Origin of the sequence: Endozoicomonas arenosclerae (genome assembly GCF_001562015.1) — a bacterium.
GTDB classification, from domain to species: Bacteria; Pseudomonadota; Gammaproteobacteria; order Pseudomonadales; family Endozoicomonadaceae; genus Endozoicomonas_A; species Endozoicomonas_A arenosclerae.
The window spans coordinates 1-50,534 of record NZ_LASA01000080.1; the positions used below are offsets into that span (position 1 = coordinate 1).

31 protein-coding genes are annotated in these 50,534 nt (G+C 46.2%); 11 read left to right on the forward strand and 20 right to left on the reverse strand.

The window, feature by feature from the left end; all coding sequences use genetic code 11:
* Nucleotides 1–305: 305 nt before the first annotated feature.
* Nucleotides 306–2,909, reverse strand: a complete 2,604-nt coding sequence (locus WG89_RS12170) for an autotransporter family protein (RefSeq protein ID WP_062266284.1) — start codon at nt 2,907–2,909, stop codon at nt 306–308.
* Between the two features lie 330 nt (nt 2,910–3,239).
* Here WG89_RS12170 and WG89_RS12175 point away from each other — a divergent pair, with 330 nt between their 5' ends.
* Nucleotides 3,240–5,648 (forward strand): plasma-membrane proton-efflux P-type ATPase, encoded by a 2,409-nt coding sequence (locus WG89_RS12175; RefSeq protein WP_062266286.1) that lies wholly within the window; start codon nt 3,240–3,242, stop codon nt 5,646–5,648.
* A gap of 60 nt (nt 5,649–5,708) precedes the next feature.
* Here the strand turns inward: WG89_RS12175 and WG89_RS12180 are convergent, their stop codons facing one another.
* From WG89_RS12180 to sodB, 15 genes are all read right to left on the reverse strand, one after another.
* The gene (locus WG89_RS12180; RefSeq protein WP_062266289.1) at nt 5,709–7,208 is read right to left on the reverse strand and encodes a hypothetical protein; all 1,500 of its coding nucleotides are present in this window, start codon (nt 7,206–7,208) and stop codon (nt 5,709–5,711) included.
* A 5-nt stretch (nt 7,209–7,213) separates the two neighbouring features.
* Nucleotides 7,214–8,299, reverse strand: a complete 1,086-nt coding sequence (locus WG89_RS12185; RefSeq protein WP_062266292.1) for a glycosyltransferase — start codon at nt 8,297–8,299, stop codon at nt 7,214–7,216.
* Nucleotides 8,296–9,405 carry a glycosyltransferase family 9 protein gene (locus WG89_RS12190; RefSeq protein ID WP_062266295.1) on the reverse strand — a complete coding sequence of 370 codons (1,110 nt, stop codon included), beginning with the start codon at nt 9,403–9,405 and terminating at the stop codon, nt 8,296–8,298. The genes WG89_RS12185 and WG89_RS12190 overlap by 4 nt, the downstream gene beginning before the upstream one ends.
* Nucleotides 9,402–10,415 carry a class I SAM-dependent methyltransferase gene (locus WG89_RS12195; protein WP_062266298.1) on the reverse strand — a complete coding sequence of 338 codons (1,014 nt, stop codon included), beginning with the start codon at nt 10,413–10,415 and terminating at the stop codon, nt 9,402–9,404. The genes WG89_RS12190 and WG89_RS12195 overlap by 4 nt, the downstream gene beginning before the upstream one ends.
* A 78-nt stretch (nt 10,416–10,493) precedes the next feature.
* On the reverse strand, nt 10,494–11,423 hold the full coding sequence (locus WG89_RS12200) for a class I SAM-dependent methyltransferase (RefSeq protein ID WP_172806802.1): 930 nt from the start codon (nt 11,421–11,423) through the stop codon (nt 10,494–10,496).
* A gap of 12 nt (nt 11,424–11,435) precedes the next feature.
* Nucleotides 11,436–12,152, reverse strand: a complete 717-nt coding sequence (locus WG89_RS12205; protein ID WP_062266304.1) for a class I SAM-dependent methyltransferase — start codon at nt 12,150–12,152, stop codon at nt 11,436–11,438.
* Nucleotides 12,136–13,617, reverse strand: coding sequence for an O-antigen ligase family protein (locus WG89_RS12210; RefSeq protein ID WP_172806803.1), 1,482 nt, complete (start codon nt 13,615–13,617; stop codon nt 12,136–12,138). The genes WG89_RS12205 and WG89_RS12210 overlap by 17 nt, the downstream gene beginning before the upstream one ends.
* A 3-nt stretch (nt 13,618–13,620) precedes the next feature.
* Nucleotides 13,621–14,424 carry a P-loop NTPase family protein gene (locus WG89_RS12215; protein ID WP_062266310.1) on the reverse strand — a complete coding sequence of 268 codons (804 nt, stop codon included), beginning with the start codon at nt 14,422–14,424 and terminating at the stop codon, nt 13,621–13,623.
* A complete protein-coding gene (locus WG89_RS12220; protein WP_062266313.1) occupies nt 14,424–15,674 on the reverse strand; it encodes a GumC family protein in 1,251 nt (416 codons plus the stop codon). Before WG89_RS12220 ends, WG89_RS12215 begins: the two co-directional genes overlap by 1 nt.
* Nucleotides 15,675–15,686: 12 nt before the next feature.
* Nucleotides 15,687–16,799, reverse strand: a complete 1,113-nt coding sequence (locus WG89_RS12225) for a polysaccharide biosynthesis/export family protein (RefSeq protein ID WP_062266316.1) — start codon at nt 16,797–16,799, stop codon at nt 15,687–15,689.
* Nucleotides 16,796–17,362: a serine O-acetyltransferase gene (locus WG89_RS12230; RefSeq protein WP_062266319.1), complete on the reverse strand. Its 567-nt coding sequence runs from the start codon at nt 17,360–17,362 to the stop codon at nt 16,796–16,798. The genes WG89_RS12225 and WG89_RS12230 overlap by 4 nt, the downstream gene beginning before the upstream one ends.
* Complete coding sequence (locus WG89_RS12235) at nt 17,355–19,304, reverse strand: oligosaccharide flippase family protein (RefSeq protein WP_062266322.1); 1,950 nt, start codon at nt 19,302–19,304, stop codon at nt 17,355–17,357. The genes WG89_RS12230 and WG89_RS12235 overlap by 8 nt, the downstream gene beginning before the upstream one ends.
* Complete coding sequence (locus tag WG89_RS12240) at nt 19,304–20,479, reverse strand: glycosyltransferase (protein ID WP_216638478.1); 1,176 nt, start codon at nt 20,477–20,479, stop codon at nt 19,304–19,306. The genes WG89_RS12235 and WG89_RS12240 overlap by 1 nt, the downstream gene beginning before the upstream one ends.
* A 93-nt stretch (nt 20,480–20,572) precedes the next feature.
* On the reverse strand, nt 20,573–21,970 hold the full coding sequence (locus tag WG89_RS12245; RefSeq protein WP_062266324.1) for an undecaprenyl-phosphate glucose phosphotransferase: 1,398 nt from the start codon (nt 21,968–21,970) through the stop codon (nt 20,573–20,575).
* Nucleotides 21,971–22,447: 477 nt separating this feature from the next.
* Complete coding sequence (gene sodB / locus WG89_RS12250) at nt 22,448–23,029, reverse strand: superoxide dismutase [Fe] (protein WP_062266327.1); 582 nt, start codon at nt 23,027–23,029, stop codon at nt 22,448–22,450.
* Nucleotides 23,030–23,345: 316 nt separating this feature from the next.
* Here sodB and WG89_RS12255 point away from each other — a divergent pair, with 316 nt between their 5' ends.
* The 7 genes from WG89_RS12255 (at nt 23,346) to sbcB (ending at nt 42,575) form a co-directional block, all read left to right on the forward strand.
* On the forward strand, nt 23,346–24,158 hold the full coding sequence (locus WG89_RS12255) for a hypothetical protein (protein WP_062266330.1): 813 nt from the start codon (nt 23,346–23,348) through the stop codon (nt 24,156–24,158).
* Between the two features lie 178 nt (nt 24,159–24,336).
* Nucleotides 24,337–25,218: a hypothetical protein gene (locus WG89_RS12260; RefSeq protein ID WP_153301560.1), complete on the forward strand. Its 882-nt coding sequence runs from the start codon at nt 24,337–24,339 to the stop codon at nt 25,216–25,218.
* Between the two features lie 43 nt (nt 25,219–25,261).
* Nucleotides 25,262–28,006, forward strand: coding sequence for a hypothetical protein (locus WG89_RS12265; protein ID WP_062266336.1), 2,745 nt, complete (start codon nt 25,262–25,264; stop codon nt 28,004–28,006).
* 175 nt (nt 28,007–28,181) lie between these two features.
* Nucleotides 28,182–40,034, forward strand: a complete 11,853-nt coding sequence (locus tag WG89_RS12270) for a hypothetical protein (protein ID WP_062266339.1) — start codon at nt 28,182–28,184, stop codon at nt 40,032–40,034.
* A 36-nt stretch (nt 40,035–40,070) separates the two neighbouring features.
* Entirely contained in the window at nt 40,071–40,436 is a 366-nt protein-coding gene (locus tag WG89_RS12275) for a PilZ domain-containing protein (RefSeq protein WP_062266343.1), read from the forward strand.
* A gap of 73 nt (nt 40,437–40,509) precedes the next feature.
* Nucleotides 40,510–41,148, forward strand: a complete 639-nt coding sequence (locus tag WG89_RS12280) for a YigZ family protein (RefSeq protein WP_062266346.1) — start codon at nt 40,510–40,512, stop codon at nt 41,146–41,148.
* 2 nt (nt 41,149–41,150) lie between these two features.
* Nucleotides 41,151–42,575, forward strand: coding sequence for an exodeoxyribonuclease I (gene sbcB / locus WG89_RS12285; RefSeq protein ID WP_062266349.1), 1,425 nt, complete (start codon nt 41,151–41,153; stop codon nt 42,573–42,575).
* A 6-nt stretch (nt 42,576–42,581) separates the two neighbouring features.
* Here sbcB and WG89_RS12290 read toward each other — a convergent pair whose 3' ends face one another.
* The 4 genes from WG89_RS12290 to aspA form a co-directional block, all read right to left on the reverse strand.
* Nucleotides 42,582–42,974 (reverse strand): response regulator, encoded by a 393-nt coding sequence (locus tag WG89_RS12290; protein ID WP_062266352.1) that lies wholly within the window; start codon nt 42,972–42,974, stop codon nt 42,582–42,584.
* Nucleotides 42,975–43,532: 558 nt separating this feature from the next.
* Nucleotides 43,533–44,186: a response regulator transcription factor gene (locus WG89_RS12295; RefSeq protein ID WP_062266355.1), complete on the reverse strand. Its 654-nt coding sequence runs from the start codon at nt 44,184–44,186 to the stop codon at nt 43,533–43,535.
* 743 nt (nt 44,187–44,929) lie between these two features.
* On the reverse strand, nt 44,930–46,786 hold the full coding sequence (locus tag WG89_RS12300) for a CVNH domain-containing protein (protein WP_153301561.1): 1,857 nt from the start codon (nt 46,784–46,786) through the stop codon (nt 44,930–44,932).
* A 361-nt stretch (nt 46,787–47,147) separates the two neighbouring features.
* The gene (gene aspA, locus WG89_RS12305; protein WP_062266360.1) at nt 47,148–48,584 is read right to left on the reverse strand and encodes an aspartate ammonia-lyase; all 1,437 of its coding nucleotides are present in this window, start codon (nt 48,582–48,584) and stop codon (nt 47,148–47,150) included.
* A gap of 233 nt (nt 48,585–48,817) precedes the next feature.
* On the opposite strand from aspA, the gene WG89_RS12310 reads away from it, so the two are divergent.
* The 3 genes from WG89_RS12310 to WG89_RS29375 form a co-directional block, all read left to right on the forward strand.
* Nucleotides 48,818–49,426, forward strand: coding sequence for a Yip1 family protein (locus tag WG89_RS12310; RefSeq protein ID WP_062266362.1), 609 nt, complete (start codon nt 48,818–48,820; stop codon nt 49,424–49,426).
* Nucleotides 49,427–49,438: 12 nt separating this feature from the next.
* A complete protein-coding gene (locus tag WG89_RS12315) occupies nt 49,439–50,341 on the forward strand; it encodes a hypothetical protein (RefSeq protein ID WP_062266364.1) in 903 nt (300 codons plus the stop codon).
* Between the two features lie 32 nt (nt 50,342–50,373).
* Nucleotides 50,374–50,534, forward strand: a 161-nt coding sequence (locus tag WG89_RS29375) for a transposase (protein WP_172806784.1), incomplete at its 3' end; no start/stop codon positions are given.

Consider the following 50,534-nt stretch of genomic DNA (forward strand, 5'->3'; position numbering starts at 1 on the left):
GCGTATAACTTGAGGCGGATGTTCAGCCTGAAACAAGTGAATGAAGAGCAGTGGTTGGAACTGGTCTTGTTGGCGACTTATCTGTGGCACTATTGGGCTGATCTGAGGCCAAGAGTGAGAAAAATCATAAGGACAAGTTGAAAATGTAATGCGCCGGAGAGGGTTTTATAAGTTCTCTCCGGAATAGTCAGAGTCTGAAATTACTTGAACTGCGTTTATGGGTTCAAGTCCGACAGGCTGCTAGCAGATTGGAAAAGGCCCTCTTCTTTCTCAAGGTAGAGGGCCAATGCTATTAAAGATTCTTTTTAGAATTCATAGCGGGCAACGACTGAAGCCGTGTTGGATTGGAATCCAGGCTGCAAACTTACATCGTAAGACGCCGTGATTGAGAAGGTGTCATTGATGTCATACACAGCACTGAGACCGACTTGATAACGTTCACTGTTGGCATCTTGCCCATCGGCGGAGAGAACGGTGTCGGGTGCAAAACCATAGGAGTAGGTGACTTTGATAGGGTCTTTGGAAAGATCCCGATAAGCCATTACATTGACCTCCGGTGTAAGGATACCGCTACCCACTTCAAAAGATTTTTTGATAGAGGCACCCAAACCGACTTCAACAGATTCATAGCTTTGTTCTTTGACACTGAGTCCAGCTACAGAACCTTGTTCTGTATAACCATCCACTTGAATCTGGTTGTAGGCTACAGCTGCTTTTGGCGTCAGGGTTAAGCCTGAAACCTCAAAAGCTTTGCCTGCAATAATGTTAAGGCCTAGCAAATCACTGTCGTAATCAGCCTTGGCAATAGTACTGGAGATTATACGTTGACTGTCGTTTTTATTGCGGCCAATGTTAAGAGAGGAGTCAACAAAGTAATCATCTTTCTCCCAGCTGGAATAGAGTGACAACTGATAGGTATCAGTTGAAGTTTTATCAGAAGATCCTTTGGTCTCAACGTCCATATTGGCGTAAGTGACTGCTGTACCTATTGTCCAGTCATCATTGAACTGAACATCATAACCCAGACTAAAGCCTTTGCCGTCAGCATCGTAACCACCCACACCCTGATTGGAATCCTGCTCGGCATCCTGATTTACAGCCATCATCCAGATGCCATGACGAGCCAGTTTATCACCGGTATTAATGCCGGTCTGGCCACTATCTCTCAGCTGCTTGGAGCGCTTCAGAATATTTTCTGTAGAAGAGGCTAAAGACAAATCACCAGAAGCAACAGCATTTCCGTTGATATCAGGCAAGAACTCTTCGGCAATGCGGGCAATGTCTGCATTGGTTGGGAGTGTTGACACCAGGCTCAACAGTTCCTGTGCTTTTTGTTTTTGATCAGCGCTTCCGTTATTCAGTGCATCAAGGGCGATAGCTTCCAATCGACTGATGTTTAACTGTTCCTGGTCTGTGGCTCCGCCTTCACCTGCTTGTTCACCTGTAGTCGCAGAGCGTTTAACAGTTACTTTGTAGCGGGTGTCATTTAGCTCACTGGAAAGTATTTTGATGGTTTCTACTGAACTCAGGTCAATAGTCGCAGCATCCGCAACCAGTTCACCGGCTTCAATCAGGGTATAATCGTAGGACTGAGCTCCGAACAGGCGGTAGTCGCCCGTTACGTGAAAGTTTGCGCCTTCTGAAAAATCGGCTTTACCGGATACGGACAGGACTGGAGCTGTCAGGTCATCAGTAGAGGGGTTGAGGTTGAACCAGAGCTCACCGTCAGAGCCGTGATAGGTTAAGGTGCCATCAATATTACTGCCGGAGGAAACTACAATTCTTCCTGTTGGGAATCGGTCAAGGCCAGCATCCTCGTAGTCTTCATCAGGTATTTGACTTCTATCGTAGTTTTCGAGGTCAAACTTTCCTTGAATCTTACCGAAGAGCAGCCCCGTATTATCTACATCGATACTGTTCTCACTGGTGTTTGCTAAAGAGTATTCTCCGTAGATGGCTCCTCTATTCAGTATCGCCCTAGATATTGTACCATTATTAAGAATGCCATACTTACCGTGAGAGTCTTCAGATCCAATGTTTGAAAACACCAAAACTACCGGTATAAAACCTGAAGATTCAATACCTGCATTGCCTTTATAATTGATATCTCCCAGAACACGTAAAAATGTAGTTAATCTTGATGTTTCTGTAAGTACTATACCACTTCCATCTGAATTTATTGTGCCTGGAGTGCTTGTTGTAAGTGAGCCATCCGGATTTTGTCCTGTAGATATAACATCACCTAGCCCCTTCACTAGTATTCCGGTTTCGGTCGCATTGATAATTCCACCATTCTCTAGATTACCAAAAGCAACTCCATCACCAGCAAAAATACCAATTTTGGCGTTGATGGTCGCTAAGTTGTCTGGGTTATACGGCGAATCTATTGAAAAGTTGCCCTGATTTGCGATTGTACCAATTAATGTAAAAGCTTCTACAGAGCTAGAGTAATGAATACCGTGTTCTTTAGCGGTTATAGTGCCTAAATTCTGAACAAAGTCGACGTCCTTGTTTTCTATATCTATTGTGGCATTCGTCAAGTCTATGCCATGTTTATTATCACTGACTATTGTCCCGTTGTTGGTAAAACTGCCAGAAAGAATACCTCCCATAACTATGGTTGAGGTATCTGTTCCTGTAGTAGTCAGGGTATTATTATTGACAATTGATCCAGTGAGCTGCCCTCTGAGTTCGGAGTCATCACTATAAAGAATTTTAACGATGGAGTCTGAAAGAGTTAGCGCTGAGTTGAATTCATAATCATCTGTAATCTGGTTAGGATTTTCCTGCCCCTGTTCAAAAGGAATTTGTCCGATAACCAGTTGTTGATTCAGTGAAGTGACGGCTGCTGCTTGATGGGAATACAGGCTCACGGCTGTCATTGCGACAAAGAGCTTCTTGAGTCTCATTGTTTCGTCCTTGTGTACTTATTCTTTTCCGGTGAAGTCAGCATCATTGCTGCCGGATGCCTGAATATTAAATAATTATGAATGGAAATGTAAGAGGCTTTAGTCGTGTTTAAGGTGGTTGGATTAATCGCTTTTTTAAAATTATATAGTCCCTATAAACTACAGTTTGTTCTAATTCATTGATTATAAAAGTTAAATATATGGTCTGAACTGCTTTCGTTGTTAATCAAAAAAGTGCTCGTATTGATACTGACTTTGAAAAAGGAAGAAGCTTGCAGCTTAATCTAAGCTCTATACCCATCTTTCCCTCCCGATGCAGCGATCCTGGATATGGCCAAACAGCAACCCGCCTGGGCGAGCTATCAAGAGGCTCTTGATCAACTGAATTCCACTCTGGATGGACTTCCATCGAATGATGCAAAAGCACGTCTGCAGCAATACGGTTTTAATGAGCTGGAAGAAAAGCGTGAAAGTAAATGGCTTCAGTTCTTAAAGACCTACTGGGGTCCTATCCCCTGGCTCATAGAAATTGCTGCTGTGCTCTCAGCCATTATCCAGCACTGGCCGGATTTTTTTATCATTCTGTTTATGCTGGTGCTCAACTCACTGATTGAGTTTATCCAGAGTAGTAAGGCGCAGGATGCTCTGACCGCTTTGAAGTCTTCCATGGCGCTAAAGGCCCGGGTAAAGAGGGATGGCAGTTGGCAGGATCTTCCAGCACGAGAACTGGTTCCTGGAGATATTGTCCATATCGAGAATGGAGATATCGTTCCGGCTGACTGTTTGCTCTGTGATGGTAAATATCTGAGTGTTGATCAGGCTGCGTTGACCGGTGAATCCTTGCCTGTGGACAAAAGTGTCAATGATACGATTTATTCAGGCTCCGTCGTTAAGCAGGGCAATATGCAGGCTTTGGTCACCAGCACCGGAAGCCAGACATTTTTTGGTACCACTGCAAAGCTGGTTCAGACTGCGGGTAATATCTCTCATTTTCAGGAATCTGTGCTGGGGATTGGTAAGTTTCTTATTTATGGCACTTTGCTGTTCTCAGTCCTGATTGTTGCCAAGGAGCTCTACCAGCAAGCTCCCATACTCAATATTATCGAGCTGGTTCTGGTATTGGTCATAGCTTCTATACCTGTGGCTATGCCAGCAGTACTTTCAGTCACTATGGCTTTAGGTGCCTTGTTGCTCTCAAAGAAGAAAGCCATTGTTTCTCATCTGCAAGCGATTGAAGAGCTGGCCAGTGTTGATGTTCTCTGCTCCGACAAGACCGGCACATTAACCCAGAATAAACTGACTCTGGGTGACCCCGTGCTTTATGGCGCACAGAGCAGTGAAGCATTAAACCGGGAGGCGGCAATGGCCTCAAACCCTGAAGGAAAGGATGCCATTGAATCTCTGATTTGTGCTTCGGTTCCAGAGACCCGTCAAAACAACTTCACACAGCTTGAATTCGTTCCATTTGACCCAGTGAATAAACGCAGCGAAGCATCTGTTAAGGAAGGTGGTTTGTGCATTAAAGTCACCAAAGGTGCTCCGCAAGTCATTATTGATTTATGCAGTGATTCTGAGCAGATCAAAATGGATGCCGCTGGTCATGTCAGCAGGTTGGCAGAGAAAGGACTACGAACTCTGGGTGTTGCCAGGACGGATGAAAGCGGGAACTACAGGTTGGCCGGACTGCTGACTTTATTTGATCCACCACGGGAAGATTCCAAAGAAGTCATTGCTCAAGCCAGAGATTATGGGCTGGATGTAAAAATGGTGACTGGGGATGATCTAGCTATTGGAAAAGAGATATCAAAACAACTGGGTTTGGGTGCTGATCTTTTAGCTGCAGGAGAACTCTTTGCGGATCAAGAAGATATGGAGAAGTTACCGGACAGGTTGAGAAAAACTATTGTAGATGCAGAAGGTTTTGCCCGGGTCTTTCCAGAACATAAATTTGGCATAGTGAAGAGTTTGCAGCAGTCAGGCTATGTAGTGGCAATGACCGGAGACGGAGTGAATGATGCCCCTGCATTGAAACAGGCCGATGTAGGTATAGCGGTATCAGGCGCTACCGATGCAGCCAGAGCGGCGGCTGATCTGATCCTGACACTGCCAGGCTTGTCAGTCATTATTCAGGCCATAGAAGAGTCACGCCGTATTTTTGCGCGCATGATCAGCTATGTGAATTATAGAATTGCCATGACCATCAACCTGATGGTGTTTGTGGCACTCTCCGTATTGATTCTCAGAGTAGTTCCACTGTCAGCGATTATGATTGTTATTCTGGCGCTACTGGACGATATCCCCATCATCACCATTGCCTACGACAATACCCGTAGCTCTTCTGAACCAATGAAATGGCAACTGAAGAAAGTGTTAATGGTGGCCACGGGGTTAGGTTTAATGAGTGTGCTGGAAAACTTCGGTTTGATGGCTTTGGTCAATTATTACTTTGAGCTGGATGCAGAGCAACTGCAGACTGTTATGTTTTTACAGCTGGTGGTTGCAGGTCATCTACTGCTGTTCATTTGCCGTCATGATGACTGGTTCTGGATGAAGCCCAGGCCCTCTTCAAAACTCTTTCTGGCGATTGTTCTCACACAGATTGTCGCTGTGTTGATATGTGGCTTTGGGTTGCTGGTGCCAGCCATCAGTTTGCAACTGATAGGAGTTGTCTGGATCTATGGGTTGGTTTGGATCTTAGTACTGAATGCCATCAGAAAAATTTTAAAGTTCTACTTATAAGACGGCAGAACGAAAAGTGGCTGAGAACGACTCAGGTAGTCGTTCTCAAAAATCTGGGCTTTATCGATTCAATTTAATCACTGAAAAGGAGAAAGGGGGCAGCTTAATATCAAAATGCTTTTCAGATAGAGAAATTTTTTTTTCTATATAGCTTTTCTTCCAGGCTCGGGTATCAAGACCAGACCATTGATTGATGGTGGCTTTTTTAAACTTGTTGCCTGTCAGCTCATTAGAGTTCAGAAGCAAAGTAGTATCAGGACTTCTGTTCACCAGGTTAATATAAAGTTCGCCTTTGCTGTTTTCAGTGACCAGACTGGCGAGCTTAGGAATAGAGGCTGATGGAATGTTCCCTTTGGCTTTGACAGTATATTCAGGACTTTTCGGTGTGTGCTGATAGATTAGATTATTTTTCTGGGTCGCCAGCGCTTTAAATACATCAAAGACAGGACGAGTTTCAGGAGAACTGTGAGTGTTAATCATGCCAAAAACAGCGTTGTTGATCAGGCTCCAGTGATTGGCAAATAGAATATTAGGCGCTTTGGCCATTTCAAACAGCATCATGGCTGTAAACAGGGCACCTTCGGGTTCAGCTGTCCTCGAGTCCAGCTTCAATTTGTCACCAAAAAAAGTATTGTACTCAGTAACAGCCATCTGAATATCAGTTCGTTGGTATTTATCCAAAAGAGCCTGAATCTTTTCGACATTCTGACGAAAAATATCCGGTCCAGCGAGAGTGAGTCTTGATAGTTCCCGGCTGTCCCACATCTTGTCATAAGGGGCGTAGAAATGCAGAGAAACAAAGTCTATATCTGAAGATAGGCGCCTAATCACTTCTTCATTCCAGGTCTCCATATGAGGGTAAACATTCTTCATCCAGGCTGCCTGCAGAAATGAGGCTTCTACAACAGCGCCTACCTTTATGTTTGGGTTCCTCTGTTTCAGAGCTCTGGCAAATTGATTGGTTCTTTCTGCGTATTTGGCTGCCGTTGTATGTCCATTTTCATGGGGAGCGTAAATTTCATTACCAATTTCCCAGTACTGGGCTTGAACTTTATTATTTTTGATCAGTTTCTTTTCTACGTAATCTATCCATTCCAATGCATGTTGATCAGACCAGTTGAAGTTAATGGTGAGTACCAAATCCGTTTTGAGCTTACGAGAGAGTTTTAGCAACTCATCAGTACCAAAGTGACTGGGAACTTTTGCGCCTGAAAATGAAAGCCCTTGAGGTCGCTTTTTGACTGGGCCAATACCATGCTGCCAGTCATAGGTGTCACTCAGGGAACCACCTGGGAAACGTAATAAAGTGACACCCGATTCTTTAGCCAGTTTTACGGCCTTTTGATCAAAGCCAGCGCCTGGTTGTTCGGCTTCAAGAATGCCATCCCCCCGGTTTTCCCATTGGATATTACTGCCAAACAGTTCGGGTTTGAGCCGAGCACTGCCATCACTACCGGATAGGTGAAGTGTTGCAGACTGAACTTGAGTGGTGGGAGTGCATGCAGTCAGCAGCAGCGGAAAAATGAAAACGATAAGTGATTTAAGTGCTATCCGTGCCATTGCAATTATTCCTCTAAAACGCACGCCAGGCGCTGTGAGTTGACTATTCTGCTGAACTCATTCTGGTATCTGCGATAAGCGCACCTTCCCATTTCTATTCTAAGAGAGGGGTGCGACAATAATACTTCCAGAGACTGATACCATTCCTCTTCTGTATCAGCCAGTTTGCCCAGGTTTTCGGTAACCACCTGCTGATTCATACCAACGGGACTGGCAATAACGGGTAATCCTGCAGACATATATTGAATCAGTTTGAAAGAACATTTCCCTTTTTCATAATCCTGATTGGCTAAAGGCATAATACCAATATCTGAGTTTGGCAGAAGTTCAGATTCTAATGCGCGGCTCCAGTTAAAATACTCAATAGAGACCTGTTCACTTTTTATTTCAAAGATATCCTGGCCGCCAATCAAACGTAAAATAAAATCAAAGCGTTCGGAAAGCCGCTCCAGAACTGGAAGAATAGGATTGAGGTAGCAGGCATTACCCCAGTTTCCAATCCAGACAATAACAGGTCTATTTTCTTTGGATATTTTCGAGTTTTTCTGGTTAGGGTTGAGTCCCTGTAAATCATCAAATGAAGTAGGGATCTTTAAAATATTCTGATTGTATTGATGAGCGTACTGCTCAATGTAAGGGCTCCCGGCGATGATACCGTCGACTGATTTCATGATCCTGGGGACTCTTTGCTCATCCCAGAACATTGCTCTTTGATTAATACTGTTAGAAGGAGGAAACCAGATGGCATCGTCAATATCATAATAACAACGGGTACTGATTCTACTGATAAGCAGTTCAAGCCAGGGTTTTCCAAGAGGGAATACTTCTCTGTGAATAATAACGGTATCAGCCTGAGCTGCCTTGGGTAGGAAGAGTACCAGCCGGACTGAGCAAAATAGGAACATGGCGATTTTGTAGCATTTCTGCCAGAAGCCAAACAGCCTGCGTCGCTTAAAGAATGAAGACGTAAGAAAGGAGATAACTTCTAGCTCTATTCCTGAATCTTTCAAAAAAGGGCGATAAGCTTCTATGCGATGATAAACACTTGGAGCTTCCGGAGGGTATGTAGTAAAGCAGATGAGCTTTTTCATATCGCAGCCTTATCCATTTCCATGACTCTGGTAATTGCTTCCACGACTGATTCAGGCTCAATTTGTTCAATACAGGGTATGGTTTGATGGCAGTCGCTCTGGAAACAAGGACCACAAGAGACGGGTATGTTCAGTGCTTCAAAACGACTTTGCACTGGCAACCAGACCGGAAGGTAATTCTTACTGCTGAACAAAGTGACCAAAGGTACTGACATGGCATCTGCAATATGCATGGGACCACTGTCAGTGGAGACCACCAATTTACAGTGAGTCATCAGTGATCCTGTTTGTCCGAGATCGGCACTACCGCAAAAGTTAAGGATGCAATGGCTCTTATCAAACCTGCTTTTAAGGCGATCTCCGGTTTTTTTTTCAGCACTCCCGCCGAGCAGGAGTATTGTGGATATGGGGTATTTGATAAAAAGCTGATGAATAAGCTCGGATACCTTGTGTTCAGGCCAGATATCCACAGATTGTTTGGAGCCAAAAAAAATGCCAAGAAAAAAAGGTTCATTCGATGAGGGGAGATTCTGGAGTGCCCAGAGCTTGTCTTGTTCAAAAAGATGGAAGTATTTTTGTGAATCAGAGCTGATGTAATCTTTTCGGACAAGCCTCATGGTGGTACTGACAATGTTCTCTTCCGCCATCTGCTGATGATCTGGAAATAGAAGTCCATGACTGTGTGTTGAAAGGTTGTCTGATTTGCAGAAACCAATTGAGTATTTAGGGCGGGCAAAGCGCTGAATCAGGTGGTTTCGGGCAAAAATTTCATCATTACTGCAAACCGTATTGAAAGTGGGTGTATGAAGGTCAACCCAAAGGTCAATCCGGATGAAGAGCAGCCTGAGTAACAGCTGACTCTTGGTCAGAAAGTTACTGTTGTCATAGAGAATCAGTTCATCAATATGTGGGTTGCCTTCCAGCAGCCGGGCAATGGGCTTGCGAATAATGACGGACAGCTTGGCATGTGGATAAAGCTTCTTGATCTCTTCGATGGTAGGGGTAGTGACCAGAATATCGCCAATCTCAGCCAGCATTAGACAGCAGATATTCTGCACATTGTCTGATTCAGGCAACTTATCGCTTCTGGAAATGAGCTGGGTCATTCTGGTCGATCCTGTCTGCGATTCGCGACAATAATCATCTGCTCTCCCAGCCCAAAGATGGGTGACCATCTCTGAGAAGCCAGCCAGTCGACACCTCTCAATAAACTGCGAACCAATGAAAGAATGCCCAGTCTGGCCAGAACCTGTTTGATTTTTTCCTTGCTGTCCCTGGCTTCAAAATAATGGCCATCTTCTTCTGGTGAATGTGACTGATGAGCATTTTTTCTCATGCCCTTGACTGCCTGTTTGAGCATGCCAGCTACATCAAATCCCCTGGTATGTATCAAACGAACCTTGTAGCCATTGTCGTTGAGCAGTTCTGTGAGAGTTTGTACTGTGAAAAAGTAGATGTGTTCATCTTCGCAATTCACCACCCACCAGCGTGCTCCAAACAGTCGACGGTACAGGCTGTTAAAATTAGGGGTAGTGAGCAGCAGCGTGCCTCCGGGTTTTAACCATTGATGGATTCTTTGCAGCGCTCCTGTGGGGTCTTCAAGGTGCTCAATGACTTCCATCATGGTGATGCAGTCGTAGGTGCCTGGCTCAAGGTCATAGTCATATAAAGAGCCTGTTTTTACATCGAGATCTCGATTCTCAAGAGCGTAGTTGGCAGAAGCTTCACCAATCTCAAGCCCCTGCACCTGGTAGTTGTTTTTTCTTGCCTGCACCAGAAAGGCGCCAACACTACAACCAATATCCAGAAGTTTTTTCTGGGAAAAAACCGAACTGTTCTGTTTGATCCAGCCCAGATAGCGCTGATATAGGTCCATTGTTGATGGTTCAAAAGCAATTCTGAGTCGCTCCTGGTCCACGGTATCAATATGTGCCCATTCCTGGAGTTTTTGCTGTAGCCAGCTGGAGCTGGCCCTGGGGTTTACGTAAGAAAGGTTGCAAGTCTTGCAGGTGACAATAGCGCACTGGTTTAGCTGATAGCGAAAATCGGGGTAATCAGACCCGCAGTGGTTACACGCCACTGGCTTGTATTCAGGCCGCTCTTCCATAACTCCCATGATTTTCTCCTTGCTTATTCTTCTTTTAACCTTGTACTTTTTCAGAGCTCTTAGCTGTGAACTCCCAACGGTTAACTCTTACTGTTTGCTACCAATCACCCAGAAACCTCCAGCTACCTGATGGGAGTGAGGGTGCTTCTTTAATAGCAGGTCCAGATACTTGAACCAGGAAAATACCCAGCGAAAGACACCATTTAACCCTTTTCTGAGCAGAGCACTATTAACAGGTATTAAGAGGTTCAGCATGACATTGGTACTTTGCAGAACGGCTGACACCGGGCCGTGAGTCATGCCAAATTCTGGTTGTTCCAGATCCCTGAACAGGTGTTTCATACCTTCCAGTGTGTAGCGTTTGAAATCATTGGGGTAGCCATGAAAAAAGAAGATAAAAGGGACTTCTGCATACAGCTTCCCTCCCGGTCGAAGTACCCGGATCATCTCGGCAACAATAGCTTCCGGGTCATGGACATGTTCAAGCACAGCGTTGCAGATGATGCTGTCAAAGCTGTTATCTGCAAATGGGATGTTATGACCATCACCGACACAATCAACATTGTGAAAAGGCCGGATATTAAGGGTGATTTCACGATCACTGTATCGGCTGGGGCCGCCTCCGACATTCAGAATCCGGGTCTGGCTGCCCTTGTGAGTAAACAGTTCCCAGGTTTGGTCTGCGGTTAAGTCTGGATTGTAATGAAGCATGACTTCAGGCGGCTTCAACCAGCGATACAAACGTTCCTTGAAACTGGTTTTTTTAATCTTGCTACCTGTCAGAGCGTACTCGGCTGCCATGGCCTGTCCCTGAGGCGTTTCCAGTTCTGTCTGGAGTGCCTGGGCAGAATCTCCTGTCAGAAGTATAGGGCGCTGGCTGTCTATAGAATAGGTATGGTGACAGCTTGAGCAGGCCAATCCTGATTCTTTCTCGACTAACTGACCCTCACTATTGCAGGCAAGGCATCTGAGGTCTGGACGGTATTCATCGAGTCGATGATTTATGTGAGTTCCCATGAAATCCATCTCTTATCGTGTTTCGGGTTGTTTTTCTGCCACCATCAGAAGGTCTGATAGCTCTGCCTGCCATTGGTTCAGGGTCAGCACTCGACCCAGCTGTGCGAGGAGGTAATAGGGTAGTGATACAAGCCTTTTCAAAGGACTGCCAACGGTAATCCGATAAGCTTTGGCACCGTCGTAAACCTGGAAAAAACCGGGAGAGAACTGTTTATTCTGACACCAGTTTCTCAGAGGCTTCTCGGATACAACGGGTCGAAAGGGGGTAGGAAAGGCATCATAATGACCATCTCCCCGGTCTTGCTTGCCGACAATGTTCTTGTAGTACCAGCGGTGAAATCCGATAGGGGTCAGGCGGGTAATAATGCCCTTTAGACTGTTGCGAACCGGACATCCCAGAATCAACAGACCTCCGGGTTTCAGGATGGAATCAAAATGTTCCAGGGCTAGATCCGGATTTTCCAAATGCTCAATCACATTGAAACAGATAATGATATCTATGCTGTTTGCCTTGATGGGAATGGCATGAATATCACCTTGAACGCAGAGATGAGCATCCTTGTTTTTCAGTAACTGGCCAAACTCAATGTCCAGAGTTATGACTTCAGCATGCTCTGGTAAATTGAAATGGCTGTAGCTCCCACCTCCCGCTTCCAGTACCCGGACAGGTCGATTGTTTTGCTGGTGGGAATAGAGTTCATTCAAATAGTTATTACACTCTTGCAGCATTGAATTCTCCTGTCATCAGGGGCAGCCTGGATATAAAGGCAAAAGCGAAGCCAATAAGTACGACGTAGCGTATTTCTGCATAAACCGGGTTAAAAATGCCACTGAACAGCAGCATGATCAGAGCAAGGGCAATCACTGTGCAGATCGCAAAATAGCGTTGTCCTTGCTGCCTTCGGATAGACTGGATGATTTGTAGAGCAATAAGAAACAGCGATACGGCGAATGCCAGAAATCCGATAAGACCTACCCTGAGCAACACCCAGAAATACAGGCTGTGTATGTTTTCAAGATTGGTTCTGAAATAACCCAGACTGGCGCTGATATCCCATAATGGCCTGACCCCGTAACCCAGCAAGGGCAAGTCTGCAAGGTTCTGGCTGAACCATACGAACAGGGACAAACGATAGAGAGTTGAAGGATCCGCAGCTGAGGTTTCCAGAAGTCTGGCAAGCACTGCATTCAAGAGGGGAGGAATAGCAACCACTAAACAGGCCATTAATCCCAGGGCAATACTTAATAAAATCAGGTAGCGCTTGCGAATAATGCCAGGCAATAAAGGGATCAGGGCAAACATGCACAAGGCGATCCCTCCCCACATGGTTCGCCGGTATGAAATCAGAATAAAAAGGCCCAGGCAGGCAGTCATGGCCAATCGAATTAAAAACTGACCTTCGCTGGTGTTGCCAGTCAGCCATTGAATAATCCAGTAAAAAATGGCGAGGGCAAAAATCCAGCTGGAGGGGGAGTGATAAAACAGGGGTTTTGCTTCTGGAATAATGGAGGGTTTCATCAAAATGCGCATGAATCCCATCAGTACGATTACGGCAACGGCCAAAAAGAGTGCCATTAACAATCGTTCAGCATCCTGTTCTGTTTCGAAATAGAGCAGTCCCAGAACATAGGCAAAGATAAGAAAAGCGAAATTCTTGAATTGAAAAAGGGCAATCAGTTCAGCACCCTTTTCATTCACTTTATAAGCGGTTGCAGTATTGGCAGCCATGTTAGCGTGAAAGGGGTTTCCGTCTGCCATCGACAGAACAGCTGAAAGAATCAAAAGTCCAGTAATCATGATCAGTGCGACCTGGATCTTGTCATTGGGTAAAAGAAATTGTCTACGGGTGAGAATAATTCGGGTAATGAGCAGAAAAATGGCACCAAACACCAGCAGGTCAGGTGGATAAACTCCAGGAATACCCAATGAGGTCGCGTAAAAAGGCGTTCTGATGGATCGCTCACCGGATTCTCCCAGTCCCCAGGGAAATTCTTCAAGAATGACCAGTGATAAAACGGTCATGACAGTTAACCATTTCGGATGCAAAGCCATAAGAGCAGCTACTGGCAATAGAGCGAATGCAGCAGCCACAACCGGATGTATGTCTGCTGCCAGTGTCAGCACCAGCGCCATGGCTCCGGCAATAAATGCCAGAGTGCTGTATTGGGCAGTTGGCATGAGAATGGCTCTCAAAACTCAGGCTCCTCCATACAGCCAGCGAGGCAGGACAAATTGTCTTTTATTGATAATGCTGCCAATAAGCTCACAGGGGATGGCCTCCAGAGAGGCGACCTGCGCCGTCAGTTGTTGCCTGCGGGTCTTTTTATATCGGGTTACCAGCAGCAGGTGATTGAAAATACTGGCCAGGACCAGATAGTCCCTGCTCTTACAGGCCGGTTCACTGTCTATGAATATTCGCTGATAGTGCTCCGAAGTTACCTTCTGGAGCTTTTCCAGGTGTTCAATAGGCAGAGTTTTGTAGTCGTCGTCGGGCGAAAATACCTGACAGATATCCAGGCCAGGAATACCGGTTGATTGCAGGCAAAACTCGGCGGTGTGGCGGGGCTCATGATCGCTGAGTGCAAAGCCGTTAGTGGGGCTGATGCCCAGAGCCTTGATTGAATCAAAGCTTCTTGTGCAGTCAATCAGAAGTGTTCGGCTGCCGGGTTTCTTTGAAACTGGGGTATATTCTTCGGAAGCATCAGAAGACATTTCTCGTTCAGATGGCTGAGTCTGGCGTGCCGATCCAATGGCCAATAACAGACTCATCACTGTTTTACCCGCCTGACGATCCGGACTGGAAAGCACCAGACTAAACGGCTGGTGGCTGAAACGAATATAAAATGCATTGTCCAATGAACGGAATATTTCGCGGGCAGCAGGGGAGTCGAGTACTCCCTGATAGTCAGGGTCAATTGAGTGGATCTGATCCTGTTTGTTAAGAGGCGATTGTTGTGTAGTTGATCTCGATTTAAAAAGAGATTTCAGGCCTGAATCCATTAGGCTTTTACCTCTGCAAATGATCCCAGGTAACTGAGTGATGGAGTATCGGTCATATCCTCTGGCCTGCGAATCGTGCTATCAAGAAAGTGCACCAGGTAAGCCCAGGCCAATGCCAGGGCAGTACCCATAAAGATGGCAAGAATCAGGATCAGACGCTTTTTGGGAGACACCGGGGCATCGTCCACTGCGGGCTCTTCCAAAATACTGATCAGTCCGAGGTTGTTGGCCTGGCCCTGGGCAATTAATTTTGCCTGCTCCAGATTTCTGGCCAGCAACAGATACTTTTCCTGAGCCAGCTTCTTAAGGCGCTTCAGTCGCTGGAGCTCCATATCTCTTCCCGGAAGTTCATTGACTGCAGTGATGAATGACGCCAGCTTGTCTTTCAGAGCCTCGACCCTGGGGTCACTCTCCGGAACTTTCTGACGTAATTGTCTGAGTTCTTCCTCCAGTTGCAGAATGTAGAGTTTGAATTCATCCTGAACAGCAGCACTGTCAGTAATACTGACCGTGCTGTATTTCAGCCCTTCATAGTTTTCAAGGGTTGCAGGGACTTCTCTTTTAAACAGCAGGATGGCTGTTTCACTCTCCAGTAGCTGTTGCCTGGATTCTTCTTCCCTGCTCTTCAGATAATTGATAATGCCACTGGCTTCCAGGCTGATCTGGTCGTAGTAATAGGTTTTGTAATGCTTGATCAGAGCATCCAGTGTCTCTGCCGCTTCCTGGGGAGCATAGGCCCGGTAAGCAATTTTTATCGCCTTGCTTTCAGGAGAGGTGGTCACCTTCAGGTTTTTATTGATCGCGGCAATGGCGGCACCCTCTGGGTCCCAAGGTTTTGTCCAGCGTTCAATTCCCAAGAGTTCTCCCAACTGAGCTTTGAAACCTTTCAGAGAGATCTTGATTTTCTCGATGTTGCCCAGAGCCCGTGTTTCGTCGAGATTAATGTCTTCAACAACAGCCGCTGCGAGACGAATACTCTCTATAATGTCTTTCTGGGTGTGGAAGTTGGTCACTTTCTCAAAATCACTTTTCGGTGGACCATTGACTATGGGTTGAGTCACCTCAGTACTGTTGACCAGAAGAATGGCCTTGGATTCGTATTTCGGTGACAGCAGAAAAAATACGATCAGCGACGCGAAGAGTAATGTTGAGAAAAACAGCACAATCATTCCTGTTTTCTGCTCGAATAGAATCGTCAGCAGCTCGCGGGAAGTGGGTGGTGTAAATTGCAGTGCTTCATTTCCAGTCATACTTTATCTGCCTTAAGGTATTGTTGGATTGGCAGTGTTGAGTTCAAAGGCTTCCTTGGCTGCCCGGTTAACTGAATTGGTCAGTTGTCTGATACTGTTGTAATTGGCAGCCTGCTGCCCTGCCAGATACCAGTCAAACACGGGCTTGGTACGGGTAAAGAACACTTCGATGAAGTAGCCCACCTGGGCAATGGTGGTTTTTGGTACCAGAACCAGGTCTCCTTCCCTGATATAGATATTCTGCATAGGTGCCTGTCCTTTGAGATACTTGCCCAGCTCGCATTTGCGGTATTGGGGTTCGGCACTGTTGTAGTTTCTTATAACGATGACATTGTCCAGCGAGGCATCATTTTTCATCCTGGCATTAGCCAATAGGTCCAACACTCTCATATCAGGTTTAAGAGACTGTTGACCTTGTACAAACACTTCTCCAATAACAGTGGCTTGTCGCTCTGTCAGTTTGACGGGAAGAATGGAAACCACCGGATCCTGAACGACTTTTCTGGCCTGGACTTCGGGAATCAGCCAGCCTCTGGGGTTTGTTATATGTTCTGCCAGTCGCTTGTTCAGTTCTGTATTGAGTTCTGATAAAGGTTTGCCGGTTACTTTTAATGGACCCACCAAAGGCAGGGTAATCGACCCATCGGGTTGTACGGCAGCAGAGTAGGCAAGTTCTTCATGTTGCCAGACAAAAAGGTTAACAATGTCGCCAAATCTCAATTCCGGGCTTTCTGGTTGACTGAGCTCCTGAAGTTTTTTTCGAACCTCCCCCCTTACAACGCCTGCTGTTTGACCCGCTACATTGACTTCACCTACCAGGGGAAAGGTGGCTTTGCCATTGGCCTGAACCTCAGCGACATGATCAAGCTCCGGGTAACCCCAGACCGACAGCTTGATTCTGTCCTGCATTCGAAAACGTAAAGCCCCACCAACACCGGGTTTATCGATGGGAATCTCACTGAATTTGTACTCAGAAGTATCAAGCGGTTCAGTAGGAGGGACAACACTCTCATCCTTTTCTGAGTTGTAAACAGGAATTTTGGAGAATGTCTGGCAACCACAAAGAATCAGGCTAAAAAAGACGATTATCGATTTTGAAAAGCAGGTCGGGAAATGCCAGTTCATGCCTTCACCCCCCGCACTTTGACTAGTTTGAAGCCATCATTCTGATTGGGAGCAGCGGTAACACTTTCTTCCCGAATGGATTCCCGGGCCAGGGTAAAAGGTGCCAGAGTGACATTACTGGCTATGGAAACGGCGCCCAGCACAGAGGTTTGCAATCCCAAAGTACAGTTGTCGCCTATTATCGGCGCTGTACTCCAGGTGTTGTCTTTAAAGTCCGGCTGGACAATGCAGTGACCGAAAATGGTGGCATTGCGGCCTATCTGTCCATCACAGATAAATCCAATGCTGTGCACCAGCAGGCAGGATGCCCCTATCTGGCTGCGAGGATGGATATCAGCACCGGTTATGAACAGATTCAAGCGATAAAAAAATCGAGCCAGGGTGTATCGATCTCTCATAAAATGGAAGTGTGAAACTCTATAGAAATAGAGAGCCAGTACTCCCGGGCTTGATAGAAGGCTCAGCTTTCTGAAAAAGTTCATTTTAGGAGGCTGGTCCAGCATTTCATTTAATCTATCCATATCTGAGCGAACTAGCAGACGCAGTGCTTTCCAATTAGTCATCCATTCCCCCTTTTAACAGCCGGGGCTTGTCTATCTGGACGTGGGGTTTGATTGAAGTTCTGTTGGGTATCAGCAGGCCCCCCAGGAGATAGGCTCGCTGTTTTAACAGCAGATTGTGACCTGCTACCGGTTGTCCAAGCCCAAAACCAACATCCTTGTTACCCGTTCTGCCCAGGGCTGTGTGGGCCAGGAGCGAGGCGCTGTGGCCTACTTTTCCAGAAATACCTACGGCAGTGGGAGCATCCAGCACCAGTCCCGGGCCAATCTGGGCGCAAGGACGTATATCGGATTTGGTGATCACAGTATTCAGCTGCCAGGTCAGCCGAGATAGACGATGACAGTTTTTTAAAAGTAAGTAGCGACTGAGTCTGAGCAGAAAAACAGCGTGAAAACTAAAGTTACTGATTCGGGGCTGATCCCTGAATTTTCTTTTTTGCCAGCTTTGATAGCGGAGAAAGTCGAAGGCTAAGCAATGGAACAGAGTTTTCCGGGAGTTTACATCATCATGAGCTTTGGCTTTGCGACTATAAAATAGGGCCAGGGTATGGAAAGGTTTTAATAATCCGGCCTTGCTCATGATTACCCAGACTGTGATCGTAGCCAACAGAGTAAATGTGAGTTTTTCTATCAAGCTGGACTCTGTCAGTTCCAGGGCTAACAGAAATAGAGTAATTAGCAGAACTGACACTAAACCTGCTTCCTGCATTGAAAATAAAGACGGTGCAGTCCTGCGAACAAAGAGGTAGCGGATCATCATCTGGAAACTCAGCGTTAATGCAGTGGCTATAAAGGCACCATTCATACTCATGGTCGGTACTAACAGGTAGAGCAAGGCCAGGTACAAAGGTGTGCTCAGAGAGAGTGTCAGGGTGTCACGGCGTTGAAGGTTCATGGCATTGAGTATTTGTGACAAGGTGCAGTCAATGCTATGAACCATGATCAGTAGCAGGAAAAGCTGAGAGACGAAGACCGGGTGAGGAAACTGGTTGGGGAACAACAGGGCAACGTAAGTCTCGGCGAAGCTGAAACCTGTCAGGGCTATAAAGATTGAGAAAAAGAAAAAGCCTGGCAGAAAGGTGCGCACACGCCACCTGAACTGAGCAGGGTTAACATGCCAGGCTCGTGACAGAGTCGGATAAATGGCTGAAAGTATGGCACTGATGGCAATCGAGGCAATTTCAAAGAGCCGGTAGCCAATGGCATAAAAGCCAATGGTACTGATTTCTTCAAACAGTGAAAGAATGATGAAGTCCAGCCTGGAAAGCAGCAGTGCCAGCACGGTATTGAGTAGAAAAACAGGCAGAACAGAGCGTGCCTTGCCAATAAAATTGCGATCTGCCTTGAAGATTGAAAAGTTGACAGTGACTCTTTTCAGCGCGACCAGGTAAAGAAGAAATGAAATGGTTCGGGTAGCCAGTAAAACGACTATCAATGATTCAATACCGTGGTCGTTGAGGACTAAAGCAATGCTGGCAGTCAGCCTGAGGACATTCTCAATAATAGCGATATAGGCTACCGGTCTACTCCGGTGCAGGGATGTCAGGGTGATTTCACCCAGAAAGGCCAGAATGCCTGGAATAATGGCCAGTCCAGATAGGGCTATGGCGTTCACTACTTCAGCTGAATAGGCCGTATATTTTAAAGCTTGCCAGAGAACGACATTAATCAGAGCACAGCAGGCCAAAACCATCAATGCGACAGACACATAATAGGAACCGGCTTTTTCAGGCTGTCGGGCCACTTCCCGCATATAGAATGGCATCAGACCCATTAAAGGCAGAGTCTGGAGCACAAAATAATAAGTAGTGACCAGTGCATATTCGCCGAGAATCTTGTCAGATACCTGACCCAGAATGACGAGTAAAAGAAAGGCTCCTACTGGCAGTGCTAACCTTCCAGCGAGGATATACAGAGCCTGACAGCTAAAGGGCGTTTTATCCATTAACTACCTGTGCCCTTTGTTTTAGCGGTTTGCTGAGCAGTAGCCTCGGAAAGCTTTTTCTTTTCGGTCAGGCGGGTAAATAGATCAACATATCGGTCAGTCACGGCATTCCAGTCATAATCACTCTTAATCCGGTTCCGTGCTTTTTCAGATAGCTCTGATCGTTTGCCCTCATCTGCGAGGAGTGCATTTAGACATTCGGCCAAATGTTCTATGTCATTTTTTCTATAGAGCATTCCACTGCCTGCCAGAACTTCTTCATGCTCAGGAACATGATTGGCCAATAAACAGTTGCCCACTGCCATGGCTTCAATCAGTGCGGGATGGGTTCCCCCCACTTCAGTAGCCTGAACATATATGCAGGCATTGGAAATGAGTTCACGATAGCCATTACCATAAATAGCGCCTGGTAAGATAACCCTATCATCCTTGCTGGCCAGTTCAGACAACAGTTCTTTATAGGCACTGCTGTATGGGGCGTCACCTACGATCACCAGAGGGAGATTGGTTTTTACTTGCTGATAAGCTCTAATGATTTTGTCTGGATTGTTTTCTGGCTCCAGACGGGTGACATAAAGCACGTAACCATCTTTCTGCAGACCCAGTTTTTCCAGAGTAGGCCCGGGTGCTTCTATATTTGTATTGGCACCATAGGCGATGATTTCACTGCTGGCATTGTATTCCTGTTGATAGTAATCAGAGATAGAGTGGGCATCACTGATGATGGCGTGTGGCAGTTTGGTAGCCAGCCATTCCCCTAGTCGATAATAGAGTTTTCCCGCTTTACCCCATTTCTTTCTCAGGCGTTCGATACCGTCTACATTCAGTGCGACCTGTGCTCCTCCCATTCGGCTGATAGAAGCGAAGGGAGCATTAGCTGCATTAACGATCAGAACCGCATCAAATTTTCTGTAGATGGCGGCATGTAAAGTGGCCAAAAACGTATGTGCGACGGTATCCAGATATTTGTGGGGGATAGTAGGCAGCAGGGGAACATGCACACCTTTGTAAAAAGGTGAGTTGTACTGAATATTATTGGTTCGTCCATAGACGGTTACTTTTATTCCACGGTCTACCAGCCGAGGGGCAATCTCTTCTGCAAACGTTTCGAATCCACCATAGTTGGCTGGGATTCCTCTCAATCCAATGAGTGCTATGTTCAGTTGCCTGGGCATTGAGCCTTCCTGGGTTCATACAGCTTGTAATGGTCAAGTATTCACTGCCACCGCTGTGACAAAAGTGTTGATCCTGAATCAGGGAACATTGTTCTAATAGGCATTCTTGTGAAAGAACGCGCCCCTGATGATGGTCAGAAAAATAATTTTCAGGTCGAGCCAGAGTGACCAGTGATTGATATATTCCAAGTCGCAGAGAACCCGTCCCTGCATCTTTTCAATGGTTTCGGTCTCACCACGCCAGCCATTTATCTGGGCTAACCCTGTCAGTCCTGGTTTGACTTTGTGCCTGAGCATATAGCTCTTGATCATGCTTCCGTACTCTTCGTTATGGGCCACTGCATGGGGGCGAGGGCCAACGAGTGACATACTGCCAGCGAGAACATTCAGCAACTGGGGGAGTTCATCAAGTGAAGTAGAGCGTAGAAATCGACCTACAGTGGTGACTCGACTATCCTGTTTATTCGCTTGTCGAATCACCGGGCCATTTTCCATGACATTCATGGTTCTGAACTTGAATACTTTTATTTTTCGTCGATCTAGTCCGTGCCGGTCCTGAATAAAAAGAACGGGGCCTGGAGAGGTGAGTTTGATAACCAGGCTGATTAATAGCATAGGAATCAAGCAGATCATCAACAGTAATGACGCCAGGATAATATCTTCAAGCCGTTTTAGAAAAGCATTGGTGCCATAGGCTGGTGTATCATAAATGCTGAGAGTGAATGTACTTCCTATGCAATGCCACCTTGAATGCAACAGGTTGTAAATAAGAAAATTAGGAACGATATGCACGTTTGCTGTTGTGTTTGATAACTTATCAACAATTGAATGAGTTCTTTCTTCAGCTTTCATCGGAAGAGTAACGTATACGATATCCACATTACCACTTTTAGCTAATTCTACAGCGTCATCAATATTACCTTTTAATTCTATATCGTCGTCTAATCGAGATGGGTTTCTTTCATCGTAAAAACCGATTAATCGAATGCCTGTTTCCTTGTGCTTCTTAATTTCTCTGGCAAGATGTTTTCCAGTTTCAGTGGCACAGAGAATGATTGCTGAGCGAGTGTTATAGTTTCTTTTTCTGAGAAACTGTAATAACAATCGAAAAGCAAGCCGCCAGTAAATAAGTATACCCAGTGAGCAGATGGACCAGTAAGCCATAGCCTGCTTGGGAAAGTTGTTTAAAGAATCAGAGAAATAAGCAAAGGTGAAAACACAGGCACAAGTCATGAGCCATGTAGACACAGTCAGGAATACCAGCTCACTGAATTGATGGGCACGCCAGGAACGGTAAAGGGTGAGCGACTCGGCAATAATCCAGAAAATACCAATACTCAGAAAGGCAATAGCATGTTGCTGCCCGGTTGGATGTCCAAAAAATATGGAAATAAAAACCAGCATGCAATAAATAACAGCGCCATCAATTAAACGATACATGACGCTCAATTGATTTTGATAAGGGCGAATAAATCCATCGTTAGCATCCATAAAAGATCTCGCAGATTATTCTGGTAGTCCATTGGCCATAAACAGGGTGGAGGTTAAAAGACACTTCCTTATGAAAGGTTTTATAATTTAATTGTTATGATTATGTGACCTTGATCAACCTTTTTTTGTTTTGACTTTATAGCTATTTTTTTTATCTGTAAAGACAGTTTTGTGAACGAATAATGTCTTGTTTGTTTCAGTTTGGATTGTTGACTAATTGTTTATGGTTAAAATAATTTGATTTTAAATTGGTTGTGTCGTTTTTATTTTGACCTTAAGGTCAAAATAAAAACTGTTTTTTGATTTTGTTTTTTCGACGAAATGTTCTTAAATGCGGTGAAGTACGATAGTGAAGCTGGTTTAAAATTGCTAAGAGTAATTTTCTATAAAGTGGTTCTATTTACAGCTTTGAATTAAAAACGGCATCCTAAGATGCCGTTTTTTGTTTCCGGTATGGAACCAGATTTAGTCTGAAACTCAGCCCGCGTAGTTAGCAGCAGCAAAGTCCCAGTTAACCAGCGCCCAGAAGTTTTTCAGGTATTCTGGACGTACATTGCGGTAGTCAATGTAGTAAGCGTGTTCCCACAGGTCGCAGGTCAGCAGAGGCTTCTGATCAGTCGTCAGAGGGGTGCCAGCGTTGCTGGTGTTAACGATTTCTACAGAACCGTCACTGTTTTTAACCAGCCAGGTCCAGGAAGAACCGAAGTTGTTAACAGCTTTGTCGTTGAATGCTGCAACGAACTCTTCGAAAGAACCGAAAGCCTTGTTGATCGCGTCAGCCAGTTCACCGGCTGGAGCACCACCACCGTTAGGGCTCAGGCAGTTCCAGTAGAAAGTGTGGTTCCAGATTTGCGCAGCGTTGTTGAAGATGCCGCCTTCAGAAGTCTTGATGATTTCTTCCAGACTCTTGCTTTCCAGCTCGGTACCCGCAACCAGACCGTTCAGTTTGTCAACATAGGTCTTGTGATGCTTGCCGTAGTGGTAGTCCAGAGTCTCTTCAGAAATGTGAGGAGCCAGTGCATCGCGTGCATAAGGCAGTGCAGGCAGTTCAAAAGCCATGTTGTCATTCTCCACTTGGGGTTTGATCTTGTTTGACCTGATTCGTCTCGCGCGACGATATTAACATTGGTGCGGTTACGAATCTATGTGAGGGCTATTGTGGGGGCAAGTACCGTACCTTCAACCCCTGAATGAATGAAAATACTGAAAATAAAGCACGGATCCGAATTTTTTGAGGCTATTTAATGTTGTGACGTTGGTGCTATCTAGTATGAAGGTGGATGTCTGCAAGGTTATTACTCTTATTCTGGTGCCTTTTTCATAGTAATATTGCGCCTCAAATGCCCATGGTGGAACTAATACAGATGAGAAACCCATGAGAGAAGAGGATAAGGCGATCAACGATATACCGGATTTCTCAATTGCAGCGGATGAGCGTCCAGGTCGCAGGAAAGCTGCAGCTACTGGCGGAACGCCCCCGGGTAAAAAGGGTGGAGCAGACCGAAGTAACCCGGGTAAAGGTGGAAGCGGCCTGACCTGGCTATTGCTGGTCATGATCATTGTTCTGGGTGCTGGCGGAGTCTGGCAGTTCAAATTGATGCAGGAGGAGCTTGCTGAGACACGTAAGGCTTTGGCATCTACCCAGGAAAGGCTCAGTTCGGTGACAGGAGAAGTCACAGCCACTGGAGAGAACCTGGATCAAAGTGGATCAGCCCTTCGTTCAGAACTGAAAGTGGTGAATTCTGAGATTCGTAAGCTTTGGGATGTAGCAAACAAGAGAAACAGACAGTGGATTTTGATCAATAAGGATAATGTGGTCAAAGCCCTGAAAGAAGCAGAGGAAGCCGGTAAAACGGCGGATAAGGCATCAGGCCAGCTGAGCAGCCTGCAAAAGCGGATTCGGGAAATGGATCAGCTGATGAAGGCTATCAGTACAGAGCAGTTGGCTGCCCAGGGCGAGATGACCGAAAGTCTGGCCAGGTTCGACAAGCAGGTGGCTGAAATGAAGAAGCTGGTGGCTGATCAGAAAAAGCTGCAAACCGAACTGACCGGGAAAGTTGAGGATCAGCAGCAAGCGGTTAAAGCTGTCGACTCATTCAGGGTTCAGGTCAATCGCAAACTGCAACAGTTGGAAGATACTGTCAGAGATCTGACTCAACCTCCCAAAGAAGGTCTTGGCCTGGAATAATCCCTGTAACCGGGTGGCAACCGCCATCCGGTTGGCCATAAACAACCTTTCATACGATGAAAAACATACAACCAGTTTAAACTGGCTACATTAAGAACAATAATTCTTCTCGGAGTTTGAGCTGATTATGGGCTGTTTTCACATAACAGGGCGGTTATGTCTGATAGTTGCTGTCGCAATGATGACGTCTTCCTGCTCAATGCTTGACTGGTTTGGTAGCAGCCAACCAGAAGAATCCAGATCAAGAGCGTTTCAGCCATCAGACTGGACTTTTTTTCATCAGTGGCAGCTCGAACATTCCAATCCTGCCTTGCAGACATTGCTTCCGGATCAGGGTAATACCCTGACAGGGCAGTGCTCATTCTCTTATGAATTGCTGAAACGGTTGGAAGACGAGCCGAAAGGGCTTCTGGTACCCGTAATAAAAGTGAGTAACGATCTGACTTTGTCGCCAGATCTTGAAAACAGTGCAAGGCTTTATAAGGTACTTAGAGGCACATTTCCACTGGGGGGAGTAGGCGACAGTTTAACGTTCTATCAAACCTTGCTATCCAGTGTTGAGCACACCTGTCCAGAAAACATGACCCGTGATATTGATAGCTGTCAGTTCAAGAAGTGGATGTCCTATGCCGGTTTAGGCGGCGACGAATCAATTTATGATGAGAGTCGTCTAAAACGCTGGTACAAGTCACATTCATCTCTGAACTATCTAGTCATGGGTTCCAGTGATTTGTTCAATTCTGATGCTTTGTTAAATGCTCGCTATTCTTCAAATTCCAGAGTGATAACCAAACAGTCACCAGCAGTCAGGGATGAGAGTATCAGACCTTATGTAGGCAAGGTACGCTTTGACTGGGTTATTCCTGGTAACAAAGGCAGTAAGCCATTTAATAGTCTTGGATCCTGCACTTTAAGTTGGAAAGAGCTTGAAGAGAAAAGGCGTATCAATGGTCCAGGCTGGTTGGATACCGAAAAGCTGGCAAAGGTGAATAAGGCTCTATTGCCTTACTTTATAGAGTTTATGGACGAGGCTACCAAGGCAATGCCACAACAGCCATAAGGTATTGGCTGTGAATGAGCGGATTTAATTCAGGTCTAAATATATGGACAGCATGGATGCTGATCGACCAGGCAGAGGCTTTCAACCCCGGAGCGGGTTAGAGCCTTCATCCCAATCTAATGATTCTGTCTCTGGTTCAGGGGCTGCTCCCGGCTTGATCCCCCCCAATCTTCACCCCCACAAAATAGAAACATCCATTTATCAACGTGTCGTAGCTTCCGTAGCGGATATTAAGCACCTGATGGAAGGCATTAGCCTTCAAGTAGATGAAATTCAGTTATCGGATGAGCAGTTTACCGGGGATGGAGAAATAGATAAGCAACTTATGTTGCTTCGTGTTGAAAGGCTACTGGCCAAGCTGAACATTCTTACGACAGCAGTAGCTAATTATGGCAAACAGCTGGCTGGCTCCCCTTCTGATCCATCGCTTAGAAGGAGCAGGCAATATCAGCCGGATTTAATACCTCCAAAACTGGAAGAAGCGCCTCAGCTTGGGGCTGCATTGGCTGTCAGTGATTTAAGGGCTTCTTTGAAAAATTACAAGGAAGTACTAAAAAGGCCAGGCTTTGATAATGCACAGCTAACGCCGCTCATTAATGATCTGGTTTCAAGGAACGCATCCCTCTGGTATCAAGTAGGTGGTTTGGAGTTTGCCCTAGAGGAGTTGATCCGGGCAGAGACCCGTATTGTGACGGTTGACGATGTACAGGATGCTATTCGTGAAAGAGTTTTAAATGATAAACACAAAATAGGGTTGTTATCCCGCTGTTGGTTAAAGTTTCAAAGAGTAATACTGACAGGCATGAATCTGTTTGCGGGTGCTCTCTCTGTAGTCGATAAGATAGGGGATCTTACCGTCAGAGGCTGTATTGGAGTCATGGAAGGGGCGATGCATTGCATTACCCCTTGTGTCAGAGATGTAATGGGCCCACCCCCTGAGACACTCCTGGCGTCTGAGAGAGTCTTAAGAGAACAGAGATCAACTGAAGACAAAAGAGCAAAAAGCCGTCGAGAAAAAAAAGCTCGTCAATCACTGGCATTTAATCCCCATTCTTCCAGGGAACCTGGTGAAGTAGTGACTGAATTTTCATTGCAGGCACAGAGCCAAAAGCTTGGCAAAAGTGCAGTATTAGCAAGAAATGAGGATTCGAGTAAAAAACCTGTTCCGATAAATACGACAGTATCTGGGCATAAACCGGTTAAACAGCAGAGCCCGCCACCTCCAGTCCCGAAAAGACATCATAAAACAGAGAGGAATCCACCTCCTCTTAGGGGGGAGGAAGCAGAGATGCTAAGTTCCGCACTTAAAACCCGCCTGGGACCCTGGACCAGACAAAAAGCACGAACTCAGGCGAAAGAATCATTTGTCAGACATTTTCAGAGCAGGGTACCTCCAGAGTCTTTTACTCCATGGCTGGGGACCGATGTTGATCGTTATGTAGATCAGATCCGTTCTTCAGTGAAACAGGAGGCGGATCGAACACAGTCTGATTTAAGTGAGGCCAGAAGACGTTCCGTGTCATCACAAGGTCTGCATTCTGAGCAGGAAAAAGAAGTTGTTCAGCTGGAAGAAAGGCACAGTTTGCTGGTGGATGAGGGTAAAAATGAAAGGGTCAAAGAACGTTTGTCCTTTTATTCGCCCCAACCCTTGTCACTTGAAGCAATGACTGTCCAGATTGCCGCGATAAATAGCAGCCTGAAATCAATAGCGAATAGCCAGTCTGTTTCGGAAACACTGGAGGATCTGGAATCCAGCATTGAAGAGCGTGTTGATACTTTAAGGCAAATGAAGGCTCGATTATATGAGTTGAAAGGTGACAGGGTGGCATTTGATGAACCCATTCTGGACCAGATTGGAGATGGCTTTGAAGCGGCGCGAAAGGCGAGATTAAGGGTTCGGACTCTGTATGCGTATCGAGTGACTGATCCGGAAACCTGTAAGCAAGGAGTTCAAAATGAGCTTGAAAGGCTTCATCAGGATCTATCGAAAGAGCATAAAGAGAGTCCGAGACTGATTGATATTCAGAAAGTGCTGCACTGGCTGCATACGAATGAAAGCCATGAAACATTCTGGACAAGATTGAACGCATTGTTAAACCTTGAGTCTTCAAATCTTAAAGAAATACTCTTTCGTTACTATTCAACGGTCGTACAACATGCCAGGGTCGAGGGGCTGGAAAGAAGCCTGAGATTACGAAGACATCTTACCAATCACAGAGCCTGCTCCTTCGAGCAGTGGTCGGAAATTGTACAAAAATATCTCTCTGATTCTGAAGGTAACAGACAATGGATCATAGATGCCGGGCTTGATGAAGACAGATTGTCCAAAGGCGATACGGAATGGCTAAACAAACTGGCCTTGAGAGTCCATTCCATTGGCGAAAGGCTGGCGCAAAACTGTGCAGCAGGTCTGGAGCCGGAATGGACTGATAGGCCCATTGTACATCTGGCCATGGGGCTGCTAAATCGTTGTCAGGTGGGTGAAGCCAATCAAGCGTTGCTCTTAGAGTGTTCGTCAGAGCTGAGGATGCCTGTCATCAAGTTGGCAGCAAAAGATTCAGCGTTGTTTCCTCCGGAGTCTTTCGATCCTTTTCTGAGTGACATTCAATTGACAGAATTGTCATTTAGAAGTCTTGAAAAGCTAGCGTGTAAAATACTCGGCAAACCTTCTCTCGATGAGAATGAAATCATAGAACTATCAAGGGTTTACCATAAAATTCTTGATGAGCTAAGAAAACGGGATCAGGGTGAATTCTTTATTCTTGATGGACTGCTGGAAGACGATTGAGTGGCTCATTGACGAGCTGTATTTTCAAGTCGCCAGAATGCAAAACTCCCCTTAAAGCCACTGCTAATCTGAAATTGTGGATTCATCCGACTTTCATGAATCCTGTGTCTTCGGTGCCAGAATTTAAGCTGTTTCTTGGCAAGTATGTTGTTTTTCAACGGATGTTGTAGACCGCATGGATCGCAGAAGCAGTGGCATTGGCACATCCCAAAGCCATCACCTGAACAGTACATCAGTGCATGGTCCTCTAACTTCTGAGGATCAGAAAAGCAATGGTGTGGGTTCAGTTCAGGTACCCAACAAGCTTCTACAGGGCGAACGCCCGATCTCAACCGCTATTGGCGACAGGGATATCACCCATGCTGACGTTGGCGCTCCTTCCATTCCCAAACCATACAGTATGCTCTGCAGAGCTACGGCAAATCCGAACACCACAGTTCCTGAACATACCCTTTTCAGACTCAGGGAAAGCATTACCCCCGAAACAGTAGAAACGGCCAGTAGAAAAACCAAACAGGAAATGGCTGGGCGAGTTAGAAGGTTGCATGACCAGCTAGGCTGGCGCTTTAAAATGCCAACCAACTCTCAACAGTTGGAAAATAATCTGAATGGCAGTAACGGACATTTAATGACTCTGGCTATGGCCCGATCCATGATTCATCAGATTGAGGTCTCGGAGGCGGGTGTTGCTGATGCGATTACGGCCAGTGGGCAGTCGAAGGAAGCCTGGAAAAAAGGGCTGCTGCAAAGGCATAAGCTGGAAAAAATGCATCGGGAGGTGTTGGCTCTGGCTGAGTTTTATTGTCAGTTTTATCCTGAACCCCATCAGCCCGAAACGACCGCTCCCCATTCTCACAACGATGATGATCCATTTCGAGACCTTGAAGATATATTCAGGCAGGAGAAGCTGGGCATGCCGCCACTGGTGCCTACTCTTGCTACTCCCAGACCTCCTGATGGACCTGTCTTGTCACCTCAAAGCCTGGAGTTGTCCCGGGCCCACCAGGAAGTAAAAGATCTAAGAAGAGAAAAAGAAGATTTAGGTTCCGAACTGCAGCAGGCTCGTAAGCAATTAGCTGAATTAACGGAAGAGGTGGAGGCACTCAAGCAGAAAGAAGGGAAAGTGCCTGACAGCCTTTCAGAAAGACTCAGTCAGCTTGAGAAAGAGCATGCAGGATTAAAGGACGAACTTAAGGACAGGGATCGTCAATTACGTCAGAAGCAACATCAGATATTTAACATTAACGGTTCTCCTGCTGGAGCCACCGGCTTATCGAGTGCGGGAGCTGCCGGCTCTGATGGCATGCTGCGTGAACTGGAAGCTTTGAATAGACAGCTTCAATTCCAGATGAATGAGCAAACCCGAATGCTGGGTGAAAACGGGTTTACTATTTCCCAGCTCCAGACTCAGGTTATGGCTTCTGGTCAGCAGATAGATCATTTGCAAAGTCAGCTTCAGGCTCAAGCCGTCAACATCAATTCTCTGTTACTGGAAAAGAACAGGTTAGAGCAGGAACTTCAGGCGGCACATCTGAACCATCAGCAACTTGGTCAGCAAGCTATTTCCGTTCTGGAACAAAAGAACCAGCAATTACTGCAACTTCGGCAGGAATATCTGGATAGCTACCAGCAACTTCAAGATGAATTGGAGAATGAAAGGGGCAGGCTGGCAGAGCTTCAGCAGAGTTATAAAAATGCTGAAGATCGAGTGGGTGATTTATTCAGGCAGAACGGTTTACTGCATCTTGAGGTTAAGGCTCTTAATGAGCAGCTTGAAGCATTAAAACAAACCGATCCTGCAAGGGTGGAGCAGCTTGAAAAGCAGGTTAAGGATCTTACTGAATCCCGTGATCGTTGGGTTATAGCTCATGTAGAAGTCACAGAGAAGAAGAGACAAGCTGAAGATAGAGTTCAGCAACTTGAGGAGCAACTTAATGGTATCGAGAAGATCTATAAGACTCAAATAGATCAACTGCAGAGAAAGTTTGATGAAGTTCAGAGCAGAGCTGTTTCAGCAGAGCAGAAGTTGTCAGTCCTTGATACAGATTATCAAAATGCTCTTGCCCGTGAAGCAGAACTGAAGAAGCAATTAAAAAATTCCAGAAGAGATCTACAAGAAAAGACTCACGCGCTTCAGAAGCAACAGACTGAATTTGAGGTGAAAGCCAGGTCATTAAAAGAAATTCATCTCGAACGGCAGAAGTACGACCGTGAAATTGAAGGTCTGAAGCAAGAAATGATTGAGCTAAACGGCAAGATTCGTAGTGAAAGGTTTTTAAAGGATGAAGCTCTTAAAGCAAAAGAAAAAGCTGAAGAGCTATTGGCAACCAAACAGTCTGAAATGGAAACATTGCAGCAGAGATATGAAGAAGACCTTAAAGAACTGTCAGAGCTACAGGTGCAGTTGGACGAAGCCAGAGGGGATATTCATGCACGTGATGAGTCTTTAGAAAAGCTGGAAAGAGATGCGAAAAAACTGAAGGAAGATCTGGAAGGCCGGCTGTCTCAAAAGGATAGAGAGTTAGAGAATGTCAGAAAAGAATCTAAAAAGTTAAAAGAAGCAAAGGATGATTTCGAAAGCCGGTTGGGGGAAAGCGAAAAAAATGTCAAAAGGCTTGAAAGTGATCTGGGTGGGGCCAGAAAAGCGAGAGATACTTCAGAGGCCAGAGTGAAAGAGCTCCAAAAAAAGCTTACGGAAGCCAGTGATAATGATTCAAGAGAGAAGAAACAACTCAGAGATCAAATAAGAGTTAAGGAAAAAGCCAGAGCGTCTTCAGCCGGAGAAGCTGAAGACTATAAAAGGAAGTTAGAGGCAGTTAAGAAAGAGCGTGATGAAAATAAGAGCTTGAAGGAGATAGCTGAACGCCAACTTTCTGAGATCAGGAAAGAGGAGACCTCTTTAAGAGAAGAAGTTCAAAGATTGCAGCGTATTCAGAGTGATGGAATAGAGGAAAGCTCGTCTCATGAGACTGAGATGAAACATATCAGAGAAGAACTCAGAAAGGCAGGGCAAAAACATCAAGAAGAGAAAGTCAGATTAGAGTCAGAGATGGAAGAAGTCAAAAGGTCAGAGAAGCTGACACAGATCCAGCTTAGAGCCAAAGAAAGAGAATTCGGTGAGTTGCAGTCAAAACTGGAGACCACTGAACGTGAACTCAGGGAAAGAATAGCAAGCCTTGAGAAAGATCTTATCTCAAAAGACGATGATATTTCTCAAAGAGATCAGGAGCTAGTTGTTGAGAGAAGAAAAGTTCATGAGTTAACGGTAAAGAACTCTGGGCTTGAGGAAGAGAAGCATAAACTTGAATCATCTCTGGAAGACCTTCGTAGAGAACTGAATTCGGCTCAAAGGGCTACTCAGTCGTCGAAAGAAGAAGTCGTTGAGCATATAAGAAAATTAGAAGAGGCTGAAGCAAAGGCAGAGAATTTACAAATCAAGTTTGATGAAGCAAAAGAAAAAGAGCGAGAAGCGAGAAAGCGTTTAGCTGCTGCGGATGATTCCATTCCTAAATTGAAGGAAACATCAGAACGATATCGTGAAGAGCTTGAGACTAGCCAGCGGGAAGCTGATCAATTAAAGGATCAGCTAGCCAGTAAAGAAGATGAGCTGGCTGAGGCAAAAATTAGGGAAAATTCATTGTCATCTTCGATCAAATCAAAAGATGACCGGATTCATGAGCTTGAAGAAGCTGAAGCGGGTTTTAAGACGGAAATTGCAAAAGCAAAAAAAAGAACTCAGGAAAAGCAAGAGAAGGTTAGTGAACTAAGCCAACAAGTAGATAAGCAAAAGCATTCGGCTGAAAGGCTAGGGCTTCGAATTCAGCAGCTCACGTCTGAAAAGGAATTGAGTGACAATAAAGTACTGGAGCTGGAAGAGAAGGTCCAGAAGATTGAGCAAGAAAGAGATGAATCCAGGGAAAAACTATTAGAAGCTGAACGTCGTATTCAAAGTGATGGTGATACTACCGAACTTGAAAAATCCAAATGGGAAAGTCAGCTTGCAACCTTACAGTCTAGGTTGTCTGGCCTGGAAGAACAGCTTTCTGAAGTTGGGAAGACTAGAGATCGCTTTAGGTCAGAGTCTGAGTCTTTGGTTCATGAACGAGATCAGGCAAGAAAAGATCTTCAAAGCCTTCAGATAAGAGTAGAAAGTCTGGAAAGTCAGCATCTCCTTGAGATGGATAGACTCACCAGGGAGAGAGATGATTTTAAACTTCAAGTCGAGACATTGGAGCAGAAAGCAGAAGTTTCCTCTGCGGACTGGGAGAAAGAAAAAGCAAGAATTGAGGAAGCTAAAGATCAACTTTATGGTGATTTAAAAAGCCAGCATGACGAGCTGCTTGAAACAAAAAAGCGTCTTGATCATCAACTTCTGGAATCCCGGGAAGAGGTCAGGAAGAAAAAGCTTGAGATATCCGATAAAGACGCTCAGCTCGAACAAAAAGAGCAAAGAATCGGATTTATAAATAGCCAGTTGGTTTCTGTGCAGGAAGAGTTAGCTTTGCTCAAGGACACTTCGAGTTCTTCCAGTAGCCAGCTTGAAGCCAGGGTGAATCAGTTAAATAAGGAAAAGGGAACACTTGAGCAACAGTTGCAAAAAGAGCAAATGGAGTGGGAGCTTGCGAAAGCAGGCTTAACCAGCAGGGCCACAAAGGCAGAAGAAGAACGCCTTAAGTTTGAAGTTCAATGGTCTTCCATGAAAGAGGCTCTGGAAGAAAGTCAGGCAAAAGCATCGAAGCTGGATGGGCAGTTCAGAGATCTGACCCGCAATTATGGACTGCTGGAATTAGAGATAAAAAGTGTCACAGAGGATAGGGATCAGACGCATACTGCCCTCCTAAAGCAAGGAGAAGAGCTGAAACTGGTTCGGGGCAGTTTTGAAAAGGCTGAAATCAAGCTGAAGACTTTGAAAAGGCAGCTTGAAGATGAGAAAAGAGATCGATCAGTAGAGGCGACTGATCTTAAAAAACAAATTCATCGGGCTGAAGAAGACAGGGATCACTTTAAAAGGCTTTCTGAGACTGCAGAGGAACAAAAAAACACCCTGGATAAAAGAGTTTTAGAGCTGGATGAACAGTTGAGGGACAGTGAGAGAGAAGCCAGGCAGTTACAGAGTAATATTGATGATCTGGGTAGAAGGCATGAAAGAGAGCTTGAGGATGCTCGAAGCCGTAGCAGTCATCTGGAAAAAGAGCTGGCTCAGCAGGAAAGTCGGCATAAACAGGAAGCTTCAGGTTGGAAAGAAGAAAAGGAACGTCTTACAAGTACACATGAAAAGGTTGTTGTCGATCTTAAAGAGCAGTTGGATAGCCTCAAACTTTTAAAAACTGAAGTTGATAGCCGAGTTGCAGAGCTTGAGTTGGAAAGCCAGACGAAAGGGCTTTTGTTGCAGAAGAAATCCGAGGGCCTGAAAGAGCGTGAAGAGGAGGTTGATCGTCTCCAGAATGATGTTGAAGGTTTGCGGAAAGAGCTGAAAGCTCTAACTGATCAAGTCAGGCAATCAGAGTCTGATCATACTCTTGCACTGAAAGAGAAAGAGCTTGCCAATCTGACATTAACCCAGAGTCTTGAGAAAGAGCAGCGCGATCGAGATAAGGAAAAGCGAAAATTTGATGAGGCAATTAGTCGTCTCGAGCAGGAACGAAATGATTTGCAGTCCAAGTTATCAGAGCTTCAGGCTGTGGGTCTTGAGAAGCAGACTCTCTCAGCTGAAGCGAGTCAATTAAAAGATGAACTTCATACAACGCAGGACGAGCTGGAAAAGCTAAAACAGAAAAAGAAAGAAGTGGATCAGCAGTCAGAAGAAGCTCTCAAGGCCAAAGTGACTGTGCAGAGCCAACTGGAAGCTGAGCAACTCCGGGTCAAAACTCTCTCAGACGAAAAAAAGGAACTGGAAGAGGCTGTTCGAGTTAAAGAGAGAGCTCTGGAGTTAAAAACCGAAGAACTGGTTGTAGCCAATGACAACCTGCAGCGTGAATCTGAAGCGGTAACCCAGCTAAGGCTTCAGGTTGACAGGCAGAGTGACTCCGGCAATGAGTCAGATACGGCTTCCTCTGGCCTTTCCAGATTGGAGTCTGTCGATTCAACGGCTTATTCTGATCTTGTCAGTCCATCCTCTGAAGAAGCTTTTGATCTCACTAAAAGATCGAAAACCGAAATTATGCCCGAGTGGACTGAAATCGGGCCAATAGTTTTAGAAATCAAGGATGACTCTTTCGGTTCTTTGGGTCCAGGCACTTTAGCTATACCCAGCTTGATTCAACGAATGAAAACCGCCTGGTATGAAGTAGCCTCCCAGCAGGCAAAGTTGGAGCAGAAGCCGACAGTTAATCCTCTGATCCCTTTTGATGCTCTTCCCATCCCCAGCAAAACCGATTTTCGATTAGGCATGAAAGCCCTTCATGAGAGTTTCCTTAAGGAGCTGGAGTCTGTTGATCAGGCCTATCAGTTGGCAATCGGCAGTACATCAGAAGTACTGATCACTGATGACTTCACACGACAGATTGAAATGACCAAGGCCCTGACCCGGGGCAATATTTTGATGCTTGAGAAGAAGCAGGATGATTTTCAGGAACAAGTGGCAAAACTTGCGACTTCTCTTGAAGCTTTGAAGCAGAAAAATCCGGAGGCAGGTCCTGAAGATCCTGAAACCATAGTTGACTCAGAACTGACCAATATAGCAACCGTGTTATCGAAGAATCCGGGTGATATTGGCACAGAGTTTTATACCCATGCCGTATGTGCAATCGTAAAGTCAGCCTCAGAACGTCTGAATGAGTCCTGGAGAAAAAAGGTCTCGACCATCAGGGAGGCTGACGAAGGGCATCGTGCTCTTCAGCAATATGAATACTCACTGCAACGGTTGGCCCCTGAACATTTACCGCCCAAGCTCAGAACCAGCGTACCTGAACAAGGTCGTCTGTTTTTATCGAAGCTGGTTGAAGGTCGCAAGACAGAGCTTGAAGCCAAGCTCGATGAACAATTGGGTGGAGGGAATAAAGCTCTTGCTGGCAATACGCTGGAAGAGCGAATGGTCAAGAATCCTGAGATCTGTGACAGGCTATTAACTCTGGTATCCAGTTTACAGGCTAAGCATGAAGGTATTGTAAAGCAACCGATGCCGACAAAACTGTCAGGAACTGCAACACCTTGGGTTGATTTCAGTTATGCCGATGCCTCCCTGGTGGGGCTCAGCGAGATAAGGGATGAGTTTGGGTTACCTGCCACACCGACAATGGCCAATGTCCTGAAAATCATTCAAAAGGAACTGAAAAGACCGGGGTCGCTGGTTCTGACCGTTGCAGTCAAGCAACACAAAGAGAATTATAAAACCGGGAGAGAGAGAGAAACACGTCGAAAAAAACTGGATAAACAATGCTCAGATCTGTTGCAGCAAGAAGGGAGGCTGACTCCAAAACAAAAGCTGAGAGGGGTGACCCACGACGTCCACTTTCAGCGTCAAAAACACCCTCATGAAGCTGAGATTGCCTGCTTTCAGCCTGGCTCTCCTGTTCCTCTGGTACAAGTTTCAGAACATGTCCAGGAACAGGCAGGCTTCAATTGCAGTGCTCTGGCCCAGAACCCGAACTGTCTCATGAACAGTTTTATGAATGGCTTTAGTAAAACTGCTGTCCATAAAACCAGCATGGTCACTGGTGATCAGTATATAGAACTGTCTGAAGGAGCCCAATGTCAGCCAGCATTGGTTTTTTACTCTAAAGATGGCAAGCGCTGGAGCATTCAGTTGGATGGACGAACCTTTGATCTGGATCCGGCTTTTATGCATGATCATCCGAATTATCAGATTCCTTTCCAGATCAGCGCTGAAGGAAGAGAAAAAAAGCGAGACTGGCTTCCACTTAAAAGCGCTTCAGGTCAAACCGTTATTCTCGCTGCTCAAAAAACACCTACAGAGCAGCAGTGCTTTATGTATGAACTGGGTTCCAATAATCAACTGGTCCCTGTACCCATCAGGGGAGAGAACACCAGAACCGAGTTAATCCGGGCCAATTTATTAAGCAAGGCCTGTTTGCTGAAGGCGGGTAGCCCCCAGCCAACGGGAGCTCGAAGAAATTATCCACCGGAAGTCCTTGAACTTGAGTCGCTGACTAAAACCTGGCTACCCAATGTTTCCCTGCAACAGCTGGATGCTTGTTATAACGAAGTTGTTCGGGAGGTAGACAGCAAGTTACTGAAACCACCCTTTGCCTGTACACCCTGTGAAGGGCGAGTCAGAAGCCTGCCAGTGGAGCTTCCGGTTCTGAGAAAAGTAGCTCAGGAAAAATCCAGGAAGCCAAAGACCGGTGCTCATCAGGAAACCTTTCATCCACAACAGTTCACGGGCTTTACGGTAAACGCCAGTTTCGGTCATGTCAGTGATGCGTTTCTCAGAGCCAAAAGAGAGCTGTTGGATGAAAGTGCTCATGGTGTGACGAAGACACTGGAAGTCCAGCAAAAAGCTTTTCAGGAGCAGGTATTTAAAAACCTGTCAGTCTATTCCGGCTGTGAGTTGCAATCATCAGGGGCGCATGGACTGCCTGACCCAGTGACATTAAAAAGCAACAGGCAGGCTGTGCTGAGCAATTTTGAAAAAGTCATCGTTAACAACAGAAAGCATTGTGTACGCACACTTCAGCTGAAAAAAGCCCTTGAAAATGGGCTGGTTACTTATATTCGAAATGCCTCTGAAGACGGCTTGAAAAGTTTTTCAGATGGCGAGCTTCTCGATCATGCTGTTCGTAACTTTGAGCGTGGTTTGGCTCCGGGTGGTGAGGATGTTGACGGTTTTATCAAGCGAATGTCTCAGCTGATGCTGGTGGATATTGATCTGGAACAGAGCAGCCTGATTGGTCAGCGTCTTGAGGCGCTTCAGCATGAGCTTGAAGACCTGGACTTTGCGGCCTTTGAACAGGTCAACGAACCCCATGGGTATATTCGACGCTGTCAGGAGTGGAACCTGAATATGGCTCTGCTGGCTTCTCGACAGAGCAATCTGAATAACAGAATCAGCAGCTACGAGAATATCTTGCTGGATACAAAAAATCTGGCTTTGTTATCGTTCGAGAGAAGACATCACATTGTATTGTCTCCTGACCAGGCTGAAGAGCTGGCTGTCACTCTCGAGGGGGTCAGCCAGTGGGCTAAGGGTCATGAAGTGGCCATGATGTCTCATAAAGGGACAGGGTACGGTAAAAGTACACTGCTTCTAGCGCTAACCGACCATGCTTCTGCCCAGCTGGGTCCTGATACCCATCGATCGGTCATTGTTATGGCTCCCAAAACCAACCAGTCTGAACTGGATAAAGGATTGCGGGAATATTATGCCCGTAAGGGGCAGAATTATTGTCGATTGAATCTCGAAGCTAGTTTTGTTGCTCCCTGCGAGCTGTCTGTAGCCAAACTGGTGGAAGTCGAGAATACCCTTTTGGGATTACCCGCTGATACACCCATTGGTTCCAGAAAATCCTTGTTGGCCCAAGGACGTGTGCCAGTTGGCGCCTCAATCACTGATGTCCAGATACTGATGCATTTAAAGCAGGCTTTGCTGGACGCTGATGGGGTTATACAAGACAGACAGGCGCTGCTGGCTAAAGTGGATGACTGTCTTGATTTGCTCAGAAATTCAATGGTCTTTGCTGATGAGTTTGACAGTGCAATGGTGCCTCATTCCGCAGCAGAACTGACCTCAGTGGCTCAGGCGGTTCAGACTATTATCTCAGGGCTTGGATATGAATTCGAAGTAGACCCTCGAAGTATCAACTTGAAACACTCTGAATTTCTGTTTGGATGCAAGGCGAGACACTTGCTCTCCGCAACCCTGGGAACCTTGTACTGTGCGGCTTTGGCCAGCGCTTCAGGCAGTGCTGAAGAAGTTCGCCACAAAGCCAGAACAGACCCTGTTACCACCAACCAGCGTTTCTGGCATTTCCTCTCTCTGGCTGAGCCTGTGTTTTTCAATTCCTCCACCCCTGAGGGCAGGAATAAGTTGCTGACCGATGTTTTGCACAGAGTAGGTCCTGAGCCACAGATTATATTCTTTGACGGAGCTGAGTCCGGTGAACAATGTACGGAAAAGGCTCACCAGATGAGTCAGACATTGAATCAGGAGCGACTGGTCATGGGTGGTGCTCAGAAGTCGGTCATTTATTATGACCATGACAAGAATTTGCAGATGCAGTACCAGGACGATCCGGTTTATGGACAGGGCGCTACTGCTTCTCCGGAAGCTGTTACAAAACTCAGGCGCAATGGAGGTCAGAGTACCGATGGCTATCTAAGCAAAGAGCAGTCTGTGGGTACAGATATGCCACAGGGAAGTGCTACCGTTGGTGTTTTCCATGGTCTGGTCGGGCAAGCCGGGGGTGAAGCCAATGAGAATTACCTCGTGCAGCAGCTTGGGCGCCTGACCCGTGACAGTAAGGACTTGCATAAGGCTCAGAGAGTATTCATGGCAGTAGACCTTGACGCCGTCGAGGGTATTCAAGGGGCGGATAAACAAAAAGCTGCCTTTTTGGATGCCAAGAAGGAGTTGGATGAAGCTTTGGCCAAATCTGAGCGTTTATTGCCCGAAGGCTTTGAAAAGGCTCCACCGGCTTTAAAAAAGGCCATTGAACAGACGCTCACCATTCCGGTGCGTAAAAAAGACGATGAAGGCGGGTTTGCAAAGAGCCTTCCCTCGGTCATAGCAGCCCTGTCTTTGATGGGTAAAAAAGAGTGGGCTGATTTGGACTTTACTCCAGAAGCATTTCAGGAAATGGTCACTCTGAAAACCCGACAGTGGGCTTGCAAGAATGCATGGCTTGAACTGGTAGCAGTTGATATTGCCAATCGTGAGAAAAGTAATCACACCCTGAACTGTGAAGAACAGCTGATGCAGGCCAGAACCAATAGCCATTTGGATAAGGTCTATGCCGAAGAGCATCGCTGGTTGAATGGCGAAGGTGTCAGACTGGTGAATGGTTTAAAAGTGCAAGCCAGAGGTATCCCTGCTGAAGCAGTACCTGTTGTGACCAACACGCTGAAGTCAGAAGTAAAAGGTTTCCTCCAATCGGTTGAGAGAAGGGTTGTCAGGCCAGGCATTGATCAGGAGGACCTGGTTGATGAAGCAGATGCAAAGCCGATGCGTGAGCGTCTCACCGGTTACTTCGAACAGTTGAAGAGAGAAGGCATCAAGCTGGATGGAAAAGATATGGTGAGTGAGACAAATCAGAAGCTGGTTGCCGAAAGCATGGTCTCATTGCAAGAAGCTCATGGTCGAATTGGCGCACTGTTTACCATTGTAGATAGGCTAGGAAATCGGGCCTCAGGCAAACAGGGCTTCAAGGAGATCATGAACAAACTTGAGGGGAGTATGACAAAGTTGCGTTCAAGGTCTGGTGCTGAGGAAGCCATGAAGACTGAAGCAACCATTCAGTCTGCCTACAGAGATATGATGGATGCTGTTATGAAAATTGCAGTGTATCCATCAACCACAGATGTCGAAGCCACGGAGAAACAAATATTGGCTATAGTGTCTGACTGCGTTGATTTAGACCCATCTTTAAAGTTGTCCCTGAAGGGAAATGGCATGGGCGCCGAGCGAATGAAAGGGATTGGTTTGAAAGTACCAAAAGATGCTTCTACGACAAAACAATCCTGTGACAAATTCAGGTGGAGAAAAAAATCTACGAATGGAGGCAGGGGAGCACTGATTGGGAACTCCAAGCAGCCTATTATGGATTGTGATCTTGCACCAGGCCACTTCTCTATTAAGGTTGGCTATATACCGAATAAAACGGCCTTGAGTGCTCTGCAGCAACAGTCTGCTTCACTCCAGGGCAGGCAGGCTGAGTTAGACCAGGCAATAAAGCTGTGTCAGCACCCAGTCAAAAAAGAGTTCAAGGGTTGTGTAGATGAAGTCGAAAGGGCATTAATGCAGCAGTTTGATGCCTTTACCAAAGAGCAAAAGAGGGTTACAGAGGGTGAGCAACAGTTAATGCTCAAACAAAGAGAGTTGAAGCAGAGCAAACTGTACAAAGTACAGGTTTAATTTTTTAACAAACAGGGCGGTAAAGGAATACAGATTATGTCTATGGTTCCACGCGGCAAGGAGCGCCGCAGTATCAAGCGTCACCAGTTAAATGATTATCTGACTGTTTATAACAGAAACACGCTCAGGGAAATGGGCAGTATTGGCAACATCAGCAGCAACGGTTTGATGATGATCAGTACTGTGCCCGTTCTGATCGGGGCGGTTTACAGTATGAGAATTATGTTGCCCGGTAGAGATGAAGAAAAAAGTTATATTGACTTTGATGCTCGCTGTCACTGGTGCAAGCCTGATGTAGGGCCTGAGTTTTTTGATTCAGGCTACAGTATTGTCAACGCCGGGCATGATATTATTGATCTGGTTGAAGCACTCAAGGAGTACTTTTCTTTCACTGAGTGCTGATAAGTTAAGCAGAAAATACAGCCGTTCATTGTCTTCTGCTTTTTCATCGCCCTGAGTGCAACAAGAGTATTGAATGTCCAGCCAGCCCTCCGGCAGTTATCGGGTGCCAGACCTCTTACCTGGAACGTCTTTTGATCTGGAAACAGAAGTCAAACGAAGCCGCTTTCTGGCTTTTATGTCAAGAGTTACCTCTCGAGCTGAGGCTCTTTCCTTTCAGCAATCACTGAAAAAACAATTTCCTGATGCTTCTCATCATTGTCTGGCGTTTGTTGCTGGTCCGCCTGAAGGGAATACCGTTATCGGCTTTGATGACGACGGTGAACCCGGAGGGACGGCTGGCAAGCCCATGTTGAATGTTCTTCAGCACCGCCAGATCGGGGAAATTGCCGCTGTAGTGGTACGCTATTTTGGTGGTATTAAGCTGGGTGCAGGCGGTTTGGTCCGAGCCTATGGTGCTTCGGTACAGGCAGCCTGTGAAGTTTTACCTGTTACGCTTTGTGTTGCTATGGCCACAGGCAGGGCTGAACTGGACTACTCCAGCGAACAGCCTATGCGACATTTACTGGATTCTTTTGCCGGCAAAGTCACTAACTGTCACTATACCGATAAGGTGGTCATTGCGTTTGAACTGCCTGACACGTCCAAAGATGAATTTACTATCAGGATTACTGAAACCCTGAAAGGGCAGATTTCACTGAATTGGCAGGATTAAGCATGCTGAGAAGCTTTTACTGGCACGATTATGAGACTTTTGGAACCAGCCCTTCCACGGATTGGCCCTGCCAGTTTGCAGGTATCCGGACTGATGCTGAGCTCAATGAGATCGGCGAACCTCTGAATATCTTCTGCCAGTTACCTCAGGATCATCTTGCCCACCCGATGGCTTGTCTTGTCACAGGACTTTCACCTCAAGTGGTGAATGAAAGGGGGATGGTGGAACCTGAGTTCATTCGTCAGATCCATGCCGAGTTAATGCAGCCAGGAACCTGTGCAGTGGGTTACAACACCATCCGGTTTGATGATGAAGTGACTCGACACAGCCTTTATCGCAACTTTTACGATCCTTATGCTCGCGAGTGGCAAAATGGAAACAGCAGATGGGACTTGATCGATCTGGTGAGGTTAACAGGTGCTCTGAGGCCTGAAGGGATTGTCTGGCCAAAAAGGGATGACGGTTTTAACAGTTATCGACTGGAAGATCTGACCCAGGCGAATGGCATTGATCATGGCGATGCCCATGATGCTCTGTCAGATGTAAGGGCCACCATAGCGCTGGCTCGACTGATCAGGGAAAAACAGCCCAAGGTATTTAACTTTATCTTGAACCTTCGTAACAAGCGAGACGTATCACAGCAGTTGAATCTGGTTAAGAAAGAGGCTGTTGTTCATGTGTCGGGCATGTTTGGTGCTGACCGACATTGCATGTCGGTAGTTATGCCGTTGGCAGGTCATCCGATCAATCGTAATGGTGTGGTTGTCTACGATCTTTCTGTTTCTCCCGAAGTGTTGATGGATTTGTCCATTGAAGAGATTCAGGAAAGATTGTTCAAGCCTGTTCAGGAAGGGCAGGAGAGAATCGCCTTGAAAGTGGTTCATATCAATAAGTGCCCGGTGGTGGCGCCTTTAAAAGTGCTAAGACCCACTGATCAGCAACGGTTGGGTATCGATCTGGCTACCTGCCTTAAGCATAGGGAATGGCTACTTGAACATCCTGAAGTTATGGACAAGGTGCAACAGGTGTTTGCTTCTCCTCCCGAGAGTGAAACCCATGATCCGGATCAGATGCTCTATTCGGGAGGCTTCTTTTCTGAAGAAGACAAAGAGCGAATGCAGGTGATTCGATCTTCAGAGCCTGGCGGTCTTGCGCATCTGGGTTTTGCATTTGATGATAGCCGATTGGATGAAATGCTGTTTCGATATCGCGCACGGCATTATCCACAATCACTGGATGATGACGAGAAAGGAAACTGGGAGTCTTATCGAAAGCAACGTCTAACAGACGGAGATAGTCGTATTCTGACGTTCAGGGATTTCTGGCTGGCTATGGATGAAGCCCGAGGGATGGCTTCTGTCTCACAGCAGTCTCTGCTTGATGAGCTGGCTGAATACGTCAGGGGGGTAGAGTCTTCAGTGTACTGAAGTACTTCAGACAGCGGCAGCTCTCTCCCCATTGATTACCTGGTTGAAGTGCTCAGCCAGTCGGCCATAGATAACAGGCTTTTCGATGTAGTCAACAGCACCTGCCTTGATAACAGCTACAGCAGTATGCACATCATTGTGGTGCCCCAGAATGATGACAGGGATGTCGTATTCACCTTCATTTAGTGCTTCCAGAAGTTGTACGGCTTCCTTACTTTCTTTTTCATTCGCGGCGATAATGCAAGCGGGATTGACGCCCTGCATGGCAGTCAGCAGTTCACGATTGTTGCTGAAGCACTCCAGCAGCATAGACTTTTCATCGCATAGGCTACGGATGGTGTCGGTAACATTCGTATCCTGTTCCAGTAGATACACGGTTGCTTTTGTTGCCAAACTCATAGGGGCAGCCTTGATGGTCAATTCAATAACAGTACTTGAGCATGATCAGAGGATCTGCTTCCAAAGAGGTAAACGACGTACCCGGGAAAGCAGTAATAGTCTCTGCAGCGGCTCATGTTCTGCTAGAACTACCTGAATTTATGAATACAGGTAATTTATATCTAACAGAACGTTATCAGGCAACGAAAGAAAATATCCAGTTGCATTGAGGTAGATAATCTTTCTGAAATGTTCAGCTCTTCGTTAATAAAGTATTAATAAAATCTTTATTTGCGAAAAATTACTCTGTGCACTTAAGAAAAAATGAATCTTTGCCTCTAGCTATCTCATAGCGTTATAGGAGTTTAGGATTAGACTTGAAATTGCTGAATGGAGGGATGTACTAGACGTTGTACGGGGACTACCTAAAAGGCAGCGCAAGGCTTCGCAAGGAATAAGTAGATAATTGAAGGGGGATGGAGCGTGCGTGCCATGGACTAATCAGAGAACGTGCCAACCCTTAGTCGGAAGGGGTAGTTGCGGAGCGAAACCAGAAAGGCTCGCCCCGGCTTGATGTCATTACACTTTGAAGTTGAATTCGCCTTCAAGGTGCTCTTTCACCTGCATAACCTGACGAACCAGATGAGCCAGGGATTTGGTGCCCATTTTTTCCATTACGCGGGAGCGGTGGATTTCAACGGTTCTCTGGCTGAGGTTGATGTCAGCAGCAATAACCTTATTGGCTTTACCTTCAACAACATGGTGAAGCACTTCGCGCTCACGATCTGTCAGCGTGGACAGGCGGCGCAGAATCTCCTTGTGTTCCAGCAGCTCGCGACGCTGCTGTGCGTCCAGTTTCAAGGCGTCGTTAATCAGATCCAGAAGTTCCTGATCGCGGAACGGCTTCTGAATAAAGTTCATTGCGCCATCCTTGATAGCCTGAACGGCCATAGGCACATCACCGTGTCCGGTAATGAAAATAATAGGCAGAATGCAGTGCATTTCATTGAGCTTGCTCTGAAGCTCAAGCCCGCTCATTCCTGGCATACGAATGTCCAGAACAATACATCCCGGACGGTTTTCATCGTAGACTTCCAGAAACTCAGCAGGGGATGAAAAGGCTTCAACTGTCTGTCCAACAGATTTCATCAGCATTTTCAGCGAATCACGCACAGCCTCGTCATCGTCGATGATGAAAACGGTGGGTTCCTGCTTCATATCCTGTTGCTGCATAACGACTCCACTGTAACTGTATAAAAGTTGCCGTAAACGGATTAGTAATCAAACGCCGTCAGGCAGGAGAAAATTCGCGAAGGTAGAACCACGTCATTCATTTTTTTGCTTGCTTAACGGCTGTGGAATTCGATCTCAGTGTAGCAGAGGTTTTTAACAATGCCTTGGAGGAGCTGTGCTTCACACATACTCTCCTTGAACTGTTAGCTGACCCGATTACAACATACACTGACTGGGCTGCTCTGCCTGGATTCCGGTGGACAGGTACTTGCACACTACAACTCAGTATACTGAGCTTGCTTTTTCGATGTCCGATATTTCCAAGTCGTAATTACGTTTGAATGGTTCAGGAAATTTCGCTTTCTACTGGTCGCCTGACGGAATACGCAATCTTATAGAAAAAATTATACATTCCAAGTGGTAAAACTACTGTCAATGTTTATTAAAAGTGAGTAAGCGTGCAAAAAGGTAGCTTTTAGGCGATAAAGGATGCGGGATGCCGTATGCCCCAAGGGGAGTGGCAGCTTTTTTTATGAGGCGTTTGTCAGGCGTTGGAGCCAGTGAGGCTTACTGCTTAGATCCAGCTGCGCGATCATATTCTCTGGCTGCAGGGGCTCTGGCAGTTAATTTTTCAGACAGATTACTGCAAGGTGCATAATGTAAATTTTGTCCCTTGCAGTAAACAAAGGCTATCTCATTGAGTCCCAATCAGGATAGCCCTTCTTCTTTAAATGTGATGGGTTCTATTGCCCACGCCTGCGGAGAAATACCGGTGGTGATACTCGAATTCTGGTCTCCTGTGAAGAAGCTGATGATTTAAGCGAGAACTTACAACCTATGTTTTTATTCGCCAGCACTGTGAGTGGAGTGCCATAAACACATGACTGTTTATACTGTGCGCCACTGAAACTGGAGGGTACTCCACTGCAAACTGCATTCAATGTATCGATACCATTCCATTTATTACTCAATGTGCAGTTATTTATCATATCTTCAGTGAAATTTGGCAAATCACAGGCCAGGTGCCCATTAAAATTACTGAGAGTAGGTATGCCCGATGGGTAGGGAACATCGTTATTAGGGAGACATGCAGCGTTTACGTTCACACTGCTCTGGTCATACTTATCATCGTCTGAATCCCGACAGGAAGCGGATAGTGTTTCACCATCAAACGTGGGGTTCATGCAATGTGATACCCAGGAGCCGCCAGGCGTAGGTTTTTTTGCCATGCAAGTCAGCGTTCCATTGCTATTGGATAGTCCGGGAGGTGTCAGCAAACCATAGTCATCACCACCCTGCCAGCAGTTGTTGAAATAGTCTATGGAGCTTTCTACCCACTGTTTGTCGTCATTCATACACTGTGCACTTAAAGTGGCTGTATTGTTGTCCCACTTAATCTCTTTACAGGTTTTGTTATAGGGGCCACCGGGGAGAGCATCGTTCTCGACGCTAACATTGACCCTCTGGCTGAGAAATGGGTAGTCAGCACCGCCTTTTTCAACAGAGACTTTGATATCCATGAACTGTGTATTGCCAGTAAACCCTGTCGTTGCTGTCAAGACGTCAGTAACGACATCAGTAACTTTGACATCCGATAGTAATGTGCAGGAAACCGTGGGTGAATGAGTTTCACTGCAGGTCAAGTATTGATCGTTGAATTTTATGCCAGAGATTGAGACACCGTTGCCGGCTGCAGTGATTTGAAAGGTCGTTTTGGCTGAATCCTGATGGGACGACATGGGCACCAGGTCAAAGCTGATGTCTCGGTTGTAATCAGGGCTGCCCATGATGACGAAAGTATTCAGGCTGGTATCAGTGGGGTCTGAAAGGGATGGCTCACAAACTTCCAGACTGGAACATGTGGATTGTTTCACCTTCGAATGATGACTGCCTTCAATGGCACCCACCACAATACCCGCAGCTACTGCTCCCCCTGATGGGATATTGGTGGTATTAACCAGATAGAGAGGAAATCTCTGGACTTGATGGTTGGACGGTTGATGAGTCATCACCAGAAATTTGTAAACGAAGGGGATTTGTGCGAATGATCCGGAGGGTTGCACTTTGAATGTTACGTTTTTCTCACCTCCTGGCTTCAAGTAATCTGCCGGGTTGCCTCGACTATCAAGAAAGAAAGCAATCATCCCATCATGGAAGTATGTGATCCCCTCAGGTTGAGTCTCAGGAAACAGAATTTTGTCGTTGCCAAAGAAGTACAGTTGAAGCCAGTCTGCAGACGAAGGTCCCTCATTACCTGCAATGATTTCTTTTGGGGTTGCAAGTGATGTGTTGTAGAACAGATATCGATTTTTAACGAGGGGTGAAATTTTAGGGCGGGGCGGCATCTCAAATGTTTCTGTTGAAGGGCCTTCTTCGTCTTCGACCGTTGCAATTTGCTCAACGGATTCATTTAAGCCATTAGGATCGGTGTCAAACTCGACACTTAAGATAGATTCTGTGTCAGGAAGAATAGTAAACGGACAGACAAGGAGAAAAGAATGGTCTGGTGGCATTGATTGTTGGCAGGGGCCTATCCCTGGTCCTGGAGTGACTCTCGGTGCATTTTTTAAATCAAGAGGCCCGGTGTACTTGAGAGTCATGGTTCCGGGACAGGGTCCTTCACTTTGATTGCAGTGATAAGTCAGTCCCAGGACAACGGGCTCTCCGGGTATGAAATGGTCGTCGTATGCTTGTGTAGAAAGGGACGTAAATAGGGAAATCGAACATGAGAAAAAAACAAGAAGAGTTTTCATACGGGTGCTCTGCCTCAGGGAGGGTTCGACGCCAGCAATTATAGTTGATTGAAGTGCTTATTCTGGTGAATGCAAAAAACAATCCTTGAGTTGGAGAGAGCTTATTGAAGAGAGGGGGAGATCAGAGTCGGTCAGATAAAAAAACCGCACCTGAAAGGGTGCGGTCTTTTATATGGCATGAGTAATTATATACGACTGAATTTTACTATCAGTGTACTTTGCTGCTCAGGTCCAGTGGCGCGATCATGTTTTCTGGCTTCAGGATTTCAGCCAGCTGCTCATCAGTCAGCAGGCCTTCTTCTTTAACCAGGTCTACTACACGACGACCGGTTTTCATGGCTGTCTTGGCAATGCGGCTGGAGTTTTCGTAGCCCAGGTATGGGTTCAGAGCGGTTACCAGACCAACAGAGTTGTAGACGTAATCCATGCAGATGTCTTTGTTGGCAGTGATGCCTTTCACGCAACGATCAGACAGCATAAACATACCGTTGCTCAGCTGCTGGATGGATTCCAGAATCTTGTAAACCAGTACTGGCTCAGCGTAGTTCAGCTGCAGCTGGGCAGCTTCAGAAGCCATGGTCACTACCATGTCGTTTCCGATAACGTGGAAAGCGATCTGGCTCATGGCTTCAGGGATAACCGGGTTAACCTTGCCAGGCATGATGGAAGAACCAGGCTGCATTTCTGGCAGGTTGATGTCGTTAAAGCCACACAGTGGACCAGAAGACAGCAGACGCAGATCGTTGCTCATCTTGGACAGCTTAACAGCCATACGCTTCAGGGCACTGGAGAAGATTACGAAAGCACCCATGTCAGAAGTAGCTTCTACCAGGTCGCCTGCCAGGATCATGTTCTGACCGGAGATTTCAGACAGGTACTTAACGGCCAGAGGCGCGTAACGGTTGTCAGCAGTGATGCCGGTACCGATGGCTGTACCACCCAGGTTGACTTCGCACAGCAGCTTGGCCATATCCTTGATACGGTCAATGTCTTCACCGATGGTGGTGGAGAAGGCGCGGAATTCCTGGCCCAGAGTCATAGGTACAGCATCCTGTAGCTGGGTACGACCCATTTTCAGAACGTCCTTGAACTCTTCAGCTTTAACGTCGCAGGCATTCTTCAGGCTCTTGGCAGCAACAACCAGTTCGTTGTGCTTCAGAACCATGGCCAGGCGCATAGCGGTTGGGTAAACGTCATTGGTGGACTGAGCCATGTTCACGTGCGTGTTCGGATGCAGGTGCTCATATTGGCCACGACGGTAACCCATCAGTTCCAGTGCGCGGTTGGCAATAACTTCGTTGGCATTCATGTTGGTGGAAGTGCCAGCACCACCCTGAATCATGTCAACGGTAAACTGTTCGTGCAGTTTGCCTGCCATGATCTCGTCACAGGCGTCAGCAATTGCGTCAGCCTTGGCTGCATCCAGCATGCCCAGGTCACGGTTAGCCAGGGCACAGGCTTTTTTCACCATGGCCAGGGCTTTCGGGATGTTCGGAAAGTGATTCAGCGTGACACCGGAGATGTTGAAATTCTCTAAAGCGCGCTGAGTCTGGATGCCATAGTAAGCTTCCTGGGGTACAGGGGCTTCACCCAGCAGATCGTGCTCGATGCGGTATTCGTTCAGATCAGTATTATCCAGTGCCATTGATGTATCACCATTAATAAGGAGTATCGGCAACAAGAGGTAGAGAATCTGGTTAATCTCTATCTCAAAAAAACAGGGTTAGTCTGTTCCTGCTTAGAACTTCCAGCAATATGAAATTCTACCTATCAAACTATTACATATGTCATCATTTAGGATGTTAATAACTATCAGCAACAGGTGATGGGCTCTGCCTTTGGCTATTCTTGTAATAGGATTTCAAAGGCTAATTGCTAATGCTACTGAACCATATTCCAGGTCTGCTATTCAACCCCAGAAATGAATGGTCTCTGATTCGTTCCCGGTTTGATCGGACAACCCCTCTGGCGACATTGAGAGATTTACTGATCCTTTCGTCGATACCGGGAATCTGCTCATTTTTTGGCGCAGTTTACTTTGGTTGGTCGGCAACGGGTGTGACACCTGTCAGAGTTTCGGCAGAGAGTGCCTTGCTGATGGCATTTTTTTCCTGGCTGGCGATTTTCGCTGCCGTTGTCATGATGGGTTTTTTCATTCACTGGATGGAAAAAACCTATGGCAGTCGCAGAAGCTACATGGATTGTATCTGTTTTTCTTTTTATGTTTCGGTACCACTCTGCCTCACTGGCATCAGTGGCCTTTATCCCTCCATCCCTCTGACCATGATGTTGATTCTGACGGGTATTGGCTGGTCAGCCTGGTTGCTTTACCTCGGGACACCTCTGTTTATGAAGATTCCTGAGGAAAGAGGGTTTCTTTTTGCCAGCTCAATCGTCTGTGTGGCTTTGGTGATGCTGGTATCAATGAAAGTGGTGACAGTCTTCTTTTGGGAGTTGGGACTGGGACCGGAATTTATTCCAGACTAAGGAGTCAGGGCAATGGATGGCAGCAAACTTCCAACGAGCATACAGACCACATCAATAAACCCCCATGCTCCACCTGCTGAAGTTAAAGAGACTGAAGAGGTCAGGCACAGTAGTCGCCTGAATCGAGCTGTAAAGTCCCTCAAGAATGTACTGAAAAAACTTCCAGGTAGGAGCCAACGTGCTCCTCGTAATATCCCCCTGCAGCAACGGCAGGTTTCAACGATCAGTCAGCCCAGGCCGGGCGTTATGACATCCGGAGCCACTCGTCCCCAGGCCCAGGCAGACAGTATCTTTAGACAGGTTGGCGATGTTTTCGCCAAAGTCAAAATGGGGGAGGGCGAAAACCCTGAGGTTCAGAGAGCTTTCCAACAGGCCAGAAATCAGTATGAGAGTGCTGCCATTGCAGTGGCCAAAGAGGTACTGAGTGAAGCCCGGTCACAGCCAGACAGTGGTGAACTGATTCTGGAAATGAAAGATTTCATTAAACAGCATGAATCAAACATTCATCAGAATTATGAACCTGTCACTGAAGATATGGTTAAGGATCTGAGAGAACTACCACACCGTTTGTTGAATGAACTATCTCTTAGGAATGTGGATGAACAAGTGGCAGGGGAGGTGTTCAAAGCTCATCTCAATGACAGTCGAAATGCCCAGACATTGCTGAATCATTACCAGATTCCCGTATCAGATGCTGAGGTCGCTGTGCCTGGAAGTACCCATGATCATAAAGAGTTGTTCAAATTACAGAAACTGCAGTTTGGTTCAGCTCGAGGGGTTTTGAAGAATGAAGTACAGGCTGCCTTGAGCGAAGGAAGAGCTGAAGATGCAGCCCGGCTGACCAAGCTGGACAAGCAACTCTTGAATCTCTACGGGTCATATTCCCCGCAGCTTGCTGCGTTTCTGCGGCATTAGCCGCAGCATGAACTTGTGACTACATTTTGTGGATGGCTAAAAGTAGGTTCATCCACAAATCCCACAATGTCACTGTTCTTATGTATCACTTGGTCTGTCCAGCAAAGTATCGAAGAGTGGTCTTTAGCGATGAAGTAGACAAGACGTTGAAGGAGGTATGCTTGGCTATCTCAGAGCGTTATGAAATTTACTT

Bases quoted from the DNA above. Each gene is read 5' to 3' on its own strand.
- WG89_RS12175 (WP_062266286.1), top strand. From the start codon at position 3,240: ATGGCCAAACAGCAACCCGCCTGGGCGAGCTATCAAGAGGCTCTTGAT.
- WG89_RS12260 (WP_153301560.1), top strand. From the start codon at position 24,337: ATGATGACGTCTTCCTGCTCAATGCTTGACTGGTTTGGTAGCAGCCAA.
- WG89_RS12255 (WP_062266330.1), top strand. From the start codon at position 23,346: ATGAGAGAAGAGGATAAGGCGATCAACGATATACCGGATTTCTCAATT.
- sbcB (WP_062266349.1), top strand. From the start codon at position 41,151: ATGCTGAGAAGCTTTTACTGGCACGATTATGAGACTTTTGGAACCAGC.
- WG89_RS12220 (WP_062266313.1), bottom strand. From the start codon at position 15,674: ATGACTGGAAATGAAGCACTGCAATTTACACCACCCACTTCCCGCGAG.
- WG89_RS12190 (WP_062266295.1), bottom strand. From the start codon at position 9,405: ATGACCCAGCTCATTTCCAGAAGCGATAAGTTGCCTGAATCAGACAAT.
- WG89_RS12290 (WP_062266352.1), bottom strand. From the start codon at position 42,974: ATGAGTTTGGCAACAAAAGCAACCGTGTATCTACTGGAACAGGATACG.
- WG89_RS12300 (WP_153301561.1), bottom strand. From the start codon at position 46,786: ATGACTCTCAAGTACACCGGGCCTCTTGATTTAAAAAATGCACCGAGA.
- WG89_RS12275 (WP_062266343.1), top strand. From the start codon at position 40,071: ATGTCTATGGTTCCACGCGGCAAGGAGCGCCGCAGTATCAAGCGTCAC.
- WG89_RS12230 (WP_062266319.1), bottom strand. From the start codon at position 17,362: ATGACTAATTGGAAAGCACTGCGTCTGCTAGTTCGCTCAGATATGGAT.
- WG89_RS12200 (WP_172806802.1), bottom strand. From the start codon at position 11,423: ATGGGAACTCACATAAATCATCGACTCGATGAATACCGTCCAGACCTC.
- WG89_RS12310 (WP_062266362.1), top strand. From the start codon at position 48,818: ATGCTACTGAACCATATTCCAGGTCTGCTATTCAACCCCAGAAATGAA.
- WG89_RS12185 (WP_062266292.1), bottom strand. From the start codon at position 8,299: ATGAAAAAGCTCATCTGCTTTACTACATACCCTCCGGAAGCTCCAAGT.
- WG89_RS12170 (WP_062266284.1), bottom strand. From the start codon at position 2,909: ATGAGACTCAAGAAGCTCTTTGTCGCAATGACAGCCGTGAGCCTGTAT.
- sodB (WP_062266327.1), bottom strand. From the start codon at position 23,029: ATGGCTTTTGAACTGCCTGCACTGCCTTATGCACGCGATGCACTGGCT.
- WG89_RS12245 (WP_062266324.1), bottom strand. From the start codon at position 21,970: ATGGATGCTAACGATGGATTTATTCGCCCTTATCAAAATCAATTGAGC.
- WG89_RS12270 (WP_062266339.1), top strand. From the start codon at position 28,182: ATGGATCGCAGAAGCAGTGGCATTGGCACATCCCAAAGCCATCACCTG.
- WG89_RS12235 (WP_062266322.1), bottom strand. From the start codon at position 19,304: ATGGATAAAACGCCCTTTAGCTGTCAGGCTCTGTATATCCTCGCTGGA.
- WG89_RS12240 (WP_216638478.1), bottom strand. From the start codon at position 20,479: ATGCCCAGGCAACTGAACATAGCACTCATTGGATTGAGAGGAATCCCA.
- WG89_RS12215 (WP_062266310.1), bottom strand. From the start codon at position 14,424: ATGGATTCAGGCCTGAAATCTCTTTTTAAATCGAGATCAACTACACAA.
- WG89_RS12225 (WP_062266316.1), bottom strand. From the start codon at position 16,799: ATGAACTGGCATTTCCCGACCTGCTTTTCAAAATCGATAATCGTCTTT.
- WG89_RS12205 (WP_062266304.1), bottom strand. From the start codon at position 12,152: ATGCTGCAAGAGTGTAATAACTATTTGAATGAACTCTATTCCCACCAG.
- WG89_RS12195 (WP_062266298.1), bottom strand. From the start codon at position 10,415: ATGGGAGTTATGGAAGAGCGGCCTGAATACAAGCCAGTGGCGTGTAAC.
- WG89_RS12295 (WP_062266355.1), bottom strand. From the start codon at position 44,186: ATGCAGCAACAGGATATGAAGCAGGAACCCACCGTTTTCATCATCGAC.
- WG89_RS12280 (WP_062266346.1), top strand. From the start codon at position 40,510: ATGTCCAGCCAGCCCTCCGGCAGTTATCGGGTGCCAGACCTCTTACCT.
- WG89_RS12265 (WP_062266336.1), top strand. From the start codon at position 25,262: ATGGACAGCATGGATGCTGATCGACCAGGCAGAGGCTTTCAACCCCGG.
- WG89_RS12315 (WP_062266364.1), top strand. From the start codon at position 49,439: ATGGATGGCAGCAAACTTCCAACGAGCATACAGACCACATCAATAAAC.
- WG89_RS12180 (WP_062266289.1), bottom strand. From the start codon at position 7,208: ATGGCACGGATAGCACTTAAATCACTTATCGTTTTCATTTTTCCGCTG.
- aspA (WP_062266360.1), bottom strand. From the start codon at position 48,584: ATGGCACTGGATAATACTGATCTGAACGAATACCGCATCGAGCACGAT.